This window comes from Streptomyces sp. 7R007, from assembly GCF_054850255.1.
Genome location: NZ_JBTWMV010000005.1, coordinates 170,114 through 226,853, shown reverse-complemented (window position 1 = coordinate 226,853; position 56,740 = coordinate 170,114). Strand labels below are relative to the sequence as shown.

Here is a 56,740-nt window from a genome sequence, read left to right as displayed (position 1 = left end):
CGCTCGGCGTGGCGGTGTCCGGGACGGTGCTGACCTCGCGGATGGGCGACACGCTCCCCCGGGACGCGGCGCACGCGCTGGCCGGCGGCGGCGCGGCGGGCCTGCGCGGCGCCTTCTCCGAGCACGCCCTGCGTTCGGCGTTCGCCTCGGGGCTGGACACGGCCTTCCTGGTGGCGGGGCTGGCGGGCATGGTGGCCGCCGCGCTGGTCATCGTGCTGGTCAGGGCTCCGCACGGGCACCGGGCCCCAGTGACGGAATCGGGCTCCGCGACGCTGACCAAGGAGACGGCCGCACCTCGCCGCTGAGGAGACCCGGGCCGTGCTCGGGTCGTACAGATTCAGTGGAGATTACGGGCCCGAAACTTACTCAAGCGTCAGTTTTCTGTCCGACCCTTCCCGATGTGAGCGCATTTTCCAGCCCATGACCTGGCTGTAAGTGAGCTTTGCTCGGCTTCGGCCCCTCTCCCGTCCGCTCTCCCGGTGGGGTAGCTTTCACGGCGCTGACGGGAGTCTCGAACACGGCGCTGAGGGAGCGGGGAGTGGGGTTGCGCGAATTCACCAGCCCTCCGCCGGCGTTGGCCCCGCCGGTGGGCGGCCTGGCCGACGTCGTCTTCCAGCGTGCGCAGGAGGACCCGCTGCACATCGCCCTCGGCCGCAAGGACGAGCACGGCCAGTGGCGGGACGTCACCTCGGCCGAGTTCCGGGACGAGGTGCTGGCCCTGGCCAAGGGGCTGCTCGCCCGGGGCATCCGGTTCGGCGACCGGGTCGCGATCATGTCCCGTACCCGCTACGAGTGGACGCTGTTCGACTTCGCGCTGTGGACGATCGGCGTCCAGGTGGTGCCGGTCTACCCGACCTCCTCGGCCGAGCAGTGCTTCTGGATGCTCTACGACGCCGAGTGTTCGGCGGCGATCGTGGAGCACGAGGACCACGCGATGACGATCGCCACCGTCATCGACCGGCTGCCGCAGCTGCGCCAGCTGTGGCAGCTGGACGCCGGAGCCGTGCAGGAGCTGTACGACGCCGGCGCCCACATCGACGACGACGTGGTGCACCGGCACCGGCAGGCGGTCACCCCCGACTCGACCGCGACGATCATCTACACCTCGGGCACCACGGGCCGCCCGAAGGGCTGTGTCATCAGCCACGGCAACTTCATGTACGAGGCCGACACGGTCGCCGAGCGCTGGGAGCCGGTCTTCCACTCCAAGAAGGGCGACGAGGCGGCGACCCTGCTGTTCCTGCCGCTCGCGCACGTCTTCGGGCGGATGGTGGAGGTCGCCGCGATCCGCAGCGGGGTCCGCTTCGGCCACCAGCCGCAGCTCAACGCGGCGGCCCTGCTGCCGGACCTGGCCGCGTTCAAGCCGACGTTCATCCTCGGAGTGCCGTACATCTTCGAGAAGGTGTTCAACGCAGCTCGCCGCAAGGCCGAGAAGGAGGGCAAGGCCGGGCCCTTCGAGAAGGCCGTCGAGATCGCGGTGAAGTACGCCGACGCGGTGGAGGCGAAGGCCTGGGGCACCGGGCCGGGCCCCTCGGCGGGGCTGCGCGTGCAGCACCAGCTGTTCGACAAGCTGGTCTACTCGAAGGTGCGGGCCGCGATGGGCGGCCGCATCCGCAACGCCATGACGGGCGGTTCGGCGATGGACCGCAGGCTGGGCCTGTTCTTCGCGGGCGCGGGCGTGCAGATCTACGAGGGCTACGGCCTGACGGAGTCGACGGCGGCGGCGACCGCCAACCCGCCCGAGCGCACCCGCTACGGCACGGTCGGGCAGCCGATCCCCGGGGTCACCGTGCACATCGCGGACGACGGCGAGATCTGGCTGCACGGCCCCAACGTCTTCCAGGGCTACCTCAACAACCAGAAGGCCACCGACGGGACCCTGCACGACGGCTGGCTCGCCACCGGCGACCTCGGCTCCCTGGACGACGACGGCTACCTCACCATCACCGGGCGCAAGAAGGAGATCCTGGTGACCTCCGGCGGCAAGAGCGTCTCGCCGGGCGTGCTGGAGGAGCGGGTGCGCGACCATCCGCTGGTCAACCAGTGCATCGTGGTCGGCAACGACCGTCCCTACGTCGCCGCGCTCGTCACCCTCGACCAGGAGGCCGTCGAGCACTGGCTGACGATGCGCGGCAAACCGCAGATGTCGCCGGCCCAGCTGGTGCGCGACCCGGACCTGGAGACCGAGGTGCGGCGGGCGGTGGTCGCCGCCAACACCCTGGTCTCGCAGGCCGAGTCGATCCGTACGTTCCGTATCCTGGCGCAGCCGTTCACCGAGGAACACGGCCTTCTCACCCCGTCGTTGAAGCTGAAGCGCAAGGCGATCGAGAACGCCTACGCCAACGAGGTCGAGGCCCTGTACCGGGCGTGACTAGCTGATGTTCACCCGGAAGATCTTGTCCGATCCGTCGGGCTGGTCGCCGTTGTTGTCGCAGTTGGTGGTCGACAGCCACAGCTGGTCGGCGCCCGGCACCTTGGTGACGGTGCGCAGCCGGCCGTAGGTTCCCACGTAGTACGCGGTCGGTGTGCCGACGCTCTCGTTGTCGCCGTTGATGGGGATGCGCCACAGCCGTTCGCCGCGCAGGGACGCCATGTAGACGACGTTGCGGACGATGGCGATCCCGCTCGGGGAGGCCTCGGAGACGTTCCAGGTGGCCTTGGGGTTGGTCATCCCGGAGACGCTGCAGGTGCCCTCGCAGGTCGGCCAGCCGTAGTCGGCGCCCGGCTTGATCAGGTTCAGCTCGTCCTTGGAGCTGTTGCCGAACTCCGCCTCCCACAGCCGGCCGTTGCGGTCGAAGGCGAGGCCCTGCGGGTTGCGGTGGCCGTAACTGTAGACGTAGTTGCCGAACGGGTTGCCGGGTGCGGGCTTGCCGTCCGTGGTCATGCGCAGGATCTTGCCGTTGAGGGAGTTCCTGTCCTGCGCCAGGTCGGGCGTCTGGGCCTCCCCGGTGGAGACGTACAGGTAGCCGTCGGGCCCGAAGGCGAGGCGGCCGCCGTTGTGGTAGCGGTTCTTCTTGATGCCCTGGAGCAGGACTTCGTAGTCGCTGAGCCTGGTGCCGTCGTACGTCATGCGCACCACGCGGTTGCCCTCGGAGGCGGTGTGCATGAAGTAGACGTATTGGTCGCTGTCCCACTTGGGGTCGACGGCGACGCCGAGCAGCCCGCCCTCGCCGTTGGTGGTGACGGCGTTGGGGACGGTGCCGACCTGCGTCCGCGTGCCGTCCTTGGTGACCTTCCAGACGCGGAAGTCGTCCCGCTCGGTGACCAGGGCGGTCTTGCCGTCGGGCATCCAGTAGGTGCCCCAGGGGATGGTCCAGCCGGTGGAGAGCGTCGCGATCGAGGAGGGGACGCCGCCGTCGGTCGCGCACGCCTTGGTGGTGAAGGTGACGGTGTTGCTCGGCTCCGAGACGTTGCCGGCCGCGTCCCGGGCGACGACGTTCAGGCTGTACGGGCTGTTGCAGGCGAGCCCGGTGAGCGTGGTCGACGTGCCACCGGTGACCGTCTTGTACACGGTCGTGTCGCTGCGCACGTCGTAGGCGACGACCCCCTTGTCGTCGGTCGAGGCGCCCCAGCTCAGATCGGCGCTGTTGGCGGTCACGCCCGAGGCGGACAGGGTGCCCGGCCTGCTCGGCGCGGTGGTGTCGGAGCTGGGCTTGGTGGTGCAGTCGACGACCGGGCTGGCCGCGGAGGTGTTGCCGGCCGCGTCCCGGGCGATCACGGTGAGGTTGTAGGTGGTGTTCGGCGTCAGCCCGGTCAGCGCCTTCGAGGTCGAACTCCCCGGCGCCTCGCCGATCTTGTTGCCGTGTTCGTAGATGTCGTACGCCGTCACGCCCACGTTGTCGGTGGACGCGCCCCAGGCCAGGGTGAGCCCGCTCTCGCCGATGTCGGAGCAGGCGGGCTGTCCGGGGCGGGTCGGGGCCTGGGTGTCGGCCGCCGCGTCGACGCTGACGCGGTCGAGGTTGGGGCCGCCGTTGGCGGTGGTCGCGGTCGCGCGGACCTTGTTGGAGCCCGCGCTCAGCGGGACGGTGACGGTCTTCGTCGCCCAGGTGTTCCAGTCGGCGGTGGCCGGGAAGGACACTCCGGAGGCGACGACCGTGCCGCCGACGGAGATGTCCATCGGCCGGTCGGTGGAGGTGCCGTTGGCGTACCGGAGGGTGACGGCGGAGGTGCCGGCGGCGGCCGCGCTCACCGTGAACTCCACGTAGGAGCCCTTGACGTTGGTGTAGTCGACGAATCCGATGCCGGTGTACCCGGTGTGGTTGCTGGCCACGGTGCCCTGCGAGATGGTCGCGTCCTCGGCCTGGTAGTCGGTGGCGGCGAGCGCGCTGCCCTGGCCCAGACCGGCGAGCGGCAGCGCCAGGGCCGCGGCGACGCCGTACGGCAGAACTCTTCTGATGGTCACGGTTGTTCCCCTCGGCCCGGGTACTGGGTGAAGACCTTGAGGTGGTCGTACGACTGCTGCGACACGCCGTTGCAGGCATCGCCGTCGGTGCCCGAGCCGGAGGCCCGGTCACGGTTGACGGCCCAGTGGGTGAGCCGTCCGATGTGGTGCTGCCGGGCGTAGGCGGGCATGGAGTCGCACGGCATGACGCACCGGGCGTCGTTCGCCGGAGCGGAGTTCGCGGCCCGCTTGATCCCGTCGACGCCGGTGGAGCCGTCCCTCTTGGGGTTGCGGCTGACGGGCTTGACGCGGATGAGCCTGGTCTCGCCCGGACGCAGGGTCGCGCTGTAGGAGTCGGCGATCACGCCCTTGTGGGAGCCGGACCAGAGGTCGGTCACGTCACCCGAGCCGCTGAAGCCGACCTGCGACCAGTTCACGCTCACCGTCGCGTTGCCCGAGGTCCCGGTGTTGAACAGGGCCACGACGTACTGCCCGTCGCTCTCCTTCTTGCTCCAGACCTGTGTGACGCCGCTGCTCACGATCCGCTTCGCGGCGACCCCGTCCTGGTCGACGCCGATCAGCCGGTCGTTGGTCAGCATCGCCTTGTCGACGGAGTCCAGGTGCGTGAGGTCGGTGCCGAGCAGCAGCGGCGAGGCGGCCATCGCCCACAGGGTGAAGTGGGAGCGCCGCTGGTCGGCGGTGAGGCCCACCTGGTCGCCGTTGCCGACCTCCAGCGAGTCCAGGTCGTTCCAGCCGCCGGGTCCGGCGTACGGCTGCCAGGAGGCGGCCGAGTCGAAGCGCTTGGAGACGTGGGACCAGTCGGTGAGGGGATAGCCGCTGCCGTTGCTCCCCGGCCCGCAGTAGCACTCGACGTCGCCCTGGGTGCGCCAACTGTTGGCCAGTTTCCGCCAGGTGGCGGCGTCGGCGATCGGCAGGTTGTTGGAGAGCGCGAAGTTGACGGGCCGTCGGCTCGCCCGCAGCGCCTTGTCCCAGGCCTGGACGTCGGGGACGTCCGCGCTGCCCACGCCGTCGATCTTCAGGTAGTCGACTCCCCACGAAGCGAACTGCCTGGCCCAGGAGTTCACGAACTCCTGGGCGCCCGGCCTGGAGTAGTCGATGTAGTACATGTTCTTGCAGTTGTAGTTCTTCTCGGTCCTGGACGTGTCCGCGATGTCCTTCGCGTGGTAGGAGGTCCCCTCGATCGGCGTGTTCTTGGTGACGGCGTTCTTCGCGATGCCGGGGGTGACGTAGAAGCCGAACTTCAGCCCCTTGGAGTGGACGTAGTCCGCCAGCCCCTTGATGCCGTCCGGGAACTTGGAGGTGTCGACGGCCCAGCGGCCGTAGCCGTCGACGACGAAGCCGTTGCTGTCGCACTTCTGCCAGAAGTCGTCGAGGTTGACGTAGACGAAGCCGTGGTCCTTCAGACCGCTGGAGACCAGCGCGTCGGCCTGCGCCTCGATCTTCGCCTCGGTGGGCCAGCGGCGCACGAAGCTCCAGCTGGACCAGCCCATCGCGGGCCGGACCGACTGGCCGTTGTCGGAGGCGGTGGCCGGGTGGGCGGTGACACCCGCCAGCGGCACGGCGGCCGCCACGAGCAGCCCGGCCGCCGCGGCCGTGAGCGATCCGACCCGGATCATGACCGTCCCCCGTTCGCGGGCGCCGCGTACGCCGTGCCGATCCACGCCTCGTCGACGCGCAGTCGCTTGTAGCGGGTGGTGTCGCTGGAGGCGGCCCAGGTGGTGTCGACCTCGAGCCGGACGTAGCGGGCGGTGGTGGCGGTGAGGTCGATGCCCTGGATGCCCCGACGGCTGGGCAGCCGACCGGACTTGACGGCGCTGCCCCAGGTCGAGCCGTCGTTGCCGAGGAACACCTTGTAGTCCTTGATCCGCGCCGACTGCTCGGTGCCCGAACGGGCGTAGGCCACGGAGTCCTCGCGCTGGTTGAGCCCGATGTACTGCACCTTCTTCGCCGAGCCGAGGTCGAAGGTGAGGTTCACGGGCAGGGTCTTGTCGTCGTCCCAGTAGGTGAGGTAGTCGCCGTCACCGGCCGCCGACGCGGCGTGGCCGCTCGCGGAGGCGCTCGCGCTCACCTTGACGCCGGTGAGGATGCCCTGGCGGCCGGCGGTGGTCACCTTGAAGACGGTGTCGTACGGGTCCCAGTCGCCGAGTCCCGTCAGGGACAGCACACCGCCCGACTGGGACCAGGAAACCGCCCTGCCGGTACGGAGGTTGGTGACGGAAGCGATGCGGTAGCCGTTGTCCCGCACGCGCAGCGTGCTGGTGCTGGGCGGGGTCAGGACGTGGATGTACTGCCGGTTCGCGTCGTCCTTGGCGATGGTCGTCACCCCGTACGCGCCGTCGTTCCAGGCGCCGGGCTTGAGGCCGCCGTACATGTAGCCGCCGCCCTCGGTGCCGTGCAGGGACTCCCAGATGGGGTCGAGATAGGAGTCCGCGAAGGTGTTGAAGGAGGCCTGGTTGGCCGGGAACTTGCCGTTGACCTGGGCCGTCTCGGCCATGAGTGCCTTGACCGACGAGCCGGCGTTGGTGATGAGGCGGCCGAGGGTGAGCGCGCGGTCGACGGAGGGGTTCGAGCCGTCGTACCACCACGCGCCGGTCGAGGGCAGTTTGAAGTCGGCCTCGGTCAGGCGGGGTTGGGCGGTGTAGACGGCCTGCGGGTAGTCGTAGGCGGGGGTCATGCCCGTCTTCTGCTCATTGCTGATCATGTCCATGATCGGCGTGTCTTCGTTGTTGTTGCTGAGCGTGTAGTTCGGGCGCTTGTCGTAGATCTGCTGGTAGAGGTTGTGGCTCTCCCAGTAGGAGTTGTCGTTGTCGATCCAGAAGCCGCCGAGGTCGGGATAGCGGTCCATGACCTCGAAGAAGTTGTCGTAACTGAACTGCCCGAAGCCGTCGTTGGTGGTCAGGTCGACGTTCCTGCCCTTGTAGGCGGAGTAGGCGGCCGAGTCCAGCCACTCGTGGCCGCCCTCGTCGTGCCACTGCGGGTCGTTGGTCATGTAGAGGATGACCTTCATGCCCCTGGCCTTGGCGGCGGTGATCAGCTCGCCGAGGAAGTTCCGCTTGGTGGCGCAGGATCCGGGGATCTTCGACGGCCAGGGGCGGGCGTAGCCGAGGCGGCTGTGGAAGGTGGCGAGAACCAGGTACTGGGTGTGCAGCTTCTGTGCCTCGTTCACCCAGTAGTCCGGGCTCCAGCCGCCGCTCGTGACGTCGTTCTCCCAGGCGGTGCAGCTGGTGTGGGCCGGTGCGGTGCGCAGGCCCCAGTGCAGGAACAGGCCGCCGACGGAGGCGCGGAGGAAGTCCTGGCGGGGGTTTTGCAGGTCGAGCGGCTTGACCGCCGTGCCGCTGCCGCAGTTCTGGCTTCCCGAGACGCGCAGGGCACCGCCGGAGGTGTTGTGGCTGTCCGTCAGGCAGCCGCCGGTGACGTCCTGGAAGCCCACGTCGAAGGGCGAGTTGCCGCCCTTCTGCGCGGTGAACCGGGTGAGCCGGATGCCGCTGGCCGCGTTGGCGATGAAGGCGGGCCGGCCGTCGTTCGAGGCGAACTTCACCGAGCTGTCGGTGAACTGCACGTTGTCGGCGTTGTGCAGGTACCAGCCGTAGGCGGGCCGGGTGCCGATGCTCTTGGGGTTGTAGTCGGTGGAGTCGTTGCTGGGCACGCCCGTGGACATGGTGCCGTTGCCGCCGGGGACCGTGATGTCGACGTTGGTGAAGGTCACGCCGTTGATGCGGTGCCCGGACTCGCCCCACAGGGTCGGGCTGAAGGAGGGGCTGTTGCCGGTCGCGGTGATGTCGTCGTACGTGACGTTGCCGATCGAGCCGATGCCGGGACTGTTGCCACACCGCTTCCGGGTGCCGATCTTCTCCATGATCGGCGAGTGGACGTTCGTCATGGTGATGTTCCGGTAGTGGACGTCGGAGATCTTCGCGCCGTCCATCGAGACCATGCCGAGGCCGGACTTGTCGGCGCCGTCGATGCGGATGTTCTCGAACTGGTAGTCCGAGAAGTCGCCGCAGGTCTCGGAGCCGAACATCAGGGCGTTGCAGCACTTGGCGCCGAGGGTCGAACCGCTCACCCGCACATGCCCGTTGGGCAGCTTCGCACCGAGCGCGTAGTCGCTCTTGAACACCAGAGCGTCGTCGTTGGCGTGGATGGTGGCGTTGGTGATCGTCGCGTTGGTGGTGGAGATGACGTTCCAGCCGTCGCGGTCGCTCGCGGTGTCGATGGTCAGGTGGTCGGAGGTGACGTTGGTGCAGCCGTTGACGAGGGCCGCGAAGTGGCCGCCCCGGCGCAGCGTGAGACCGTCGCCGATCCTGAGCCCGTCGCAGCGGGTCAGCGAGATGATCTTGTCGGCCTCGCCGGTCTTCGGGTTGCCCGTGATCAGGTTGCCCGCGCCGTCGATGACGCCCTGGCCGACGAAGCCGATGTCGGTCAGCTTGTCGCCGTAGATCATCGCGTCGTGGAAGTGGCTGTGGCCGTAGTCCTGGTAGGAGTCGTACGGATTGGACTCGGCCTTGTCGTAGGTGTCCGCGCTGGAGCCCTGGAGGGTGGCGCCCTTGTCGAGCCGGAGCGTCACGTGGCTCTTCATGTGGATGGTGTTCTTGGACTTGTAGGTGCCGGAGGGGAACCGGACGGTGCCGCCCCCGGCCGCGTTCGCGGCCGTGATGGCCTTGTCGATGGCCGGGCTGTCGTTGCTGGAGCCGTCGCCCTTGGCGCCGTAGTCGCGCACGTTGTACTCGGCTGCGGCGCGGGGGGCGCCGACCGGGGACGCGAGGGCCGCGGGGTGGGTGAGGCCGAGGACCACGGCCACCACGAACAGGATGACGGCCGCCGCTCGGCGGCCCGGACCGGTGGGGGGTTTCATGTGACGGCTCCTCACACGAGTTGGTAGCCGCGGAGGTTGGTGAGCAGGAGGTAGGTGTCCTGCAGGGACCCGGAGGTGTCGCCGAGGGAGCGGTAGATGCCCCACTTCGGCCGCACCCGGTCGGCGAGGAACGTGTCGACGCCCGTCTTCGACGCGTCGACGACCGTCGAGCCGCCGGACTTCAGGATCCAGCGCACGGAACCCGCAGAGCCGTTGCCGACCTTGATCTGGAAGTCGACGTCGGTCCATTGGTCGTGCAGCGGGTCGAGGTCCGTGCGGCCGATGAGGGTGCCGGAGATGGGCAGGGTCAGCTCGATGGTCTGCTTGCCGCTCACCCGCCGCAGCGACTGCGTGACGATCGGGGAGGAACCGGCACCGGGCTGCTTCATCTGCATGATGTGGGTGAAGGTGGTGGTCGCCCTCAGCGAGCTCGGGATGTACATCGAGTAGGTGACCCGCCAGGTCTGGCCCGAGGTCCACTTCAGGTAACTGCTGCCGCTCGTGCGCAGACCGGTGACCTCCTGGCGCTGGCGGTCGGTCGAGGTGTCCCGGTCGACCATGTGCATGTTGAAGCGCCAGTTGTTGCCGGTGGCGAAGATGTGCGGATGCCCGGCGGGATGCGAGTCGGCGCGGTCGTCCTCGACCGTCTCGAAGGCACCGAGTCCGTCACCGCTCGCCGAGGGGGACCACTTCAGCTGCCAGGACGCGGCGTGCGCGGCGGTCGCGGGCAGACCGACGGCGGCACCGGCCGCACCGGCGAGCGCGGCTCCGAGAACCGCCCTTCTGGATGTTGTGCTCATGACACTGAATCACCTCGCAGTTGCTCGTTCATGATCAGGAAGGCCCCGAGCCCGTGGAGGTCGTTCGTGGCCCGGGTGCGGGCGACGTAGTACGCGTAGTCGCCGACGTTGGTGCCGACGGAGATGTCGGCGAGGTTCGTGCGGCCGTCCGCGCCGACCGTGAGCTCGGCGAGCACGCCCTGGTAGGCCCGGCGGGCGACGTCGGCGTAGTGCGGGTCGAGGTAGTGCTGCCGGGCGCCGCGCGCGAGGGCGTAGGCGAACATGCTGGAGCAGGACGTCTCGGTCCAGTTGTCGCTGCGTCCGCCCTTGTCGATCACCTGGAACCAGCGGCCCGTCGCGGGGTCCTGGTACTTCTCCAGGCCGGCCGCCAGCTTCTGGAAGATCGTCAGCAGCCGGCCGCGGCGCGGGTGGTCCGCGGGGATGGCGTCGAGCACGTTGACGAGCGCCATCGCGTACCAGCCGACGGCCCGGCACCAGTGCTCGGGCGCCAGCCCGGTCTGCGGGTCCGCCCAGCTCGCGCTCCTGGACTCGTCGTAGGCGTGCCTGAGCAGCCCGTTCGCGACCTGCAGATGACTGCCGTAGACGTACAGCTGCCTGGCCGCCTCGTCGTTCGTGTACGCGCTGTCGCCGAACTCCTTGCCGTACTCGACGAGGAACGGGTTCACCATGTAGACGCCGTCCGCCCACAGCTGGTGGGCGCGGCTGGAGTTGTCGGCGTGCCAGAAGCCGCCGTCGCCGGTGCGCGGGTAGGTGTCCAGGCGGTCGCGGATCTTCCGGGCGGCCTTGCGGTAGCGGTCCTGGCCCGTCTCGTGGTGCAGGATCACCAGGAGGCGGCCGGCCTGCATGCTGTCCAGGTTGTTGAAGGACTGGTCGATCGAGCCGTCGCTCTTCACGAACCGGTCGACGTAGTCCTTGATGTACGTCAGATAGCGGGCGTTGTGCGTGCGCCGGTAGGTGAGGTACTGGCCGTAGAGGTAGAGGCCGACCGGGTAGGACCAGCCGCCGATGGTGCTCGGCGTGTAGCGGGCCGTGGTGGAGTCGACGACCGCGACGGACCAGTCGGCCGCCGCGGCCGGGCGGCGGGCGGCGGGGGTGGTCGAGGCAGTCGGCGCGGGTGCGGCGGCGGACAGGGTGAGCAGGGAGGCGGTGGCCAGGGCCACGGTCGCCAGGACCGTGCGCAGGCGTCGTCGTCTCATGTGGCTGCCTCTCGGTAGGCGTACGCGAACGCGCCGCGCGGTCCCTGCACGAGGTCGCGTACGAGGTGGTGGGTGCGGCGGGGGCCACGCATCCAGGACGCGCCCCCGGCAGGCGACCGCGCGACCGGGACTCTGTCAGACCTTTTCATCGGATGTCTCTTGCGTCTCCGGGTGGGACGCTTCCATCTGGAGGGCGTGAGCGAGCCTCGCGTTCATGCGGCTGTACCTGCTTCCCTGCGGGGTGGGGGGTCTCAGATGCCCGAACAGGCGCTGGGTGTTCACATTCATGCACCGAGTTCACCGACTCGTTCGATGGCGCGATCCAGAGTTGCGGCACGACGGCCGACGGTCAATGGTCCGGACCGAAGACATCGGATGCGTTTTTGGCCAAACTTCGACCCCGCGGGCCGACCAGCCGATCGGTTCCGGCAGATTCCGCGGTCAGGAATGCAGTACGGCCCGTGATCGTTGACGATAGGAGTACGACCTGACCGGCAACCGTAAGGATCAAGAGCTCGTGAGCAGCAAGGTCCCCCCGATCATCCTGAACAACGGCGTCGAGATGCCCCAGCTGGGCTTCGGCGTGTGGCAGGTGCCGGACGACGAGGCGGAGCGAGCCGTCGCCACCGCGCTGGAGGCCGGGTACCGCAGCATCGACACAGCGGCGATCTACGGCAACGAAGAGGGCACCGGCAGGGCGATCGCCGCCTCCGGCGTCCCGCGCGAGGACGTCTTCGTCACCACCAAGCTCTGGAACGGCGACCACGGGTACGACAGCACGCTGCGCGCCTTCGACGCGTCCCTGGCCAAGCTCGGTCTGGACTACGTCGACCTGTACCTGATCCACTGGCCGACGCCGTCCCGCGACAAGTACGTGGACACGTACAAGGCGTTCGAGAAGCTGCACGCCGACGGCCGGGTCCGCGCCATCGGCGTCTCCAACTTCGAGCCGGAGCACCTGCGCCGGCTCATCGACGAGACCTCGGTCATCCCGGCCGTCGACCAGATCGAGCTGCACCCGCACCTGCAGCAGCACGCGGCCCGGGAGTTCCACGCCGAGCAGGGCATCGCCACCGAGGCCTGGTCGCCGCTCGGCTCCGGCAAGGGCCTGCTGGAGGTCCCGGCGATCGTCGCCATCGCCCAGAAGCACGGCCGCACCCCGGCCCAGGTCGTGCTGCGCTGGCACCTCCAGCTCGGCAACATCGTGATCCCGAAGTCCGTGACGCCGTCCCGGATCAAGGAGAACATCGAGGTGTTCGACTTCAGCCTGGACACCGAGGACCTGGCGGCGATCAGCGCGCTGAACGAGGACCGGCGCCTGGGTCCGGACCCGTCGACGTTCAACGTGGCCTGACAGTCGCCCCGTCACCGCATGCGTCGGCCCCCGCCACCCGGCGGGGGCCGACGCGTGAGGCGCCCCCGGCCGGCTCAGTCGGCGCGCACCTCGGTGTGGACGATCTCGAACTCCTCCAGACCGGTCACCGTGACGTGCGCCTTGGCCGCGCCCTCGTGCCGGGCCGCCGCCTGGGCGCCGCGGGAGGCGGCGAGGGAGTGCCGGCCGGTGAACAGCGCGCCGACCAGCCCGCGTCCGCGCTCCCGGTCGACGAGCAGCGAGGTCCGCGCGAAGCCGGGCAGGGTCTCCAGCCGGGGGACGACCGAGGCGCGGAAGGTCTCGGCGAGCAGTTCCGCGTCCGCCGGGTCGAACTCCAGCCTGGTGACCCGTAGTCCGCCGCCCGCCTGCGGGTTCCCGACCTGGTGGAAGACCAGGGCCTCGTAGTTGTCGACCGCGGTCGTCGCCGCGAAGGGCTCCAGCAGCGGCCCGCGCCGCTCCCGCATGACCTCGTCGCTGTTGCGGCGGGTCTCCTCGGACTCCCACCAGCTCACCGCCAGCAGCGTGCCGATCTCCCGGTTCACGAAGATGCCCGCCCCGCGGTAGCCGGGACGCTCGGAGAGCAGCTCCCGCCCCTGGGCGTTGAGCGCCCTGACGGCGGTGTCGATTTTCGCGGGATCGCCCGTCGCGTACACCGTGCGCACGAACATGACGCCTCGCCTCCCAAAGTCGGGCGATTTTCCGGAATGTCCGCTATCCCCAGTCTTCTCCCGGGGGTAAACAGCCGCAATAAGGGCGGCACACAGGCGTCCGGCTCGCAGGCCATGCCGAAGTTCGCGCCAAAGTCCAGACCAAGACTCTTGACGCGGCCACGCAAAGAGCGCCACCTTGTACGGCACCCGGTAAGGAAACTTTCCTAACAGAAGGGTCCCCCACAGTGCGCATACGAACACTGACCCTCGCCGCGGCCTCCGGCGCCGCCCTGCTCGCCGCCGGAGTGCTCCCCGCACACGCCACCGCCACCGCGGGCCCGGCCTCCGCCCAGGAGGGCTCGGTCAGCGCGGCCGACCTGCTCGCCAAGGTGACGTCCTGCAGCCAGATCTCCAACGGCAAGTACAAGACCGACGACGAGACGTCGGCCACGATCCCCGTGTGCGGCAAGAACGGCGCGGTGTTCTGGAAGGCCGACATGGACATCGACTGCGACGGACAGCGCACCTCCAAGTGCAACGAGGACACCGACCCCTGGTACCAGGACGACACCGCGTTCCACCAGTCCAACGGCAAGCCGCTGAAGGCGGACTCACTGCCGTACGTGGTCGTGCCCAGCTCCAGCAGCATCTGGAACTACTCCAGCGCCGGCATCAAGGGCGGCGGCGTGGTCGCCGTGATCTACAACAACAAGGTCGAGTACGCGGTCGTCGGCGACACCGGCCCGACGAAGATCATCGGTGAGGCGTCGTACGCCACCGCCCAGGCGCTCGGCATCGACCCGGATCCGGAGAACGGCGGCACGGACTCCGGGGTCACCTACATCCTGTTCAAGAACTCCCAGGTGTCCCCCATCGAGAGCCACAGCGCGGCGGTCACCCTGGGCGACAAGCTGGCGAAGCAGTTCCTGGCGAACAACTAGCCGGGGGGAGGGGTCGGTTGGGCTGCCCGATCGGCCGTACGACGACGGTGTCGGCGCCGACGCCGTCGGACCGACGGACAGCCCACACGACCGAGTCGGCGACCTGGTCGGCCCCACTCGGTGCCGATGCCGCTGCCTGTCGCCAGTGATGAGCGCGACCGGAGAGTCGGTCGTGGTGGTTCCCCTGTGACCACGTCGGGCGCGCTCGAAGTCGAGGCCGGCAGGGCGGCGGGCGTCTGTCCGCTCAGCCGGTGCGCACGGCCGTGTGGACGGTGTGGGCCGCCAGTACGAAGACGTCCGGCCGGTGGTGCACGCTCCCCTTGTCGTCCGGGTCGAGCAGGCGGTCGAGGGCGGCGCGGTCGTCGGCGTCCAGGGCCTCGCCGAACGTCTCGCGCATCCTGCCCAGGGTCTCGGCGACGTAGGCGCGGGCCCGGTCGGAGGCGGGGGCGGGCAGGTCGAGCAGGAAGCTGCGGGTGCGGCCGTGGGTCAGGCCCGCGCCGCCGAGCAGGGCCGGCCAGTCCTCGACCTCGCCGACGGAGCCGGGCAGGTCGGCCCGCATCCGGGCGAACCACTCCGCCTCCAGGGCGTCCAGGCGTGCCGCGAGGCCGGGGCGGCCGAAGCCGAGGTCGCGGGGGAGGAAGCGGGGCGGCAGCCCGCCCTCCATGATCGCCAGGGTGCCGCCGGGCGCGAGCCGTTCGGCGAAGGCCGTGAGGGCGGCGCGCTGGTCGCCGAGGTGGTGCAGACTGCGGCCCGCCCACAGCAGGTCGGCCGGGTAGTCCAACTCGTCGAGGATTCCGGGCAGTTCACCGGCGAGAGTGTCGAACCGGTCGCCGTGTCCAAGCCGCCCGGCCCGCTCCCGGGCCCGGTCGAGCAGCGGTCGGGAGCCGTCGACGGCCAGCACGCGGGCGCCGGTGAACACCTCGGCGAACAGACACGAGACGACCCCGGGTCCGCTGCCCAGGTCGACGATCAGCCCGGGCTCGGTCACCTCCTTGCCGAGCCAGGACAGGGCCCGCTCGTACAGGGGCATGAAGAGTTCGGCCTGGGCTTCGAGATGGGGGGCCATCTCGGCCCAGTCGATGTCCGTGCCGTGGCCGTGGCGATGATGGTGGTGGCCGTGCCCGCCGTGCTGCTCGTGCTGGTCGTGGTCCTGGTGCGCCATGGTCGTCAGCCTCTCCTCCGGGATGCCGTCAGCGTGCTCCGACGCACCGGGCGGGGGCCACTTCTGTTGCCGGTGCGGCAAAAAACAGGATGTGGACGGCAAGGCGGTGAGGGCACGATGACCGGGTGGACGAAGAACTCGTGGAGCGCTTCCTGACCGACGGCTTCGTGAAGATCGAGGGCGCGTTCCCGCGCCGGGTCGCCGAGGACGGCGCACGGCTGCTGTGGCGGGAGACCGGGTACGACCCGGAAGATCCCGGAACGTGGAAGGACCCGGTGGTCTGGGTGGGCGACATGGCCCAGGGGCCGTTCGCCGCCGCCGCCAACTCCCCCGTGTTGCACCGGGCGTTCGACCTGCTGGTCGGCGAGGGCCGCTGGGTGCCGCGCTACTCGCTGGGCAGCTTCCCGCTGCGGTTCCCGCACGAGGAGGAACCGGACGACGCGGGCTGGCACATCGAAGGCAGCTACCTTCCCGAGGGTGTCGAGTCCCGTTGGTACCACACCAACCTGCGCTCGCGCGATCGCGCCCTGCTGACGCTGTTCCTGTTCTCCGAGGTGACCGGGCAGGACGCGCCCACCCGCATCCGGGTCGGCTCCCACCTCGACGTCCCGCCCGTGCTGGAACCGTACGGCGAGGAGGGCGTCTCCATGCTGACGATCGCCGCGGAGATCGTCGCGGCCTCGGCGCACCGCCCGCTCGCCCTCGCCACGGGCCGCCCCGGCGACGTCTACCTCTGCCATCCGTTCCTGGTGCACGCGGCCCAGCCGCACCACGGCACCCGTCCCCGCTTCATGGCCCAGCCGCCCCTGACGCCGGCCGCCCCCTGCGAACTTGAGCGGCCGGACGGCGCCTACTCGCCGGTGGAGCGCGCGATCCGCCGGGGCCTGTCCCTGGCGGACTGACCCCGGCGGATCACCGTAACCGCACTACGGCAGCGGCGGGTACGCGTTCTGCATCAGCTGCTGGAACTGCGCCGAGAACCAGTGCCCCGACAGCGGAGCGTCCGGCAGGGCGCCCGACATGTTGTTGCCGTTACGGGCGTTGCCCGTGTACGTCGGGTCGCACATCCGGTCGAATCCCTTGCCCTCGTCGTTCGGGATGGCGGTGCTGGAGCCGTCGGACTCCCCCGGCGGCTTCATCCACACGTAGGCGTCGATCCCGGTCGCCGGGTTGGCCTGCGGACGCTCGCCGAGGCCGGCGCCGGCCTGGTTGCACCAGTTGCCGATGTGGATGCGGCGGTCGTAGCGGCCGCCGTCGACGTAGGCGTCCACGCTGGTCGTCGGGCCGGGACCGGCGGGCCGGGCGGTGCCGCCCCAGCCGTTCCTGGAGGTGTCGATCAGCATGCCGATGCCGGAGTTGAAGCCGACGGAGACCAGCTCGTTGCGGAAGGCCTGCGCGAAGGACAGCTCGTCGACGTAGCGGTTCCAGTCGACCCACTTCGACTGGCGTACGGAGGTGCCGTTGACCGTGTCGTTGATGGTGAAGTTGTTCTCCTTCAGGGCGCTGTAGTTGGCCGTGTTGGTGATGAAGCCCTGCACGTCGTCGACGGTCGCGCCCTCACTGGTGGCCGCCTGCTTGAACACGTTGGCGGCCGGTGCGAAGTTGTCGTCCCAGCCGAGCCAGCCGTGGTGGCCGGCGTCGAGGTAGTTGTAGACGTTGGGGATCGCGCCGAGCTTGGCGAGCGCGTAGCCGACGCCCTTCACGTAGTTGCCGTTGGCGAGCATGGTGTCGCAGTTGGCGGTGGCGGTGGCCCGGCTGCCGGTGTTGGTGACCAGGTTGGGCAGCGAGTCGATCTCGATCGTCGTCACGATCCGCAGCGAGGCGTACTTGGAGTCGGCGAGGATCGCCGCGATCGGGTCGATGAACTGCGTCTTGTACTTGTCGATCTCCGTCGGGCCGAGTTCGCCGTTGGAGGCGAGGGCCGCGCAGTCGCGTCCGGGCAGGTCGTAGATGACCAGCTGGACGACTTCCTCGCCGCTGCCCTTCTGGGCGAGGGCCGCGTCCAGGTGGTCGCGCAGTCCCATGCCGCCGTTGACGCCGTTGATCGCGGCGATCCGGTCGAGCCACACACCGGTGGGCTGGTTGGAGACCCGGCTGCCACCCGGCTCCGCGGCGGCCTTCGCCGACCACTCGGGGTTCACGTACACCTTGGCGCCGGTGTACGGGTTGTCGACCCGGCCGCTCGGGTCGGTGGTGCCGCCGCCCCCGCCGGTACCGCCCCCGCTGTCGACGTTGCAGGTCACGCCGTCGAGGGTGAACGTGGCCGGCACCGCGTTGGTGCCGCTGTAGGAGGCGTTGAAGCCGAAGCTGACCGAGGAGCCGGTGGCCAGCGTGCCGTTGTAGGTCTCGTTGCTCGCGGTGACGTCGGCCCCGCTCTGACTGATCTTGGAGTTCCAGAAGCTGGTGACCTTCTGGTTGCCGGCGTACGACCACTTCACCGCCCAACTGCTCTTTGCGGAGCTGTTGTTGGTGACCGTGACGGCGGCGGTGAAGCCGGTGTCCCACTGGTTCTGCACCTTGTAGTCGACGGTGCAGGGGACGGCGGCCGCGGCCGCCTCCGCCGGGACGACGGTCGCCGCCGTCCCGGTGGCCCCGGCGACGAGCGCCAGGGCGGCGAGTATCGCTGTTCTGGTACGGCTCATGAGTGCGGGTTTCCTTCTTCCGAAGCGGACGTTACGGGTTGAGGGCGCGCAGGTGGTCGCGCAGCCCGGTGCCGTACGACGTGGGGGTCCCGTCGTAGTCGGAGATCAGGGACGGACCGGAGGAGCAGTCCCAGGTGTTCCAGGTCCAGCCGAGGTAGGACAGGCCCCGGTCGTCGAACCACTTCATGACCTGGTCGACGAACGAGTGCGCGCAGGTGTTCTCGCCGATCTCCCCGGCGACCAGCGGCACCTGGGCCGCGACCGGGGCGAGCGTGGAGTTCCAGCAGCTCTCGGTGGAACAGGAGTTGAAGTTGTACACGTGGTACGCGGCGACGAGATTGCCCGTCGGATCGACGGGCTTGTACGTCAGCCACTGGCTCAGGTCGTTCGCGTACGCGAGTCCGCCGGCCATGACGACGTTCTTCGCGCCCGTGCCGCGCACGGCGTCGACCAGGTCCTGCATGCCCGCGACCTCGTAGCCGATGCCGGGGCAGGTGCCGCCGTCGCGCCAGCACTGCCACGCCTGGGCGGTCGTGGAGGTCGCGCGGTCCGGATACGGCTCGTTGAACAGGTCGAAGACCACGGCCTGATCGCCTTTGAAGGTGTCCGCCACCGACGTCCAGAACGACGGCGTGTACTGCATGTCCGGCATCGGCTTCTGGCAGGTGGCGTACACGTCGGAGCAGCCCGCCGAGTTGCCGGTGTACTGGCCGTGGGTCCAGTGCAGTTCGACGATCGGCGTCATGCCGTGCGCCTCGACGCGGGCCACCAGGTCCTTGACGGCGTTGACGTAGTTGGCGCCGCCGTACTCGGACTTGATGTGGGAAAGTCCCAGCCAGCACTCCTCGTTGAGGGGGATGCGGACCGTGTTGGCCTTCCAGTCGGCGATCGCCTGGATCGCCGCGTCGTCGACCGGACCGTCCCAGATGCCGTACCCCTGGACGCACATGAACTCGCCGCCGGACCGGTTCACGCCGAGCAGCCGCCGGGTGGCGCCCGCGGCGTCCACGAGCTTGTTGCCGGAGACGTGCAGGGCGGGCGCCGTGCCACCGGCCGGCGGCTCGGTCGGCGTCGGTGACGGCTCCGTGTCGACGTTGCACGTCGTCCCGTTGAGCCGGAACGACGTCGGTACGGCGTTGCTCCCCGACCACGACGCGATGAACCCGGCGCTGACACTCGCGCCGGTCGCGAGCTGCCCGTTGTAGCTCTCGTTGACCGCGGTCACCGTCGTACCGGACTGGGACCACTTGGCGTTCCAGCCCTGGGTGACCTCCTGGCCGCCGGCGAAGTCGAAGCTCAGGCTCCAACTGCTCACGGTCGCCGTGTTGTTGGTGATCTTCACGGCACCCTGAAAGCCGCCGTCCCACTGGCTGGTGACGGAGTACTCCACTGAGCAGGCGGGCGTGGCTCCCTGTGCCGTGACCTCCGGGATGGTCATGCCCCCGACAAGGGCAGCCGCTGCTGCAGCGGCTAAAAGTACTGAACGCGGGGGGTGTCGCATGAGCGACTCCTTGCAGATCGGGCGCGTCGTGACGGACGCGTCGACTGATGGAATCGCTCCCACTGGTGTCCATGAAGCTAGCGCCAAGTCAGAGCGAAGGACAGGGGGGTCGCCGACTTTCTGAGTTTCCCTCAGTTCACGGCGGTCGAACTTTTTTCGACTCTTCAAGCGTCTTGACCGCCCCCACCCCCATCCCCACTATGGGAGCGCTCCCACTGGTTCAAGGCTTGTTGCTCCTCCCCTCCCCACAGTTTCGAGCCGCAAGGAGGAACCAGCACATGCACCCCAGAAGGAGACGCCTGCGACGGCAGCTGTGGACCGCCGTCGTGGCGGCCCTCGCGCTCCCGCTCACCATGCTCGGCACCGGAACAACGCCCGCCCACGCGGCGGCACTTCAGTGCAGCGTCGACTACAAGACCAACGACTGGGGCTCCGGCTTCACCGCGGATCTGACGATCACCAACCGCGGCACGGACGCCATCAACGGCTGGACGCTGACCTACGCCTACTCCGGCAACCAGAAGCTGACCAACGGCTGGAACGGCACCTGGTCCCAGTCCGGCACGGCGATCACGGTCAAGAACGCCGGCTACAACGGCACGATCGCCGCCGGCGCCGCCGTCTCCACCGGCGCCCAGTTCACCTACAGCGGCACCAACACCGCTCCGACCAGTTTCGCGATCAACGGCACCACCTGCGCCGGCGCCCACCAGCCGCCGGTCACCGTGCTGACCAGCCCCACGGCCGGCGCGGTCTACACGCAGGGCGACGCGGTCCCGCTCGCGGCGACCGCGGCGGCGGCCGACAACGCCACCATCAGCAAGGTCGAGTTCTACGACGACACGACCCTGCTGGGCACCGACACCAGCTCGCCGTACACCTTCTCGGCCTCCGGCTTGACCGTGGGCAGTCATTCCCTGGTGGCGAAGGCCTACGACAGCCTCGGCGCCTCCGCGGAGTCCACGCCGGTCGGCATCACGGTCGCCTCGGGTCCCGCCGTGGTGGCCTCGCCGACCCAACTGGGCGTCCAGCAGGGGAAGACGGGCACGTACGCGGTGAAGCTGTCCACGCAGCCGAGCGCCAACGTGACCGTGACCACGACCCGCGCGAGCGGCAACTCCGGCCTGTCGGTGACCGGCGGCGGGACGCTCACGTTCACGCCCTCCAACTGGAACACCGCGCAGAACGTGACCATCACCGCGGACTCCTCCGGCACCGGCTCGGCGTCCTTCGAGTCGACGGCGACGGGGTACACCAAGGCCGCGGTCACGGTGACCGAGCTCGCCGCGTCGAAGGCGTACGACGCCCGGTTCCTCGACCTCTACGGGAAGATCACCAACCCGGCGAACGGCTACTTCTCGCCCGATGGCATCCCCTACCACTCGGTGGAGACGCTGATCGTGGAGGCCCCGGACCAGGGCCACGAGACCACGTCGGAGGCCTACAGCTACCTGCTGTGGCTGCAGGCGATGTACGGCAAGGTCACCGGTGACTGGTCGAAGTTCAACGGCGCGTGGTCGCTCATGGAGAAGTACATGATCCCCACCCACGCCGACCAGCCCACCAACTCCTTCTACAACGCCTCGAAGCCCGCGACCTACGCGCCCGAGCTGGACACGCCGAACGAGTACCCGGCGAAGCTCGACACGTCGGTCCCGGTCGGCTCCGACCCGATCGCGGGCGAGCTGAAGAGCGCCTACGGCACGGACGACGTCTACGGCATGCACTGGCTGCAGGACGTCGACAACGTCTACGGCTACGGCGACACCCCGGGCGGCACCTGCGAGGGCGGGCCGAGCGCGAAGGGGCCGTCGTACATCAACACCTTCCAGCGCGGCGCGCAGGAGTCGGTGTGGGAGACGGTGCCGCAGCCGACCTGTGACGCCTTCAAGTACGGCGGCACGAACGGCTATCTGGACCTGTTCACCGGCGACTCGTCGTATGCCAAGCAGTGGAAGTACACGGACGCCCCGGACGCCGACGCGCGTGCGGTGCAGGCCGCGTACTGGGCGGACGTGTGGGCCAAGCAGCAGGGCAAGGGCGCGGACGTCTCCGCGACCGTGGGCAAGGCCGCGAAGATGGGCGACTACCTGCGGTACGCCATGTACGACAAGTACTTCAAGAAGATCGGCAACTGCGTCGGACCGTCGACCTGCGCGGCCGGCACCGGCAAGGACGCCTCGCACTACCTGCTGTCCTGGTACTACGCGTGGGGCGGCGCCACCGACACCTCGGCGGGCTGGGCCTGGCGCATCGGCTCCAGCCATGTGCACGGCGGCTACCAGAACCCGCTGGCCGCCTACGCGCTGAGCTCGTACGCCGACCTCAAGCCCAAGTCGGCCACGGGCGCCTCCGACTGGAGCACCTCGCTCACCCGGCAGCTGGAGTTCTACCGCTGGCTGCAGTCCAACGAGGGCGCCATCGCCGGCGGCGCGACGAACAGCTGGGCGGGCCGGTACGCCACTCCGCCGTCCGGGACGTCGACGTTCTACGGCATGTACTACGACCAGCAGCCCGTCTACCACGACCCGCCGTCCAACCAGTGGTTCGGCTTTCAGGCGTGGTCGATGGAGCGGGTCGCCGAGTACTACCAGCAGACGGGGAACGCCACCGCGAAGGCGATCCTCGACAAGTGGGTCGACTGGGCGCTGTCCAAGACCACGATCAACCCGGACGGCACCTATCTGATCCCCTCGACGCTGCAGTGGTCGGGCCAGCCCGACACCTGGAACGCGTCGAACCCCGGTTCCAACAGCAACCTGCACGTCACCGTCGCCGACTACACCAACGACGTGGGTGTGGCGGCCGCGTTCGCCAAGACGCTGACGTACTACGGCGCCAAGTCCGGTGACACGGAGGCGAAGACGACGGCGAAGGCGCTGCTGGACGGCATGTGGAACAACTACCAGGACAGCCTGGGCATCGCCGTCCCGGAGACCCGCACCGACTACAACCGCTTCGACGACAGCGTGTACGTGCCGAGCGGGTTCAGCGGCAAGATGCCGAACGGCGACGCGATCAACTCCTCTTCGACGTTCACCTCGCTGCGGTCCTTCTACAAGAACGACCCGGCCTGGTCGAAGATCGAGAGCTATCTGGCGGGTGGAGCGGCGCCCGTCTTCACCTATCACCGGTTCTGGGCCCAGGCGGACATCGCCCTGGCCATGGGCTCGTACGCGGAGCTGCTCGAATAGCCCCCGCTGACGCTCCGCGTACAGGCTCCGGCACCTGACGCCGGGGCCGACCAGCCGGGCGACCCCCACCCGCACTGGGGGTCGCCCGGCACCTCTCGCCCCCGCTAGAAAGCGCTTACCAACCCTCCGTTCGTCTACCCGTCCCCCTCCCGGAAAGGACCCCCCGTGCGAAGAACCCGCATCCTCACGGCCGTCCTCGCCCTCGCCGCCGGCCTCCTGGCCGGCACCCCGCCCGCACTGGCCGCCGGCCGCACCGCCCCCGCGGCGGTCGCGGCGGACACGTACACCTGGAAGAACGCCCGGATCGACGGCGGCGGCTTCGTCCCCGGCATCGTCTTCAACCGCAGCGAGAAGAACCTCGCCTACGCCCGCACCGACATCGGCGGCGCCTACCGCTGGCAGGAGTCGACGAAGACCTGGACACCGCTGCTGGACTCGGTCGGCTGGGACGAGTGGGGGCACACCGGCGTGGTCAGCCTGGCCTCGGACGCGGTGGACCCCAACAAGGTGTACGCGGCCGTGGGCACGTACACCAACAGCTGGGACCCGACCAACGGGGCCGTGCTCAGGTCCTCCGACCGGGGCGCCAGCTGGCAGAAGACCGACCTCCCGTTCAAGCTCGGTGGCAACATGCCGGGCCGGGGCATGGGCGAGCGGCTGGCGATCGACCCGAACAAGGACAGCGTGCTGTACCTGGGCGCGCCCAGCGGCAAGGGGCTGTGGCGGTCGACGGACTCGGGCGTGACCTGGTCGCAGGTGACGAACTTCCCCAACGTGGGTGACTACGTGCAGGATCCGACCGACACCAGCGGCTATGCCAGCGACAACCAGGGCATCGTCTGGGTCACCTTCGACGAGTCGACGGGCACGGCCGGCAGCGCCACGAAGACGATCTACGTCGGGGTCGCCGACACCGACAACGCGGTGTACCGCTCCACGGACGCGGGCGCCACCTGGACGCGTCTCGCCGGGCAACCGACCGGATATCTCGCCCACAAGGGCGTGCTGGACGCCAGGAACGGCTACCTCTACCTCGCCTACAGCGACAAGGGCGGGCCGTACGACGGCGGGAAGGGCCGGCTGTGGCGGTACGCGACGGCGACCGGCACCTGGACCGACATCAGCCCGGTCGCGGAGGCCGACACGTACTACGGCTTCAGCGGGCTGACCGTCGACCGTCAGCACCCGGGCACGGTGATGGCGACGGCGTACAGCTCCTGGTGGCCGGACACGCAGATCTTCCGCTCCACGGACAGCGGGGCGACCTGGACGAAGGCATGGGACTACACGTCGTACCCCAACCGCTCCAACCGCTACACGATCGACGTGTCGTCGTCGCCGTGGCTGACCTTCGGCGCGAACCCCTCGCCGCCCGAACAGACGCCGAAACTGGGGTGGATGACCGAGTCGCTGGAGATCGACCCGTTCAACTCCGACCGGATGATGTACGGGACGGGGGCGACGCTCTACGGCACGGAGAACCTCACGCAGTGGGACAGCGGGGGCCAGTTCACCGTGAAGCCGATGGTGCAGGGGCTGGAGGAGACGGCGGTCAACGACCTCGCCGCGCCTGGGTCGGGCAGCGCCGTGCTGTTCAGCGCGCTGGGTGACATCGGCGGCTTCCGGCACACGGACCTGACCAAGGTGCCGTCGATGATGTACACCTCCCCCACCTTCACCTCGACCACGAGCCTGGACTTCGCCGAGACCAACCCCAACACGGTCGTGCGCGTCGGCAACCTCGACTCCGGTCCGCACATCGCGTTCTCGACCGACAACGGCGCCAACTGGTTCGCCGGGACGGACCCTTCGGGCGTGAGCGGCGGCGGCACGGTCGCGGCGGCCGCGGACGGCAGCCGGTTCGTGTGGAGCCCGGCGGGCACGGGGGTGCAGTACACGACCGGCTTCGGCTCGTCGTGGCAGGCGTCGGCGGGCATTCCCTCGGGCGCGATCGTCGAGGCCGACCGCGTGGACCCCAAGACCTTCTACGGCTTCAAGTCGGGGAAGTTCTACGTCAGTTCGGACGGCGGGGCGACGTTCACGGCGTCCTCGGCGACGGGGCTGCCGGCCGGTGACAGCGTCCGCTTCCAGGCGCTGCCCGGCACGAAGGGGGACGTCTGGCTGGCGGGTGGCGCCGGCGACGGCGCGTACGGCCTGTGGCACTCGACCGACGCGGGCGCGACCTTCACCAAGCTCTCCGGCGTCGAGCAGGCCGACACGATCGGCTTCGGCAAGGCGGCGCCGGGCGCCTCGTACCAGACCCTCTACACCAGCGCGAAGATCGGCGGCGTACGCGGCATCTTCCGCTCGACGGACAAGGGCGCCACCTGGACGCGCATCAACGACGACGCCCACCAGTGGGGCTGGACCGGCGCCGCGATCACCGGCGACCCGCGCGTGTACGGCCGGGTGTACATCTCCACCAACGGCCGGGGCGTCGTCTACGGCGACACCTCCGACACCGGCGGCGGTGACGGCGGCGGTACCGACCCGACGCCACCGGCCACGGGTGCCTGCACGGTGACGTACAAGATCACCAACCAGTGGACGGGCGGCTTCCAGGCCGACGTACGGCTGACCAACACCGGTTCCACGTCCTGGAACGGCTGGTCACTGGCCTGGACCTTCGCCGACGGCCAGAAGATCACCCAACTCTGGAACGCCGACTACACCCAGTCGGGCGCGACGGTCACGGCACAGAACGTGACCTGGAACGGCACGGTCGCACCCGGCTCATCCGCGTCCTTCGGCTTCACGGGCAGCTGGTCGGGGTCGAACACGAAACCGGCGTCGTTCGCGCTCGGCGACCACAGCTGCACGGTCGCCTGAACAAGCGGTGGGTGCACGCCTGTTGAGGCGCGCACCCACCGTCGTGTCACGGCGTGTACACCGTCGGGCGTGGGGCCGTCGGCATTGCGTCGCCGATGTAGAAGCTGGGGTGTGGGGGCTGGTTGTAGGCGGTGTTCTGCCAGGCGAGGGCCGTGCGGTACTGGGTGTCGTGGAGGAGGGTGGTGATCTTCGTCGTCGTCTCGTAGGGGGTCGAGTAGATGCGCAGGGCCGTGTTGTCGCTGGTCGGCCAGACGGCCTCCTCGCGCCAGTCGCCGAGGATGTCACCGGACAGGGACGGGGTCGCCTTGGTGCCGTTGTCGGAGTGGACGCCGGAGGCGGTCAGCAGGCGGGTGTCGGCGGTGGTGCCGTACTTGTCGATGTGGGTGTCGTCGAGGAGTTCGCGCACCGGGTCGCCGTCCCACCAGGACAGGAAGTTGGTGCTGGAGGGCTTGCGGCCGGCGACGACCGTGCCCTTGGGGTTGCGTACGCCGTCGGCGTGCGAGGACCAGGACTCGGCGCCCGCGCTGCCCGCCCAGATGTCCCCGGACACGCCACGCCCGTTGTCGCCGTTGGGGTCGGTGGACCAGATGATCTGCCCCGTCCGGGCGTCCGCCATCCACGACGAGGGCTTGGTGCCGTCCTCGTCCACCTTGAACTCCTCCAGACCGGGACGGGAGGGGTCGAGGTCGCCGACGTGCATCGCGTCGCCGTGGCCGTTCTTCGTCGTCCACAGGCCGCTGCCGTTGTCGTCCACGGCCATCGAGCCGTACACGATCTCGTCCTTGCCGTCCCCGTCGACGTCGGCCACGGACAGCTGGTGGTTGCCCTGACCGTCGTACCCCTTGCCGGAGTTGGTGGAGGAGTTGGTGTCGAAGGTCCAGCGGCGGGTGAACGAGCCGCCTCGCCAGTCCCAGGCGGCGATCACCGTACGCGTGTAGTAGCCGCGGGCCGTGATCAGCGAGGGGCGGGAGCCGTCCAGGTAGGCGGTGCCCGCGAGGAAACGGTCGACGCGGTTTCCGTACGAGTCGCCCCACGACGACACCGTGCCGCGCGCCGGGACGTAGTCGACGCTCTGCATCGCCTTCCCGGTCCGGCCGTTGAACATGGTCAGGTACTCGGGGCCGGACAGCACGTAGCCGGAGGAGTTGCGGTAGTCGGCCGAGGAGCTGCCGATGACCGCCCCGGTGCCGTCGACCGTGCCGTCCGCCGTCTTCATGGCGACCTCGGCCTTGCCGTCGCCGTCGTAGTCGTACACCTGGAACTGCGTGTAGTGCGCGCCGGAGCGGATGTTGCGGCCCAGGTCGATGCGCCACAACCGGGTGCCGTCGAGCTTGACGCCGTCGATGACGGTGTCGCCGGTGTAGCCGGACTGGGAGTTGTCCTTGGCGTTGGTCGGCTGCCACTTGAGCACGAAGTCGAGTCGGCCGTCGCCGTCGAGGTCGCCGACCGAGGCGTCGTTCGCCTCGTACGTGTAGGACACGCCGTCGGGGGTCGTGCCGCCGGCCGGCGGGCTGATCGGCACGTCCTTGTAGCCGCCGCGGAACTGGATCGCGTGCTCGGAGTCGCCCTGCTCGACGCCGTTCACGATCGCGCGGACCGTGTAGTCGGCCGAGTCGGGCGCGCCCGCGTGGAAGTAGTTCGTGGAGCCGGTGACGGGGGTGGAGTTGACCTTGGTGCCGGCCCGGTAGACGTTGAAGGAGACGTCGTTCGGATCGGTGCCCAGCCAGCGCCAGCTGATCAGGTTGCCGCTGCTGGTGTGCACGCTGACCAGGCCCCGGTCGAGTTTTTCGACCTGCCGGGCCGTGGCGGCCTCGGCCGCGGTGGGGGTGAGTGCGGTGAGGCCGGCGGCCACGAGGGCGGCTGCCGCGGTCACCGCGGCGAGGAAGGTCCGGCGTCTGCGGTGCCGGCCGGGACGAGGGTGCGGGTGGGAGTGCGGGTGCGGGTGCGGGTGCTTCACGGTCGAACCTCCTGAGGAGACGGGCGGGTTCGCCCCTCAGTCGCCGCCGTCGCGCCTGACGTTGCCGTATCTTCCGGCCAGTTCGGCGATCGTTCGCGCCAACCGGGCGCGCAGTTCCGGCGGTTCGAGCACCTCGACGTCCGCGCCGAGGCGCAGGAACTCGCCGTGCGCGTGCTCGACGGACTCGATGGGGACGCGGGCGAGGGTCCAACCGCTCGCGTCCGTACGGACGTCGGCCGCCGCCCTGGGCAGCCGCGCCCCCGGTGCCAGCCGGACCAGCGCCTCGCCGCGGTGCAGCCGGTCGTGGAAGTCACGCTGGTACGCCGTCCAGTACGCGGCCAGGTCGAAGCCGTCGGGGCGGGTGAACTCCTCCTCGGACACGTCGAGCCGGAGGATCTGGTCGACGCGGAAGGTGCGCGGGCCGGGTCCGGCGACCACGTACCAGCGGCCCGCCTTCAGCACCAGCCCGTACGGCTCCAGCCGGCGCTCCACGTCCGTCGGCTCGGCCCAGCGCCGGTACAGCACGTGCAGCACCCGGCTGTGCCAGACCGCGTCGGCCACCGCCGGCAGGTACGGCGTCTCCTCCTGGTCCGCGTACCAGCCGGGCGCGTCCAGGTGGAAGCGGCCGCTGATCCGGTCGGCGTGGGCGCGCAGTCCGGTCGGCAGCGCGGCGCGGACCTTGAGCTGGGCGGCGGCCAGCACGGAGCCGAGGCCGAGCTCGGCGGCGGGGCCGGGGACGCCCGCCAGGAAGAGGGCCTCGGCCTCCGCCGCGGTGAGGCCGGTCAGGCGGGTGCGGTAGCCGTCGAGCAGCCGGTAGCCGCCGGCGTGACCCGCGTCGCCGTACAGCGGGACGCCCGCCGCGCTCAGCGCCTCGACGTCCCGGTAGACCGTGCGCACCGAGACCTCCAGCTCGGCGGCGAGCTGGGCGGCGGTCATCCGGCCCCGGGTCTGGAGCAGCAGCAGGAGGGAGACGAGTCGGCCGGCCTTCACTGACACAGGATGTCAGGGAAGCGGCCCTAGCGTCACCGCATGGCCTCTACCGCACGACCACGCTTCGAGGAGAAGCTGCTCACCGTCCCGCCGCCGATCGAGGTGGCCGGCCGGCACGTCAAGCGCTACCACGTCACCGCCGACCCGGCGGGCCTCGCGCCCGACGTCGAGAAGGCGGCGTACGCGATCCTGCCGGAGCTGCTGCCGGAGCCGGACGGCAGCACACCGCCGGCGGCCTTCGTCGTCGTTCACCGGGGAAACGACGACGGCGCGTACGTCAACGCCTACAGCTGGGTGTGGGACAACGTCCTGCACTACGGCAACGCGGCGGCCGGCCAGCCCGTGCTCGGCTGCCCGGACCGCGACCCCACCCACTTCATCCGGCCCGAACTGCCGTGGATCGGCTGCGTGTTCGAGCTGCCGCCGGTCGGGCACGAGCGGGACGCCTGGGTACGGCACATGCTCGTGCCCGACGTCCCGGACCTGGCCGGCTACCTGGCCGACTCCCTGCCCGAAGGAACCACTGGAGAGCGCTCATGAGCAGCCCGCACGACTTCGACTTCCTGCACGGCGACTGGGAGGTCGCCAACCGCCGCCGCACCGACTTCCTCGACCCGGCCGGCGACTGGGTGGACTTCCCCGCGACCAGCCGCTGCCGGCCGCTGTTCGACGGCGCGGCGAACGTCGACGAGATCGACATGCCGTATCTCGGCTCGAAGGGCCTGACCCTGCGGCTGTTCGACCCGGAGCGCGGGGAGTGGTCGCTCAACTGGGCCTCCAGCCGCACCGGGACGCTCTTCCCACCGGTCGTCGGCCGTTTCGACGGCGACCGCGGCGAGTTCCACGGCGACGACACGTACGACGGCAAGGACGTCCGGGTGCGGTTCGTGTGGGCGGACGTGTCCGCCGCCTCCGCGCACTGGGAGCAGGCGTTCTCCGTGGACGGCGGGGAGAGCTGGGTGACCAACTGGACGATGGACTTCAGCCGCCCTTCCGGAACGAGCGCAGGCTGAAGACGGGGTCCGGGCGGGGCCGGTCCTGGTCGGGCAGGCTCTCCAGGCGCGCGGCGAACCGCTCGGTGAGCGGGTCGCCGGGCGGCAGCGTCACGAACCAGCCGCGGCGCAGGTCGGCGATGGTGCGGCGGGGGCTGCGGCCCTGCCCGCGGCCCTGGAAACGGGCCTGCCCGGCCGGGAGCAGGCCCTGCGCCGCGGCGCACCGCGTGACCTGGTCGGCGGCGTCGTGGGCCTGGCTGCGCGGCCGGGAGGCGAGCACCGCGTCGATGTCGCTGCCGACGTTGTGGGCGGCGGCCTTGTCGACGGTGGTGACGTAGACGCCGCCGGGTCTGAGGACGCGGGCGCACTCGGCGACGACGGCGCGGACGTCCTGCGGTTGCAGCAGGTGCAGCAGCCACACGCTGGTGACCGCGTCGAAGGCGGCGTCCGGGAACGGCAGGGCGCGGCTGTCGGCCAGCACGACCGCGCCGGGCAGGCGGGCGGCGGCCATGCGGGCCATGCCGGGCGTCAGGTCGGCGCCGGTCACCCGGGTGGCGGGCAGCGCGGCGGCCAGCCGGCGGGTGACGATGCCGGTGCCGCAGGCGACGTCCAGCAGGCGGCCGGGGGCGGGGGGCAGCAGGCCGAGGACGGCGTCGGCGGCGGCCTGGGCTCTGGGCTCGCCGCCGCGCGAGGCGTCGTAGACGTCGGCTTCCTTGTCGTAGTCGAGCACCTGGCGTCACTGCGCTCCGTGCGCGGGGGCGAGCGCGTGCACCGTCCGCGCCAGCTCGAAGTCCTTCTCGGTGACGGCGCCACCGGCGCTGTGCGTGTTCACCGACAGGGAGACGGTGTTGTAGCCGAGGGTGAGGTCGGAGTGGTGGTCGAGCTCCTCCTGGACCTGGGCGATGTGGAGGACCATCGCGGTGGCCGCGAAGTGGGAGGCGAGCCGGTAGGAGCGGGTGAGCCGGTCACCGTCGACCGACCAGCCCGGCAGTTCGGCCAGCCGGTCCTCGATCTCCTTCTGCGACAACGGTTCGACGGGCATGACCGCGCTCCTTCCAGGGGGATCGGGTTCCACTTCAGCCTGCCACAGCGACGCCACCGGATGCCTGGTCGGAGCGTTCCCGGGAGGGGACCGGGGACACCTGCGGCCGGGGCGAACCGGGGGGTGCGCGGGGACTTGACCAGATCCGGCCGACCGGGCATCGGACGGTGATGACACGCAATCCCGGCAGACCGAGCACGACACGGGACCTACACCGATCCGGCCGCCCCAGCACGACACGAGGACCTACACCGATCCCGCCACCCCGGCACGACACGGGAACCTACGCCGACCCGGCCGCCCCAGCACGACACGAGGACCTACACCGATCCCGCCACCCCGGCACGACACGGGAACCGACACCGATCCCGCCACCCCGGCACGACACGGGAACCGACACCGATCCCGCCACCCCGGCACGACACGGGAACCTACGCCGGCCCGGCCGCCCCAGCACGACACGGGACCTACACCGATCCGGCCGCCCCGGCACGCTCAGGGACCTACACCGATCCCGGCACCCCGGCACCGAATGAGAACCCGCGCCCATGCGGCCGACCTGGCACCGCACGGGGACCCATGCCGGTCCCGCCGGCCCGGCACCGCGCGGGGACCCGCGTCGGGGCGGCCGGCGCGTACCACGCGGGGCGCCCCCCGATGCCCCCGCCCGTCCGACAGCCGTCAGTCCCTCGTGCGCCAGGCCGACGTCGTCGTGCAGGTGCCGAGGAGGTTGCCGCACAGGGTGATGGCGAGGGCCTGCTCGGCGACCCGGCCCTCGCCCAGCCACTCGTCCCTCTCCACGGTGAACAGCGTCATCTGGGTGTCGTAAGGACTCGACCGGAAAGCCGAGGGCGTCTTCGAGCGCCCCGTCCAGCAGGCGACCCCCGTACCCCGGAAGCGGTCCGCGCCCCGGTCAAGGCGGCCCCTCCTCTATTACGGTCGTACGCATGACCAGTGTCGCGACCGGAAAGACCGCCCCCTCGGCCACCCCCTCAGCCGCCGCCGACAAGGGCGTCGGCCCCCTGCTGCGGGCCTGGCGGGAGCGGCGGCGGGTCAGCCAGCTGGAGCTGGCGCTGCGTGCCGACTCCTCGGCGCGGCACATCAGCTTCATCGAGACGGGCCGCTCCCGGCCGAGCGAGGAGATGGTGCTGAAGCTCGCCGAGCACCTGGAGGTGCCGGTACGTGAGCGCAACTCCCTTCTCCTGGCGGCCGGTTACGCCCCGCACTACCCGGAGACCCCGCTGGACTCCCCCGCCCTGGACGCCCTCAGGGCGGGCATGGAGCGCCTCATCCAGGGCTACGAGCCCTATCCGGCGCTGGTGGTCGACGCGACGTACGACGTCGTCGCCGCCAACCGGGGCATCACCATGCTCCTCGACGGCGTGCCGGAGTCGCTCCTGCAACCCCCGCTCAACGCCATGCGGTTGACGCTGCACCCGCAGGGCCTCGCGCCCCGCATCCGCAACCTGCGCGAGTGGCGCGGGCATCTGCTCGCCCAGATGGAACGCCAGATCGCCCTGGACCGCTCGGCACGGCTGCGGGCGCTGTACGAGGAGGTGGCCGCCTACCCCGTCCCGGAGCCGGTACCGGAACCGGAGCGGGAGCAGGAGCAGGAGCACGAACCGGACGAGGACGTCCCCTACTTCGCCCTGCCCCTGCGGATCGAGCACGGGGGCCACCTGCTGTCCTTCGTCTCCTCCATCTCCACCTTCAACACCCCCATGGACGTCACGGTCGCCGAACTGGCCATCGAGACGTTCCTCCCCGCCGATCCCGCGACCGTCAAGTACCTGCGGTCGCTGCTGCCTTGACGTGCATCCGGTGATTGTCACGGCGGAACGTGGCACACTGCTCGCGCGTACTTCGACACGTAGGGGAGGCGTGGCGTGAGTGAGCGGCGGCCCGCACCCACCGTGGGTCAGGTGGTGCTGGGCAAGCGCCTGCAGGAGCTGAGGGAGGCGGCCGGCCTCAAACGCGAGGAGGCCGCACGCGTCCTGCGGGTGGCCCCGGCGACCGTGCGGCGGATGGAGATGGCCGAGGTCGCCCTGAAGATCCCCTACGTGCAGGTGCTGCTGGAGACGTACGGCGTGCCCGAGGACGAGGCGTCGGCGTTCGTCGCCCTGGCCGAGGAGGCGAACCAGCCGGGCTGGTGGCAGCGGTTCCACGACGTGCTGCCCGACTGGTTCAGCCTGTACGTCAGCCTGGAGGGCGCCGCCCGCATGATCCGCTCCTACGAGCCGCACTTCGTGCCCGGGCTGCTGCAGACCGAGGAGTACGCCCGTGCCGTCATGGAGGCGGGCACGATCGGGCAGGCCGGGCCGGACGCCATCGAGCGGCACGTGTCCCTGCGGATGGCCCGGCAGAAGCTCCTGGAGCAGGCGGATCCGCCCCATCTGTGGGTGATCATGGACGAGACGGTCCTCCGGCGCCCGGTCAGCATCCGCGGCGAGGTGATGCGCGAACAGCTGGACAAGCTGCTGGAGTTCGCCGAGCACGAACGGGTCACCATCCAGGTCGCCGAGTTCGCGGACGGCCCGCACCCGGGGACGTACGCGCCCTTCACGCTGTTCCGCTTCGGCGAGCCCGAGCTGCCCGACATGGTCTTCACCGAGTACCTGACCGGGGCCCTCTACCTGGACTCCCGCAGCGAGGTCTCCGCGCATCTGGAGGTCCTCGACCACATGACGGCGCGTGCCGCCTCGGCGCAGCGCACCAAGAAGATCCTGCGCGAGTACCGCGAGGACTTCTGAGCACCTGTCGACGCATCCGTTCGAGCATCGAGGGAGACGACACGGCATGACCGGATCCGACGCGGCACCGGCCGAACCCGTCCACATAGACACCAGCCGGCCGCATCCGGCCCGGGTCTACGACTGGTGGCTGGGCGGCAAGGACAACTACCCGGTGGACGAGGAACTGGCCCGCAGGATCCTGGCGGCGGACGGCACGGCGGTGCGCGGGGCGCGCGCCAACCGCCGGTTCATGCACCGGGCGGTGCGGGCCGCGGCCCAGGCGGGCGTGCGCCAGTTCCTGGACATCGGCACCGGCATCCCGACCGAGCCCAACCTGCACCAGGTGGCGCAGCAGGCCGCCGCGGACGCCAGGGTGGTGTACGCGGACAACGACCCGATCGTGCTCCGGCACGCGGAGGCGCTGCTGCAGAGCTCCGCCGAGGGCAGCACCGACTACATCCACGGCGACGTGCGCGAGCCGGAGACGCTCCTGCGCCTGGCCGGCGAGTCCCTGGACTTCGACCGCCCGGTAGCGCTGTCCCTGGTGGCGCTCACCCACTACCTGGGTGAGCAGGAGGACGACGTGTACGGCCTGGTCAGGCGGTACGTCGACCGGCTCGTGCCGGGCAGCTGGCTGATCCTGTCCCAGGTCACCCAGGACCTCAGCCCCGAGGGGGTGGCCACCGCCGCCAAGCTGTTCCAGCAGAGCGGCACCCCGTTCCACCCGCGCACGCTGCCCGAGTTCTACCGGTTCTTCGACGGTCTGGAGCTGCTGGGCCCGGGCGTGATCCCGGTGTACGGCTGGCGGCCGGAGCCGGAGGACGTCGAGGCCCAGGCGGAGGGTGTCGTCCCGGTCTACGGCGGGGTCGCCCGCAAGCCCTGACCGCGCCGCCCGCACCCGTTCGGGCGCCGTGAACGGGTGCGCCGCCGTGCTCGCCCCTAGCGTCGGGACACGGGGTGAGCACGCGGCCGGGGGAGACCGAGGCGGTGTACCGGCTGCCGGCGGTCGCCGTGTCCCCCGTGCCGCGCCGGCGGCCGGCCTCGGCCGATCCGCCGGCGCCGATGCGAAGGAGGCCCGATGCCCTCGGACGCCGTGCTGTACCAGGCGGCCGCGCTCTGCCTGACCTACCCCGACGACGACTTCCGGGCGCGGCTGCCGCTGCTGCGGGAAGCGGCCCCGCAGCTGCGGGAGTTCGCGGACCACGCGGCCCTCACGCCGCCCCGGGAGCTGGCGGCGCACTACGTCCGGGTCTTCGACGCCGGCGACCGCCGCAGCCTGTACCTGAGCCGGTGGCCACACGGCGGCACCCGGCGGCACGGCATGCCGCCGGCGCGCTTCGGGGAGGCCTACCGCGCGGCCGGTCTGGAGTTCACCGGCGAGGAGGTGCCGGACTTCCTGCCGGCGGTCCTGGAGTTCGCGGCCCGCACCGGCAGCACGGACCTGCTGACGGAGCACCGCGAGGGCCTGGAGCACCTCCGCGCCGGCCTCACCGACTTCGGCACACCGTACGCCTCCGTCCTGGACGCGGTGTGCGCGGCGCTGCCGACCCCGGGGGCGGGCCGGCGCCGGTGAGCTCCCGGAGCCCGCCGGGTCCGGTCAGGCGGCGCCGCCCTTGTGGTCCTTGTCCTCGTCCACGATCTCCGCGTCCACCACGCCCTCGTCGTCCTGCGGCGCGGTGTGCTCCCCGGCGGACTCCGTGGGGGGCTGCTGCTGGGCCTGGGCGTACATGGCCTGGCCCATCTTCTGGCTGACGGTGGCGAGTTTCTCCACGCCGGTGCGCAGGGCCGGGGTGTCGGCGTTCTCCTCCAGCAGGCGCTTGAGGTCGGCCACCGCGGCCTCCACCTCCGTCCTGGTCTCCGGCGGCACGCGGTCGCCGTTGTCGCGGATGAAGTTCTCGGTCTGGTAGACGAGTTGCTCGGCCTGGTTGCGCGTCTCGGCGGCCTCGCGGCGCTTGCGGTCCTCCTCCGCGTACTGCTCCGCCTCCCGCATCATGCGGTCGATGTCGTCCTTGGGCAGCGCGGACCCCCCGGTCACCGTCATCTTCTGCTCACGGCCGGTCGCGAGGTCCTTCGCCGAGACGTGCATGATGCCGTTGGCGTCGATGTCGAAGGCCACCTCGATCTGCGGCACCCCGCGCGGGGCCGGCGGCAGTCCGGTGAGGTCGAAGACGCCGAGCTTCTTGTTGTACGCGGCGATCTCCCGCTCGCCCTGGTAGACCTGGATGCCCACCGAGGGCTGGTTGTCGGTGGCCGTCGTGAAGATCTCCGAACGCCGGGTCGGGATCGTGGTGTTGCGCTCGATGAGCTTCGTCATGATGCCGCCCTTGGTCTCGATGCCGAGGGACAGCGGGGTGACGTCGAGCAGCAGCACGTCCTTGACGTCGCCGCGGATGACGCCCGCCTGCAGCGCGGCGCCGACGGCCACGACCTCGTCCGGGTTGACGCCCTTGTGCGGGTCCTTGCCGGTGAGTTCCTTCACCAGGTCGGTGACGGCCGGCATCCGGGTCGAACCGCCGACCAGGATGACGTGGTCGACCGCGGAGAGCTTGATCCCGGCGTCCTTGACCGCCTGGTGGAAGGGGGTCTTGCAGCGGTCGAGCAGATCGGCGGTCAGCTCCTGGAACTGCGCCCGGGTCATCCTCTCGTCGAGGTGCAGCGGGCCCTCGGCGGAGGCGGTGATGTAGGGCAGGTTGATGGTCGTCTCGGTCGAGCTGGACAGCTCGATCTTGGCCTTCTCGGCGCCCTCCCGCAGCCGTTGCAGCGCCATCTTGTCCTTGCCCAGGTCGATGCCGTACTGCCCCTGGAACTTCTTGACCAGGTGCTCCACGATCCGCTGGTCCCAGTCGTCGCCGCCGAGACGCGTGTCGCCGTTGGTGGCCTTGACCTCGATGACGCCGTCGCCGATCTCCAGCAGCGACACGTCGAAGGTGCCGCCGCCGAGGTCGAAGACCAGCACGGTCTGCTCCTCGCCCCGGTCCAGCCCGTAGGCCAGGGCGGCGGCGGTCGGCTCGTTGATGATCCGCAGCACCTTCAGGCCCGCGATCTCGCCGGCCTCCTTGGTCGCCTGCCGCTGGGAGTCGTCGAAGTACGCCGGTACGGTGATCACCGCGTCCGTGACGTCCTCGCCGAGGTAGGACTCGGCGTCCCGCTTCAGCTTCTGCAGCACCCGCGCGGACAGTTCCTGCGCCCGGTAGCGGGTGCCGTCGACCGACCCCTGTTCAGGGAAGCGCCAGTCGGCGTCGCCCATGTGCCGCTTCACGGAACGGGCGGTGCGCTCGACGTTCGTCACGGCCTGCCGCTTGGCGACCTCGCCGACCAGTACCTCCCCGTTCTTGGCGAAGGCCACGACCGACGGTGTGGTCCTGGCCCCCTCCGCGTTGGCGACGACCGTGGGTTCGCCGCCCTCCAGGACGGCCACCACCGAGTTCGTGGTCCCGAGATCGATCCCGACCGCACGTGCCATCTCCGTCCCCTTCCGCCAGGGCACCGCTCGAAGTCCAGCACAAAACTTGAGTGGGCTGTTGTCAATGCCGCGTAGGTCCCGGGTACCCCCGAAAAAGGCGGTGCCGCGCCTCTGCGCGAGGCGCGGCACCGGTGACGCGGGGGTTCAGGACAGCTTGGCGGACAGGGTGATCGTCGTACCGGCCAGGGCCTGGCTGACCGGGCAGTTCTTCTTCGCGTCCTCGGCGGCGGCCACGAAGGCGTCGTCGTCGATGCCGGGGACCGTGCCCTCGACGGTGAGGTGGATGCCGGTGATGCCCTCACCCGGCTGGAAGCTCACGTCGGCCGAGGTGACGAGCTTGGTGGGCGGGGTGCCGGCGCCGGCGAGGGCGTGCGAGAGCGCCATGGAGAAGCAGCTGGAGTGCGCGGCGGCGATCAGCTCCTCGGGGCTGGTCTTGCCGTTCGCGTCCTGGGACCGCGAGGCCCAGGTGACCGGCTGCGCCTCGATGGCACCGGAGGAGTCGAAATTGACGACACCGTTGCCCTCAAGCAGGTTGCCTTCCCAGACGGTGTGTGCGGAACGCGTGGTTGCCACGGTGCATCCTCTCGAAGCGTGCTGTTGCTTGGGATCCCATCCGATCACATTCCGGCTCACCGCACCCGGAAGACCGGCCCCCGCGCGGTGAACGGCAGGCGTGCGCCCTCGGGGATCAGGTAGGCGTGCTCGCGGCGGACGCGCAGGGTGTCGCACCAGCCGTCCGTGATGACCAGCACCGGCGCGGTCGGCGGGAAGTCGTCGGCGCGGTGGAGCAGGTCGATCCCGGGTTGCAGGACCGTGCCGCCGCGGCCGTGGACGCGGACGCGGCCGGCGATCTCGGTGACCGGGAGGTAGCCCGCGTCGTGCGGGGCGGCGTCGCAGAAGACGACCCGGGCGGCCGGTACGTCGCGGGCCTCGGCGTAGGAGGCGATCGCGCCCAGCGCCTTGCCGAGCAGGGTGCGGTCCATGGAGCCGGAGGTGTCCAGGACGACGCCGAAGGTGCAGCGGGCGATCTCCTCGGGCGGGAAGTACCGGCCCGCGCGCGGGATGTCGGGGGTGGCCGCCTGGCGGCGGGAGGGGCGGGCGTACGAGCGTACGGGCTGCGGGCTCGGCACGAACTCGTCGAACCAGCGGGCCAGTCGGGCGTCCCAGGGCAGCGGCGGGTGGCTGAGGGCGCGGATCTCCTCGACCAGGCCACCGGGCAGGAACCCGCGCTCCTGCCGCTGGTGCAGGTCCAGTCCCTGGCACAGGCCCCGGCGGTAGAACGCGTCCAGGTCGACGTGGTCGCCGGGCGGGCCGAGCGGGGCGCCCAGGACGTCGCCGAGGCCCTTGCCGCGCAGGGTGGCCAGCCGGCGCATCCGGCGCAGGTCGCCGGCGAGGCGGTCGTAGACCTCCTCCGCGGACAGGCCGGCCAGGGCGGGGTCGTACAGCAGGCCCTCGGGCATGGTGCCGACGCGCATCTCGCACAGCCAGCCGTTGACGACGTAGTCGCAGGCGACGTTGAACAGGTAGGGGTCGCGGGCGCCGCAGCGGTCACCGTGGCGCAGGGCGGCGTGCAGCATCTCGTGGGCGAGGATGAACCGCCACTCCTCGTCGTCGAAGGTGCGCAGCGGGTTGACGTAGATCTCGCCCGCCTCGGCGTTCACCGCGGCCACGGAGATGCCGTGCGCGCGGGCGAGTTCGGCGTCGGCGACCAGCGTGATGCCGGCCGCGATGCCGCCGAGCAGGGGGTAGGAGGAGACGAACCAGCCGAGCGCCCGCTGCCAGGGGCGCTGTACGGCCACCTCGCCGGTGAGGGAGTCGCGGCGGCCGCCGGCCATGTCCATCGCCGCGGACACCGTCCGGGTCAGCGCGGCGGCGAACGCGATCTGGTGGTCCGGGGGGTTCGTCCAGCGCGTCCAGCGCACGAGCAGCTGGTCGGGTTCGTCGCCCGCGGTGCCGCAGCGCTCGTACGCGGCCGGCAGACCGTCCCGCCGCCAGCGCGCGGCGAGTTGCTCCTCGTCGCCGTCGGGGTAGGCGGTGGGCAGGTCCTCGGGGGTGGCGCCGATGGTGAAGTTCAGCAGGAAGCGGTTGACGACGACGCAGCGCGCGGCGAGGTCGAAGCGGTCGGGCTGGACGCGTTCGCCCTTGGCCGCCGGGACGTGCCCGAAGCCGAGGTGCAGGACGGCGTGGGCGAGCGCCCAGGCCCAGGCGGCGGGCTCGGCGAGCCGGTGCGGGTGGACGTGCAGGTCGCCGTCGGAGTCGACGGCCACGAGCCCGTCGCGGGGCGCGTACCGGCACTCCTCGTGGCGGCAGACGTCGAACTCGACCGCGTTCAGCGCCGGGTTGGCCTTCATCAGTGCGAGGCCCGCGGCGAACGCCTCGGCCGCGGGGTCCCGTTTCCTCTGCCGGTCCCTGGCCCGGGGGCTCACCGGCGCGCCTCCACCAGCCGCGGCATGTCCCGGGCGGCCTCGACGAGGAACCAGGAGGGCAGGACGGGGTTGCCGTCGGCGTCGGAGGCGATGACGGTCTGCGCCACCTCGACGGAGATCTCCGCGAGTTGCACGAGCAGCGACTTGGCGCGGTACGCGGTCTGCCGGCCGCTCGCCGACATGTGCTCCTTGCCGGCCGGGAGTTCCTTGATCAGCCGGCCGCGGAAGGACTCGGCGAGGTAGTAGAGCAGGTCGCGGTCCTGGAGGCGGTTCGGCCAGCGGGCCTCGCCCTTGAGGATCGCCTCGATGCCGAACCGGCTGCGCACGATCTTCACGTAGCCGCAGAAGGCGGTGGCGTGCGCGGGCGTCAGCGTGCCGTGGGCGAGGACCTGGAGGGTCTCCTCGTCCAGGCCCTGGCCGAAGGAGTGCAGCGCGTCGGAGAGCATGTGCCAGGAGCGGGGCGTGGAGAAGGGCTCCTCGGTCTTGGGCGGCTTGGACCACAGGTGGTCGGGGCGGTCGGTGAGGTGGTCCAGGACCCAGGGGTGGATGCCGTTGTTCGCGGCCCAGGTCAGCCAGTCCCTGGCGGACGCCTCCAGGTGGACGTGGGTGAGGCGGTTGACGAGGGCGGAGGCGAGGGGGCGGGCGAGCGCGTTGTCGGTGGCGCGGTTGCCGGCGCCGATGACGATCGAGCCCTCGGGAAGCTCGTAACTGCCGATGCGGCGGTCGAGGATGAGGGAGTAGAACGCCTTCTGGACGTCGGGCGTGGCCGCGTTCAGCTCGTCCAGGAACAGGCAGTACGGCTCGTCGCGGGCGATGGTCTCGGGCGGGCAGAACACCGACCGGCCGTCACGGATCTGCGGCACGCCGATCAGGTCCTCGGGCGCGAGCTGGGTGCCGAGCAGGCTCACGCACTCCAGGCCCAGCGACTCGGCGAACTCCCGCACCAGGGAGGACTTTCCGATGCCGGGGGCGCCCCAGACGAAGACCGGCCGCACGGTGGCGAGGCCGAGCAGGAGTTCCGGGATGCGGGCGGGAGTGACGGTGACGGCTGCCTGCAACGCGGCAACTCCTCGCAGCAGTGGGAATGTCGGAGCGGGGCGCGCAGGTGCGCGGGCCCGGATACGAACAGTGTGAGCGCGCGACCCGGCCGGCGCAGCCGGTTTTTTCCGTGGTGCCCCGTCGCCGCCGTACCACCGGCGCCGCCCCCGCGTGGGGCGGAACGGGATGTCCGGCACGCCCTTCGGGCGGACGACGGGACGTTCGCAACCGGCCCTATGCCGCGCGCTCTTCCGGCGCGGGCAGGGGTAGCCGGGGGCCGTCCGCCTCGCGTAGCCAGCGGCGTAGTACGTGGTGCAGCTGCTCGGCGCCGGCGGGGTCGCGGCCGTCCTCGTCCGGTGCGGACAGCGACAGCGGCGACAGCAGGAACGGCCTGCCCTGGGCGCCGCCGAGGCCGCCGTGCGAGCCGATCTGCTCCTCGAAGGAGAGCACCTCGCCGTCGGCCGGGTCGTGGAAGGAGTTGACCATGATGTCGGCGGTGTGCGGGAAGGAGTGCGTGCGCCGCACGGCGTCCGCGGCGCCGGGCCCGAACACCTCCAGCGGCCCCGGTGTCTCGTCGAGCCGGTCCAGCGGGATCTCGGCGCCGTACGCGCCCAGCACCACCCCGCCGTGCTCCTCGCTGCGCACCAGCAGGAAGCCGATGCCCGGATGGTTGGCCAGCGTCGTCAGCAGGGCCGGGTGGCGGGCGTCGATCTCCTCCTTGCTCATCCGGTGCGGCACGTCCGGGAAGGAGACCAGGCCGAGGTTGCCGGAGGCCAGCACGACCGGCTCGGAGGCGCGCGAGGGCCGGTGCTGTTCGTGGCCCTCCTCGACGGGCCGGCGCAGCGCCGCCCGCACGGCCGCGCGCGCCTCGGCGCCACTGCGGGTGCGCCGGGCCCGGCGCGGCACGGGCAGCCCGCAGCCGGCCCGCACCAGGTCGGCGAGGCCGAGTCCGTAGCGGGAGCGGAAGGTCTCCCCCGGGCTCTGGCCGTGGTCGGACAGCACGACGATCCGGTACGGCCGCGGCGCGTGCTCGGCGACGTTCGCGATCAGCGCCAGGGCGCGGTCGAGGCGTTCGAGGACCTTCTCGGCGTCCCGGCTCGCCGGCCCGGAGTGGTGCGCGACCTCGTCGTACGCCACCAGGTCGGCGTAGATCGCGGTGCGCCCGGCGAGCATGTCGCCCATGACCGCGGCGACGACGACGTCCCGTTCGACGACGGTGGCGAAGGCGCGCACCAGGGGGTAGAGGCCGCCGCGGGAGACCCGCGGGCGCTGTTTGCGCAGCCGCGCCCGGGTGGACTGGCCGATCTCGCGGCCCACCTCGGCGACGAAGGACATGGCGGTGCGCACGGCGTTGGCCGGGTCGGAGAAGTACGCGAAGTACCCGGCCCGGGAGCGGTTCTCGCGGCCGCGCCTGCGGGTGGCGATGGACAGCACGAGGGCCTGCTCGTCGGCACCGCCGCTGAAGAGGTTGCCGCGGCTGGCGCCGTCGGCGGTGAGCAGGCCGCCGTCGCCGGTGCGCTCGACGGCCCGGCGCTGGAGCTCGGCGGCGCTGGTGGGGCGGTTGCAGACCATCACCTCGCGGCTGTCCTTCTCGTACCAGCGGAAGGCGGGGACGTCGAAGTTGCTGCCGTGCAGGATGCCGAGCTGGCTGGCGCCGGTCTGGCTGGACCAGTCCGTGCGCCAGGCGGTGAGCCGGTGGGTGGTGCCCAGCCAGCCGGCGACCGTGGGCATGACGCCCTTGCCGACGGCGGCCAGCAGGACGTCGTGGCCGACGCCGTCGAGTTGCAGGAAGACGGTGCCGGGCGTGGTCGGGCACGAGGGCCGACGGCGTCTGCGGCGGTCGGCGAGGCGGTACAGGCGGCGCCGGTAGGCGTCGTCGTCGCGGACGGCCAGGGCGGCGCCGGTGGCGGAGGCGACGGCGGACATGACGGCGGCGACGACCACCGCCGTCTCGGGGGCGGCCTCGGCGCTGCTGGCCGGGTTCAGGCGCAGGGCGACCAGCAGCAGGGAGCCGTTGAGGACGAAGACGAGCAGACCCAGCACCAGCGCGGGCACGAGCAGCAGCAGCCGGACCAGCAGCGGCCACACCAGGGCCGACAGCACACCGAAGGCGCCGGCGCCGAACGCGGCGGTCACGGCGATGTGGGTGGCGCTCTCGCCGTCGGGTGACTGGAGGCGGAAGTCGGGCAGGATCCCGGCGAGCACCAGCATGGTGACCGTGGACACCGCCCACACCGCGACGCTCCGCCCCACCTGACTGGCGACCCGCCGCCAACGCCCGCCACGCACGCCCGCACACCTCACGTCCCGCCCGTCGTCGATGCGGGCCTGGGCCAAGCCTGTCATACGAGCTGCCGCGCGGGCCCCGGGGATTCCCGTTCCGGGGCTGGACGGCCCCGGCGAACGCCGCGCTAGCGGCCGTCGTAGCCGGCCGTCGGCATGGACAGGCGGCGGTGGACGCGGGCCTTCATCTGGGCGTCGTAGCAGGGCTCCGCGACGCCCACCGTCTCCACCCGCACCCCGCGCCGGGCGCACTCGGCGGTGAACTCCTCCACCGACGACAGGGCGCTCTCCAGGACCCGGCGGCTGGGCGCCACGAACAGGTCCACGCCGGGGCGGACGCCGTCCCACAGCACGCAGTGGTCGGCCCGCAGCCCCCGCACGAGCAGTTCCCGGCTGACGCGGTAGCCGTGCTCGGCCGCCCAGCGCGCGCACATCGCGTGCTGGCTGCGGGAGTCCACCAGGAAGGGATCGGCGTCCAGTTCCTCGAGCGGCGTCAGACTCGCGATCGCCGTCACGCGCACCCGCACCGGTCCCATGGCGTCCCCCTCACCTCCGGGTTTCGCCGCCGACCCTACTCCTGCCCGTAGGCTTCGGGGAGTCGCGCGAAGGAGGCAAAGAAGGTGCCGGTGGAGATCACCTGGTGGGGTCACGCCACCTGCACGGTCGAGGACTCGCACGTGCGCGTCCTGACCGACCCCCTGTTCGCCCGCCGGCTCGCCCATCTGCGCCGGCGCAGGGGCGCGCCGCCCCCGCCCGACGCCCGCCGCGCGGACCTGGTGCTCGTCTCCCACCTGCACGCCGACCACCTGCACGTGCCCTCGCTGCAGAGCCTCGCGCCGGGCACGCGCCTGCTCGTGCCCCGGGGCGCGCGACGGGCCGTGCCGGGCCTGCGCCGGCTCACGCATCTCACGCTCACCGAGGTCGCGCCCGGCGACGTCGTCACCGTCGGCGACCTCGCCGTACGGGCCGTGCCCGCGCTGCACGACGGGCGGCGGCTGCCGGTCGGCCCGCATCGCGCGCCCGCTCTGGGGTACGTCGTCGAGGGCGAGGCGCGCACGTACTTCGCCGGGGACACCGGGCTGTTCGACGCGATGGCGAAGGAGGTCGGACCGGTCGACGTGGCACTGCTGCCGGTGGGCGGCTGGGGACCGTATCTCGGCGAGGGGCACCTGGACGCGGGGCGCGCGGCGCGGGCGCTGGCCCGGCTGGCGCCGCGCAGCGCGGTGCCGGTGCACTACGGCACGTACTGGCCGATCGGGATGGACGCCGTGCGCCCCCACGAGTTCCACGCGCCCGGTGAGGAGTTCGTGCGGCTGGCGGCCGAGTACGCGCCCGGGGTGGCGGTGCACCGGCTCGGGCACGGGGAGAGCGTGCGGCTGGAGGTTGCCCGGTGATATGGCTTGCCGCCGCGCCGGCGGCGACCGTGCCGACGGAGTCGACGCAGCAGGCGCTCGGGTATCCGTCGCTGTTCCTGCTGGTGCTGTTCGGGGCGCTGGTCCCGGTGATTCCGACGGGGGCGCTGGTCAGTTCGGCGGCCGTGGTCGCCTTTCACCAGACGGCGCCGTTCGCGTTGGCGCTGGTGTTCGTGACGGCCTCGCTGGCCGCGTTCCTCGGGGACGCGGCGCTGTACTGGCTGGGCCGGCGGGGGATGAAGTCGAAGAACGGGTCGCGGTGGCTGGAGGCGATCCGGGCGCGGGCGCCGGAGGACCGGCTGGAGCAGGCGCAGTCCAAACTCGCCGAGCACGGGGTCGCCGTGCTGGTGCTGTCCCGGCTGGTGCCGGCCGGGCGGCTGCCGGTGATGCTGGCCTGTCTGCTGGCGAAGTGGCCGATGCGCAGGTTCTCCCGGGGGAACCTGCCGGCCTGTCTGGCGTGGGCCGCGACGTACCAGGTGATCGGGATCCTGGGCGGGTCGCTGTTCAAGGAGCCCTGGGAGGGTGTGGTGGCGGCAGTCGCACTGACCGTGCTGCTCAGCGCGACCCCCGGCATCTGGCGCCGCATCCGCCGTACGACGACCGCCTAGCAGCAGGCCCTAGTCCAGCACCCTCGATCCGCCCACCGGCAGGTCCCACAGGTCCTCGCGGTCCAGGCCCGCCTTCTCCCACGCCGCGCGCACCCGGGTCAGGGGTTCCAGGACCGGCTCCGCGGACAGCACGAACGTGCCCCAGTGCATCGGCGCCATCCGGCGGGCGCCGAGGTCCTGGGTCGCCCGGACCGCCTCCTCCGGGTCGCAGTGGACGTCGCTGAGCCACCAGCGCGGGTCGTAGGCGCCGATGGGCAGCAGGGCGAGGTCGATGCCGGGATGGCGGCGGCCGATGCGGGCGAACCAGTGGCCGTAGCCCGTGTCGCCCGCGAAGTACACGCGCCCGCCGTCCGGGGCGGTCAGCACCCAACCGCCCCACAGGCTGCGGCAGGTGTCGGTGAGGGTGCGCTTGGACCAGTGGTGGGCGGGGACGAAGTCGAAGCGGACGCCGCCGAGTTCGGCCGCCTCCCACCAGTCCAGCTCGGTGACGACGGTGAAGCGCCGGCGGCGGAACCAGGCGCCCAGCCCGGCCGGCACGAACACCGGTGTGTCGCGCGGGAGCCGGCGCAGTGTGGGGGCGTCCAGGTGGTCGTAGTGGTTGTGGCTGATGACGACCGCGTCGACGGGCGGGAGGGATTCCCAGGGGATGCCGACGGGGGTGATGCGGGCCGGGGTGCCGAGGATGCGGCGGGACCAGACCGGGTCGGTCAGCACGGTCAGGCCGCCGATCCGAACGACCCAACTGGCGTGTCCCGCCCAGGAGACGGCGATGGTGCGGGCGTCGACACCGGGCAGCGGCGCGGGGGCGACGGGGATGCGCGGGATGTCGGTCAGGCCCTCGCGGCCGGGGCGTACGGAGCCCTCGCGGGCGAACCGGGCCATGGCCTTCAGGCCGGGCAGCGGGGCGGTCAGCCGGTCGTGGAAGGTGCGCGGCCACACCCGGTGTTCGCCCAGCGGGCGGGGCTCGGCCGGCGGCGGAAAAGGGGGCGCGAAGGGGGGCGTGGACACAGGGGCGACCGGGGTGTCGGCCGGCCCGGCGGGCGGGGTCGTGGTGGTGGTCGACTCGGACTGCTGCGTCATCGAGGAGGCTCCCATCGCTGAGCGTCGTCGCGGAGATCGTCGAAGACCGACTTCACATGGATCAACGCGCGTTGCACGTGTGGCAGTTCCAACGGCGTGGGTGACGTGAGGCATTCCGCGCGTTCCCCGTCCGTGGCACCGGGCAGGGCCGCGGTGGACAGGCGCACGCGCAGCGCGCCGAGTTCGTCGCCGAAGCGGTGACCGCCCGGCGCGGGCATGCCGAGCCGGGCGGTGAGGAAGTCCTCCAGTTCCTGGGCGTCGCCGACTCCGTGGGCGGCGAGCGCCGAGCGCAGCGGGCCGAGGTCGGCGTAGAGGTGCCGGCCGGCCTGCGGCGGGCGGGCCAGGGCGCCGGCCCCGACGACGGCCGTGTGCAGCGCGTCGGCCAGCCGCGCGTGCAGGTGCGCGGCGGCCGACACGCGCGCGGTGACGGGCGCCGGTTCCCCCAGCGCGTACCCGGCGCAGGCGGCGACGGGGCCGGCGACGCGCGCGCCGAGGGCGGTGAGCACGTCGAGCACGCGCGCGTGGAGGGCGCTCGCGTCGTCGCCGGCCGGGAAACGGGCGACGGCGGCGGGCCAGCCGGGCGGCAGGAGGGCGCCGGCCAGGTCGGTGACGACGGTGACCCGGTCGGGCAGCATCTCGGCGGGGCTGAGCAGCACCGTGCCCTGCGCGGTGTGCAGGGTGTCGCGCCAGGTCTCGTCGCTGACCAGGTGCAGTCCCTCGCCGGCGGCGGCCTCCACGCACGCGTGCAGCACCTCGGGCGGCGCGACGGTGCCGGTGGGGTCGTCCGCGACGGACAGCACCAGCAGCCGCGGGTCACCGCCCTCGGCACGCACCCGGCGCACGGTCTCCAGCAGGGCGTACGGGTCCGGGACTCCCCCGCACTCGGCGGGCGTCGCCACGTGGAAGACGGGTCTTCCCAACAGGCGTGCGTACGGCGCCCACCAGGCCGCGCACGGCCTCGGCACCAGGACGTCGCCGCCGAGCGCGGCGGTCAGGGCGAGCAGCAGGGCGGGGGCACCGGGGCCGGCGGCCACCCGGTCCGGGTCGGCCGGCAGTCCGCGCCGCTCCCAGTAGCCGCTGGCGCTGCGGCGCAGTTCGGGCGAGCCGCCGATCGGCTCCGCGTCGGAGCGGGTGGCGGCGGCGAGCGCGGCGGTCAGCTCGGGCAGGACGGGCAGGCCGTCCTCGGGCAGCGGCGGCCCGTAGCGGACGGGGCCGTGGCCTTCCGGGTCCGTCCGCCGCATGCGTGCCTCCGCCGTGCCTGGTGCCGGGTCCGTGCCGGACGGACCGGTCTGTCGGACCGTGACCTTTCTCGTTCCGTACGTCGCGGTGTCCCGGTGTTCCGGCGTTCCGTACGGTGCGGGGCGTGCCCACGGGCTCTGAGTACCCAGGGTGGCGCCCTCCCATGGGCCGTGCGCGGGTTGTGCCGGTCACACGGGCGGCTCAGCGGCCGGTCGTGGAGTGGCGGTGCCGCAGCCGGTGGGCGGCGGCGCCCAGGGCGCCCGCGATGAGCACGCCCCCGGCGACCAGGGCGGGCACGCAGTCGCCGAAGGAGCCACCGGAACCGGCCCGCACCCCGCGCTGCACGGCCGCCCCGCCCTCCCGCTGAACGGCCGCCCCGCCCTCGCGCTGCGCAGCCCCTTCGCCCTCCCGCTGGACGGTCTCCTCGCCGCCGCCCTTCAGCATCTCGTCGCCGCCGCCCTCCACCGCCTCTTCGCCCCCGTCCTTCACGGCCGTTCCGCCGTTGCAGTTCTCGCTAGCGGGCTCGCCGCAGGGACGGCCTGCGTCGCCCGCGACCGCCTCGGCGCCGCAATCGTCGCCGTCGGGCTCGCCGCAGGTCCGGCCGCCGTCGCCCGCGACCTGGAACGTGGCGCTGAACGCCTTGCCCCGTCCGCCGGGCTCGGCCGGGCAGGTGCCGTCGGCGGTCCAGGCGGAGTCCGCCGTCACGGCGTCCGGGCCGCCGTCGGCGAGGTCGGCGGCGGACGCGATGCGGGCGGTGCCGCGGTAGGCGGGGCCGGCGGTCCCGTCGTCGTTGCCGGGGACCTTCTGCAGTCGCACGGTGCCCTCGTCGAAGGCCTGCGAGGTGACGTCCAGGGTCTCGGGCGCGGCGCCGCCGACGGCGTCGCAGGTGACCGAGACGGTGACGCTGCCGCCCGGAGAGACGCTGCTCGGGCCGACCTGCGCGGCCGGATCCGCGAGGGCGGCCGGTCCGGCGGCGCCCAGCGCGGCGGTGGCCAGCACGGCGACGGACAGGACACGGGCGGTGCGGCGCATGGTGACGGGTTCCTTCGAGCGACGGCAGCGTTGTGCGGGCACGCGAGCGCCCACAGCCATCACAGCCCGCCTCCGGCCGTCCCGCGCGCGGCCGAGCCCCATTAGCGGTACACGGGGGGGCCGAGCGGGTGACGACCGGCCCGGCTACGCGGCGTCGTCCATGACCTGGTTGCGCACCCGTGTGCAGCACCGGCTGATCAGCCGGGACACGTGCATCTGCGAGATGCCCAGCTGCTCGGCGATCCGGCTCTGCGTCATGTCCCGGAAGAACCGCATGTAGAGGATCGCCCGCTCGCGCTCCGGCAGCGCGGCCAGCCGGTCCCTGACCGCCTCCCGGTCCACGACGGTGTCCAGCGCGGGGTCGGGCGAGCCGAGCGCGTCGCTCAGCGAGTAGCCGTCCTCGCTGCCGGGCAGCTCCGCGTCCAGCGAGAGCGCGGTGAAGCTCTCCAGCGCCTCCAGACCGGCCAGCACGTCCTCCTCGCTCATCTGGGCGTGCTCGGCGATCTCGGCGACGGTGGGCCGGCGCCCGGAGACGGTCTGGGACAGGTCCTGGCAGGCGAACCGGACCCGGTTGCGCAGGTCCTGGACCCGGCGCGGCACGTGCAGGGTCCACATGTGGTCGCGGAAGTGCCGCTTGATCTCGCCGGTGATGGTGGGCACGGCGTAGCTCTCGAAGGCGTTGCCGCGCTCGGGGTCGTACCGGTCGACGGCCTTGACCAGGCCGAGGGCGGCGACCTGGCGCAGGTCCTCGTAGCTCTCGCCGCGGCTGCGGAAGCGTCCGGCGAGGCGTTCGGCCATGGGCAGCCAGGCCTCGACGATCTTCTCGCGCAGGGAGTCCCGCTGCGGGCCCGCGGGGAGTTTCACGAGCGTGCGGAAGTCTTCGGTGGTGTCGGGGGCGTCGTCGTGCGGGTGGTGCTTCGCGCTCACTGGGGTGGGCATGATGCGTCGCAACTCCCTAGCTGGTGCTCTGGGTTGGACGGGGTCACCGTGGGAGCGCGGCCGGGACCTGGACAGGTGCGACCGGGGGGGTGGGGGCGTCGTTCCCACGGACGTGCCTCCGGTCCGAAGCACTGGACTGCGCCTGCCCCCGGCCCCGCCCGGCAAACACCGGCGCATGTTTTCCCCAGGCGCCCAGGGTGACTCGGCTGGCAGACGACTGCTGACCGCGTCCCCGAGTCCGGGAGGTCCCGCACATGAGCACCAAGGTTGCCGACCACGTCCTGCAGCGCCTGCGCGAGTGGGGGGTGGAGCACGTCTTCGGTTATCCCGGCGACGGCATCAACGGACTGCTCGCCGCCTGGGGCCGCGCGGAGAACCAGCCCCGGTTCGTGCAGTCCCGGCACGAGGAGATGTCGGCGTTCGAGGCGGTCGGCTACGCGAAGTTCAGCGGCCGTCTCGGCGTGTGCACGGCCACCTCGGGGCCGGGCGCCATCCACCTGCTCAACGGGCTGTACGACGCCAAGCTCGACCACGTCCCGGTGCTCGCGATCGTCGGCCAGACCCACCGCACGGCGATGGGCGGCTCGTACCAGCAGGAAGTGGACCTGCACACGCTGTTCAAGGACGTCGCCTCGGACTTCGTCGAGACGGTGACGGTGCCCGAGCAGCTGCCGAACGTCCTGGACCGGGCGATCCGCACCGCGTACGCGCGCCGCTCCCCCACCGCGATCATCATCCCCGGCGACGTGCAGGAGCTGGACTACTCCGCTCCCACGCACGAGTTCAAGATGGTGCCCTCCAGCCTGGACCGCAGCTCCTGGACGGCGATTCCGTCCGAGGAGTCGGTGCTGCGGGCCGCGGAGATCCTCAACTCCGGTGAAAAGGTGGCCATTCTGGTCGGCCAGGGCGCCGCGGGCGCGCGCGCCGAAGTCGAGCGGATCGCCGAACTGCTGGGCGCGGGCGTGGCCAAGGCGCTGCTCGGCAAGGACGTCCTCAGCGACGAACTGCCGTACGTCACGGGCTCGATCGGGCTGCTGGGCACCCGGCCGTCGTACGAGCTGATGCGGGACTGCGACACCCTGCTGACCATCGGGTCGTCCTTCCCCTACACGCAGTTCCTGCCGGAGTTCGGCAAGGCGCGCGGCGTGCAGATCGACATCGACCCGCACATGGTGGGGATGCGCTACCCCTACGAGGTGAACCTCGTCGGCGACGCGAAGGCGACCCTGGAGCGGCTGATCCCGCTGATCAACGAGGGCCGGGGGCGCGAGTGGTACGACACGGTGTGCGCCAACGTCACGCGCTGGCGGGAGGTGATGGAGCGGCGGGCGCGGCTGTCGGCGGATCCGATCAACCCGGAGTACGTGGCCCACGCGCTGGACCCGCTGCTGCCCGACGACGCCATCGTCACCTCCGACTCGGGCTCCACGGCGAACTGGTACGCCCGGCACCTGACCATGCGCGGCTCGATGCGCGGCTCGCTCTCCGGCACCCTCGCCACCATGGGTCCCGGGGTGCCGTACGCGATCGGCGCGAAGTTCGCGCACCCGAACCGGCCGGCGATCGCGCTGGTCGGCGACGGGGCGATGCAGATGAACGGCATGGCGGAGCTGATCACGGCCGCCAAGTACCGGGAGCTGTGGGAGGATCCGCGGCTGATCGTGGCCATCTGGAACAACCACGACCTCAACCAGGTCACGTGGGAGATGCGGGCCATGGAGGGCGCCCCGTCCTTCCTGCCCTCGCAGCAGATCCCGGACGTGCAGTACGCGGCGTTCGCCCGCTCCCTCGGCCTGACCGGCATCCGGGTGGAGAAGCCGGAGGACGTGGAGGCGGCCTGGCGTGCCGCCCTGGAGGCGGACGGTCCCGCGGTGATCGAGTTCCTCACCGACCCGGCCGTGCCGCCGATCCCGCCGCACGCCACCTGGGAGCAGATGGAGGCGACGGCCGCGTCGATCCTCAAGGGCGACGCCGACCGCTCCTCCATGGTCAAGCAGGGGTTCAAGGCGAAGGTGCAGGAGTTCCTGCCGGGCCGTGAGAAGAAGTGATCTCATAGCCCTTCGCCAGGCCGACCGGGGCGTTCTCGTCCGGGTCGGCCTTCTCGGCCGGCAGCAGCAGTTCCTCGTAGCGGCCCAGTGCCAGCACCACGCCGAGCATGAGAACCGGGATGATCACAGCCAGCACCGCCATGGCCGTTCCTTCCTCGGGACGGGCGCGGGGGGCCCGGGCCGGGTGTCCCGGCCTTGGCCGGTCAAACCCCGTGTCGCCCTCCCGTCTTCGGGTACGCGGAGCCCACCCCCGAAGATCTGGAGGGAGTCATGCAGCGAGGAAGCGACCGGCTGAGCGTCCACCGCGACGACGAGATGAAGCACGAACTGCAGGGTCTGCTGAAGTCCGGGCACCCCACGCGGACCGAGGAGTGGCACGATCCCGAACCCGCCGCCGACGACGATCCGCAGGTCGCGGGCGGCCCGGTCGCCCCCGGCTCGCCGGGTTCGCTGGCGGCCGTCCGCCAGGAGCTGGCCCGGCATCTGGGCCGGCACGCGTTCCCCGCGGGTCCGCGCGAGCTCGCCGCCGCGCTGCGCCGGGCGTACGCGCCGGACACCCTGGTCGAGGCCCTGGAGCGGCTGCCGCGCTCGGCGCGCTACGCCACCGTCCAGCAGCTGGCCGAGGCCGTCGCCGGCACGGGCGGTGAGGGCGACGCATAGGCATCCGGCCCGCGGGTACTGCGGGCGGCGTCACGCCGGATCAGACGGCCGCGGCATCCGACCGGTCGGCCGGGGAACGGAGGAAGCCCACAGTGATGGCTGATTTCGTGAGGGAGGTCATGACGCCCGGGGTGGTCGCCGTCCGCCCGGACGCGTCACTGGTCGAGGCCGCGCAGCTGATGCGGGCCCAGGACATCGGCGATGTGGTGGTGGCCGACGGCCAGCGGGTCGTGGGCGTGCTCACCGACCGTGACATCACGGTACGGGCGGTGGCCGACGGCGCCGACCCGCTGACGGTGAGCGCGCAGTCGGTGTGCACGCCGGACCCGCTCGTGGTGAGCCCCGACGACCCCGTCTCGGCCGCCGTCGCGCTGATGCGTGCGAACGCCGTACGCCGGCTGCCGGTCGTCGAGGACGGGATGCCGGTCGGCATGGTGAGCCTCGGGGACCTGGCCGAGGCACAGGACCCGGGCTCGGCGCTGGCGGACATCAGCCGCGCGGAGCCGGGTGGCCGGGAGGCCGTATGAGCCGGAACGGCGCAGCCGGGATCAGCCGTACCTCCGCCACCGTCGACGTCGGTGACGTGACCACCCGCTACCTGCTCTACGGGCTGCTGCCCAGCTGGTTCGTGCCGGGCCTGGCCGACTGGGTGATGCACCGGCGCACCCGGATCGAGGACACGGCGGGCACCAAGGAGTCACTGATCCACTCGCTGATGATGGCCGAGGTCGGCATCCCCATCGCGCTGACGCTGCGCTACGAGATCAACCCCCTGCTGCTGACCGTGCAGTTGGGGGGCGCGGCGGTGCACGAGGCGACCGCGCTGTGGGACGTGCGCACGGCCGTCGAGAGCGACCGCGAGGTCAAGCCGATCGAACAGCACATCCACAGTTTCCTGGAGTCGCTGCCGTTCGGCGCGCTGGCCTCGCTGATGTGCCTGCACGCCGACCAGGTGAGGTCGCTGCTGCGCGGCGGGGCGGGCGACCCGGACGCCTGGCGGCTGGTGCGGCGCCGGCGGCCGCTGTCACGCGGCTATCTGGCGGGCATCACGGCCGCGATCGGCACGTGTGTGCTGCTTCCGTACGGCGAGGAGCTGCTGCGCTGCCTGCGCGCGAGCCGCCGGAACAAGAAACGCGCCACGAGCGACGAGGCGAACTGGCGTGCCACGAAAGGAAGTTGAGGACATCATGCGCATCGCATTCCTGACCGCACCCGAAGGCGTCGAGCAGGTCGAACTCACCGATCCGTGGCAGGCGGCGAAGGACGCCGGCCACGAGCCGGTGCTGGTGTCGACCAAGGCCGGTGAGATCCAGGCGTTCAACCACCTCGACAAGGCGGACACCTTCCCGGTCGACGAGGTGGTCGGCGAGACCTCGGCGAACTCCTTCGGCGCGCTCGTCCTGCCGGGCGGGGTGGCCAACCCCGACTTCCTGCGCATGGACGACAAGGCCGTGGCGTTCGTCCGGGACTTCTTCGAGCAGGGCCGGCCGGTGGCCGCGATCTGCCACGCGCCCTGGACGCTGGTGGAGGCGGACGTGGTCCGCGGCCGGGTGCTGACCTCGTGGCCGAGCCTGCAGACCGACATCCGCAACGCGGGCGGCACCTGGGTCGACGAGCAGGTCAAGATCTGCGATCACGGCACCAACAAGCTGGTCACCAGCCGCAAGCCGGACGACCTCAAGGCGTTCTGCGACGCGTTCCTGCACGTCTTCTCCGAGGGAGCCGGCTGACGCGCTGCGGCCGGCTCCCTCGAATGGGGAGTTCCGTCGATCTCCAGGTGCGTCGATCTTCAGGTGCGGGGAGTCGCCGACTCCCCGCTTCCGCGTTCCCGCGCGCCTTCGCGGGTACGGCCGGCGGCGACCCAGCGCCGCGGGTTGCGGCGCAGGTACTCGCCCTCCAGCTGGGCCATGCGCTCGTTGTGGGCCCGCAGCGCGTCGTTCGAGCCGTACAGCAGGGTGTCGTGACGCGTGCGGTGGATGGTCTCCAGCTCTTTCATGAGCTGCTGGTCGTCCAGCCGGTCCGGGTCGACTCCGGTCATGGTGGTTACCCGCTCGTCGTGTTCGTCCATGCGGTCCGGGTACCCGCCCGGTGAGCACTACCCCCGAGCCTCACGCGGGAGGAGCCATGGATCTCGCCTTTCTGCATCCACTCTACGAACATCCCGGGCCCTGGGCCTCCGTGTACGTCGGTACCGACCGCCACACGGAGGACACCCCGCACGAACGGCACCTGACGGCCGCGGCGATGGCGCGGGAGCTGGGAGAGCAGGGAGCCGACGAAGCGACGTGCCGGGCCGTGCAGGAGGCCCTGGACGCCCTGCAGCACTCCTCCGAGCCGAACGGCCGCGCCCTGTTCGCCCGGGCCGGCGAGGTCGTCCTGGACCCGCCGCTGGCCCGGCCGCCGATGCGGGACAGCGCCCACTGGGCGCCGCTGCCGCACACCGCGCCGCTGCTGGAGCTGCTCGGCGAGGACCCGGTCTGCGTGGTGGCCTACGTCGACCGCAAGGGCGCCGACTTCGAGCTGCGCTCGGCGCTGGGCAGCAAGGACGCCGGCTCCGTCACCGGCCGCCAGTGGCCGGTGCACCGTACGAGCTCGGTCGACTGGTCGGAGCGGCACTTCCAGCTGAAGGTGGAGAACACCTGGGAGCACAACGCGGCCGAGATCGCCGACGCGCTCACCGTCTGCCAGGAGGAGACGCGCGCCGACCTGCTGGTCCTGGTCGGCGAGGAGCGGGAGAAGCGGGCCGTGCACGAGCGGCTGCCCGACCGGCTGCGGAACCTGGTCGTCGAGGCCCCGCACGGCACCGGCAGCAGGCTCCTGGACGGCGACGTCGAGGCGGCCCGGGCCGAGCACGTGCGGCAGCGGGCGCGGCGGGAGCTGGAGCGGTTCCTGGCGGGCCGCGAACCGGACGCCGAGGGCCGCACGATGGCCGTGGAGGGCGTGCCGGCGCTGGTGGAGGCCGCCCGTGAGCACCGCATCGACGAGCTGCTGATCCGCCCCGAGGGTCCCGACGCCCACCGCGAGGTGTGGATCGGCGAGGACCCGGACCAGCTGGCGGTGCGCCGCACCGATCTGAAGGTCCTGGGCGAACAGCACTCCTGGGCGGCCCGCGCGGACGACGCCCTGATCCGTTCGGCGGTGGCCACGGGCGCCCCGGCGCTGTCGGTGACCGCGGCGGTCGAGGCGACCGAGGCGACGGAGCGGGAGGCGCCGGTGGGCGGCCTGGGCGCGCTGTTGCGCTGGTCGTGACCGCCGGTCAGCGGGCCCGTACGACCCTGCGTTCGTCCCAGACCGGCTCCGGTGTCTCCCGGACCCGGCCGTCGCTGCCGAAGACCAGGTAACGGTCGAAGGAGCGGGCGAACCAGCGGTCGTGCGTGACCGCCAGCACCGTCCCCTCGAACGCCTCCAGCCCTTCCTGGAGCGCCTCCGCGGACTCCAGGTCGAGGTTGTCGGTCGGCTCGTCGAGCAGCAGGGCCGTGACGCCCTGGAGCTCCAGCAGCAGGATCTGGAAGCGGGCCTGCTGCCCGCCGGAGAGCCGGTCGAAGCTCTGTTCGGCCTGTCCGGTGAGTTCGTAGCGCCGCAGCCGGGACATGGCCGCGCCCCGGTCCTGGGCGTGCTCCTGCCACAGGATGTCGAGCAGGGTGCGGCCGGTCAGCTCGGGGTGGGCGTGCGTCTGGGCGAAGTGCCCGGGCACCACGCGCGCCCCGAGCTTCCACTCCCCCGTGTGCGCCACGTCCTCGCCGGCCAGCAACCGCAGGAAGTGCGACTTGCCCGAGCCGTTGGAGCCGAGCACGGCCACCCGCTCGCCGTAGAAGACCTCCAGGTCGAAGGGTTTCATCAGGCCCGTCAGCTCAAGTCCCTTGCAGGTGACGGCCCGTACGCCGGTACGCCCGCCCTTGAGCCGCATCCTGATGTCCTGCTCGCGCGGCGGCTCCGGCGGCGGTCCGGCCTCCTCGAACTTGCGCAGCCGGGTCTGGGCGGCCTGATAGCGGGACGCCAACTCGTGGCTGACCGTGGCCGCCTGACGCAGACTCAGCACCAGTTTCTTGAGCTGGGCGTGCTTCTCGTCCCAGCGCCTGCGCAACTCCTCGAAACGGGCGAAGCGTTCACGCCGGGCTTCGTGGTACGTGGCGAACCCGCCGCCGTGCACCCAGGCGTCGGCACCGGCGGGGCCCGGCTCCACGGACACGATCTTCTCGGCGGCGCGCGCGAGGAGTTCGCGGTCGTGGGAGACGAACAGCACCGTCTTGCGGGTCTCCTTCAGCCGCTCCTCCAGCCACCGCTTGCCGGGCACGTCGAGGTAGTTGTCCGGCTCGTCGAGCAGCAGCACCTCGTCGGTGCCGCGCAGCAGCGCCTCCAGCACGAGCCGCTTCTGCTCACCGCCGGACAGGGTGCGCACCAGCCGCCACTGCGCCTTGTCGTAGGGCACTCCGAGCGCGGCGGTGGTGCACATGTCCCACAGCGTCTCGGCCTCGTACCCGCGCGCCTCGGCCCAGTCGGCGAGCGCCTGGGCGTAGGCGAGCTGGGCGGCCTCGTCGTCGACGGTCATGATGGCGTGCTCGGCCCGGTCCACGGCCCGCGCGGCCTCGCGGATGCGGGGCGGCGCAACGGACACCAGCAGGTCGCGTACGGTCGTCTCGTCCCGTACGGACCCCACGAACTGCCGCATCACGCCGAGCCCGCCGCTGACGGTGACGGTGCCGCCGTGCGGTTTCAGCTCGCCGGAGATCAGCCGCAGCAGCGTCGTCTTGCCGGCCCCGTTGGGCCCGACGAGCGCGACGGCGGCGCCTTCGCCGACCCGGAAGGACACGTCGCCGAGCAGTGCCCTCCCGTCGGGAAGGTAGTACTCGAGATGCGCGGCTTCGAGGTGTCCCATGAGCAGGCATTCTGCGACCGCCGACGAGGACAGGGCAAACCGATAAACGCCGGATGCCGGCCTGCCGCCCGGGGTGCCCCTACCGTGCGTCCCCGTCCATCGCCTCGCCCGCCGGCCCGCCCTCCCCCGCGGGAACGACCACGGCCCCCTCCCACGAGACCGCCTTCCACCCGTCCTCCGGCGACCCCTCCAGCACCACCACACCGGTGTTCGCCAAGGGGTGCCCGGCGGCGAAGGGCACATCCACGTTGTCCGCCCGGGCCGCCGTCCACATGCGGATCGCCGCGCCGTGACTGACCATCACCACCGTCCCGGCCCCGCTGCGGGCCGCCTCCTCCACCACCGCGTCGTAGCGCGCGAGCGCCTCCGCGCCGCTCTCCCC

General features: G+C 71.5%; 49 protein-coding genes and 1 pseudogene (2 of these 50 cut by a window edge). 21 read left to right on the top strand and 29 right to left on the bottom strand.

What is annotated here, in order from left to right; all coding sequences use genetic code 11:
* Together ACYF6T_RS09350 and ACYF6T_RS09345 are read left to right on the top strand one after the other, a co-directional pair.
* Positions 1–305 carry the end of an MFS transporter gene (locus ACYF6T_RS09350; RefSeq protein ID WP_461695047.1) on the top strand. The gene continues 1,195 nt to the left of window position 1, outside the view, so only the last 305 of its 1,500 coding nucleotides appear in the window; its start codon lies beyond the left edge, outside the window; the stop codon is at positions 303–305.
* 239 nt (positions 306–544) lie between these two features.
* Entirely contained in the window at positions 545–2,371 is a 1,827-nt protein-coding gene (locus ACYF6T_RS09345; protein ID WP_461695184.1) for an AMP-dependent synthetase/ligase, read from the top strand.
* Here the strand turns inward: ACYF6T_RS09345 and ACYF6T_RS09340 are convergent, their stop codons facing one another.
* The 5 genes from ACYF6T_RS09340 to ACYF6T_RS09320 are packed head-to-tail and all read right to left on the bottom strand — an operon-like array spanning position 2,372 to position 11,250.
* A complete protein-coding gene (locus ACYF6T_RS09340; protein WP_461695046.1) occupies positions 2,372–4,402 on the bottom strand; it encodes a PQQ-dependent sugar dehydrogenase in 2,031 nt (676 codons plus the stop codon).
* Positions 4,399–6,018, bottom strand: a complete 1,620-nt coding sequence (locus ACYF6T_RS09335) for a glycoside hydrolase family 27 protein (protein WP_461695044.1) — start codon at positions 6,016–6,018, stop codon at positions 4,399–4,401. Before ACYF6T_RS09335 ends, ACYF6T_RS09340 begins: the two co-directional genes overlap by 4 nt.
* Positions 6,015–9,254, bottom strand: coding sequence for a glycosyl hydrolase family 28 protein (locus ACYF6T_RS09330; protein WP_461695043.1), 3,240 nt, complete (start codon positions 9,252–9,254; stop codon positions 6,015–6,017). Before ACYF6T_RS09330 ends, ACYF6T_RS09335 begins: the two co-directional genes overlap by 4 nt.
* Positions 9,255–9,265: 11 nt before the next feature.
* A complete protein-coding gene (locus tag ACYF6T_RS09325) occupies positions 9,266–10,054 on the bottom strand; it encodes a Tat pathway signal sequence domain protein (RefSeq protein WP_461695042.1) in 789 nt (262 codons plus the stop codon).
* Positions 10,051–11,250: a glycoside hydrolase family 88/105 protein gene (locus ACYF6T_RS09320; RefSeq protein WP_461695040.1), complete on the bottom strand. Its 1,200-nt coding sequence runs from the start codon at positions 11,248–11,250 to the stop codon at positions 10,051–10,053. Before ACYF6T_RS09320 ends, ACYF6T_RS09325 begins: the two co-directional genes overlap by 4 nt.
* A gap of 517 nt (positions 11,251–11,767) precedes the next feature.
* Between ACYF6T_RS09320 and ACYF6T_RS09315 the strand changes: the two genes are divergently transcribed.
* Complete coding sequence (locus ACYF6T_RS09315; RefSeq protein ID WP_461695039.1) at positions 11,768–12,604, top strand: aldo/keto reductase; 837 nt, start codon at positions 11,768–11,770, stop codon at positions 12,602–12,604.
* 74 nt (positions 12,605–12,678) lie between these two features.
* On the opposite strand, the gene ACYF6T_RS09310 is transcribed toward ACYF6T_RS09315, so the two are convergent.
* Positions 12,679–13,290 carry a hypothetical protein gene (locus ACYF6T_RS09310; RefSeq protein WP_461695037.1) on the bottom strand — a complete coding sequence of 204 codons (612 nt, stop codon included), beginning with the start codon at positions 13,288–13,290 and terminating at the stop codon, positions 12,679–12,681.
* A gap of 227 nt (positions 13,291–13,517) precedes the next feature.
* Between ACYF6T_RS09310 and ACYF6T_RS09305 the strand changes: the two genes are divergently transcribed.
* Positions 13,518–14,213 (top strand): glycoside hydrolase family 75 protein, encoded by a 696-nt coding sequence (locus ACYF6T_RS09305; RefSeq protein WP_461695036.1) that lies wholly within the window; start codon positions 13,518–13,520, stop codon positions 14,211–14,213.
* A 16-nt stretch (positions 14,214–14,229) separates the two neighbouring features.
* Here the strand turns inward: ACYF6T_RS09305 and ACYF6T_RS09300 are convergent.
* Together ACYF6T_RS09300 and ACYF6T_RS09295 are read right to left on the bottom strand one after the other, a co-directional pair.
* Positions 14,230–14,325, bottom strand: a pseudogene (locus ACYF6T_RS09300) (short-chain dehydrogenase); the annotation flags it as partial.
* A 132-nt stretch (positions 14,326–14,457) separates the two neighbouring features.
* Entirely contained in the window at positions 14,458–15,375 is a 918-nt protein-coding gene (locus ACYF6T_RS09295) for a class I SAM-dependent methyltransferase (protein ID WP_461695035.1), read from the bottom strand.
* 125 nt (positions 15,376–15,500) lie between these two features.
* Here ACYF6T_RS09295 and ACYF6T_RS09290 point away from each other — a divergent pair, with 125 nt between their 5' ends.
* Complete coding sequence (locus tag ACYF6T_RS09290) at positions 15,501–16,277, top strand: phytanoyl-CoA dioxygenase family protein (RefSeq protein ID WP_461695033.1); 777 nt, start codon at positions 15,501–15,503, stop codon at positions 16,275–16,277.
* Between the two features lie 24 nt (positions 16,278–16,301).
* On the opposite strand, the gene ACYF6T_RS09285 is transcribed toward ACYF6T_RS09290, so the two are convergent.
* Together ACYF6T_RS09285 and ACYF6T_RS09280 are read right to left on the bottom strand one after the other, a co-directional pair.
* Positions 16,302–18,017: a glycoside hydrolase family 6 protein gene (locus tag ACYF6T_RS09285; RefSeq protein ID WP_461695032.1), complete on the bottom strand. Its 1,716-nt coding sequence runs from the start codon at positions 18,015–18,017 to the stop codon at positions 16,302–16,304.
* 31 nt (positions 18,018–18,048) lie between these two features.
* Positions 18,049–19,518, bottom strand: a complete 1,470-nt coding sequence (locus tag ACYF6T_RS09280; protein WP_461695031.1) for a cellulase family glycosylhydrolase — start codon at positions 19,516–19,518, stop codon at positions 18,049–18,051.
* Positions 19,519–19,796: 278 nt separating this feature from the next.
* Between ACYF6T_RS09280 and ACYF6T_RS09275 the strand changes: the two genes are divergently transcribed.
* Positions 19,797–22,712 (top strand): glycoside hydrolase family 48 protein, encoded by a 2,916-nt coding sequence (locus ACYF6T_RS09275; protein WP_461695029.1) that lies wholly within the window; start codon positions 19,797–19,799, stop codon positions 22,710–22,712.
* A 165-nt stretch (positions 22,713–22,877) separates the two neighbouring features.
* The gene (locus ACYF6T_RS09270; protein ID WP_461695027.1) at positions 22,878–25,541 is read left to right on the top strand and encodes a cellulose binding domain-containing protein; all 2,664 of its coding nucleotides are present in this window, start codon (positions 22,878–22,880) and stop codon (positions 25,539–25,541) included.
* Positions 25,542–25,587: 46 nt separating this feature from the next.
* Here ACYF6T_RS09270 and ACYF6T_RS09265 read toward each other — a convergent pair whose 3' ends face one another.
* Positions 25,588–27,498 carry a rhamnogalacturonan lyase gene (locus ACYF6T_RS09265; RefSeq protein WP_461695026.1) on the bottom strand — a complete coding sequence of 637 codons (1,911 nt, stop codon included), beginning with the start codon at positions 27,496–27,498 and terminating at the stop codon, positions 25,588–25,590.
* 36 nt (positions 27,499–27,534) lie between these two features.
* Complete coding sequence (locus ACYF6T_RS09260) at positions 27,535–28,488, bottom strand: helix-turn-helix transcriptional regulator (protein WP_461695025.1); 954 nt, start codon at positions 28,486–28,488, stop codon at positions 27,535–27,537.
* 39 nt (positions 28,489–28,527) lie between these two features.
* On the opposite strand from ACYF6T_RS09260, the gene ACYF6T_RS09255 reads away from it, so the two are divergent.
* Positions 28,528–29,028: a hypothetical protein gene (locus tag ACYF6T_RS09255; protein ID WP_461695023.1), complete on the top strand. Its 501-nt coding sequence runs from the start codon at positions 28,528–28,530 to the stop codon at positions 29,026–29,028.
* The gene (locus ACYF6T_RS09250; RefSeq protein ID WP_461695022.1) at positions 29,025–29,501 is read left to right on the top strand and encodes a hypothetical protein; all 477 of its coding nucleotides are present in this window, start codon (positions 29,025–29,027) and stop codon (positions 29,499–29,501) included. The genes ACYF6T_RS09255 and ACYF6T_RS09250 overlap by 4 nt, the downstream gene beginning before the upstream one ends.
* Here the strand turns inward: ACYF6T_RS09250 and ACYF6T_RS09245 are convergent.
* The 3 genes from ACYF6T_RS09245 to ACYF6T_RS09235 form a co-directional block, all read right to left on the bottom strand.
* The gene (locus ACYF6T_RS09245) at positions 29,470–30,210 is read right to left on the bottom strand and encodes a class I SAM-dependent methyltransferase (protein WP_461695020.1); all 741 of its coding nucleotides are present in this window, start codon (positions 30,208–30,210) and stop codon (positions 29,470–29,472) included. The two genes, ACYF6T_RS09250 and ACYF6T_RS09245, sit on opposite strands and share 32 nt — an antisense overlap.
* A 6-nt stretch (positions 30,211–30,216) precedes the next feature.
* Positions 30,217–30,522, bottom strand: coding sequence for a 4a-hydroxytetrahydrobiopterin dehydratase (locus tag ACYF6T_RS09240; RefSeq protein WP_461695018.1), 306 nt, complete (start codon positions 30,520–30,522; stop codon positions 30,217–30,219).
* Between the two features lie 681 nt (positions 30,523–31,203).
* A complete protein-coding gene (locus ACYF6T_RS09235) occupies positions 31,204–31,338 on the bottom strand; it encodes a hypothetical protein (protein ID WP_461695016.1) in 135 nt (44 codons plus the stop codon).
* Positions 31,339–31,469: 131 nt separating this feature from the next.
* Here ACYF6T_RS09235 and ACYF6T_RS09230 point away from each other — a divergent pair, with 131 nt between their 5' ends.
* The 4 genes from ACYF6T_RS09230 to narJ all read left to right on the top strand — a co-directional run bounded on the left by ACYF6T_RS09230 (position 31,470) and on the right by narJ (position 34,827).
* Positions 31,470–32,333, top strand: a complete 864-nt coding sequence (locus tag ACYF6T_RS09230) for a helix-turn-helix domain-containing protein (protein ID WP_461695015.1) — start codon at positions 31,470–31,472, stop codon at positions 32,331–32,333.
* A gap of 75 nt (positions 32,334–32,408) precedes the next feature.
* Positions 32,409–33,272 (top strand): helix-turn-helix domain-containing protein, encoded by an 864-nt coding sequence (locus ACYF6T_RS09225; RefSeq protein WP_461695013.1) that lies wholly within the window; start codon positions 32,409–32,411, stop codon positions 33,270–33,272.
* A 46-nt stretch (positions 33,273–33,318) separates the two neighbouring features.
* Positions 33,319–34,137, top strand: a complete 819-nt coding sequence (locus tag ACYF6T_RS09220; protein WP_461695011.1) for an SAM-dependent methyltransferase — start codon at positions 33,319–33,321, stop codon at positions 34,135–34,137.
* Between the two features lie 195 nt (positions 34,138–34,332).
* The gene (gene narJ, locus ACYF6T_RS09215) at positions 34,333–34,827 is read left to right on the top strand and encodes a nitrate reductase molybdenum cofactor assembly chaperone (protein WP_461695009.1); all 495 of its coding nucleotides are present in this window, start codon (positions 34,333–34,335) and stop codon (positions 34,825–34,827) included.
* A gap of 24 nt (positions 34,828–34,851) precedes the next feature.
* Here narJ and dnaK read toward each other — a convergent pair whose 3' ends face one another.
* The 6 genes from dnaK to ACYF6T_RS09185 all read right to left on the bottom strand — a co-directional run bounded on the left by dnaK (position 34,852) and on the right by ACYF6T_RS09185 (position 43,000).
* Positions 34,852–36,717: a molecular chaperone DnaK gene (dnaK, locus tag ACYF6T_RS09210; protein WP_461695008.1), complete on the bottom strand. Its 1,866-nt coding sequence runs from the start codon at positions 36,715–36,717 to the stop codon at positions 34,852–34,854.
* 144 nt (positions 36,718–36,861) lie between these two features.
* On the bottom strand, positions 36,862–37,290 hold the full coding sequence (locus tag ACYF6T_RS09205) for an OsmC family protein (protein WP_461695007.1): 429 nt from the start codon (positions 37,288–37,290) through the stop codon (positions 36,862–36,864).
* A 56-nt stretch (positions 37,291–37,346) separates the two neighbouring features.
* Entirely contained in the window at positions 37,347–39,143 is a 1,797-nt protein-coding gene (locus ACYF6T_RS09200; protein WP_461695006.1) for a vWA domain-containing protein, read from the bottom strand.
* Positions 39,140–40,201, bottom strand: coding sequence for an ATP-binding protein (locus ACYF6T_RS09195; protein WP_461695005.1), 1,062 nt, complete (start codon positions 40,199–40,201; stop codon positions 39,140–39,142). The genes ACYF6T_RS09200 and ACYF6T_RS09195 overlap by 4 nt, the downstream gene beginning before the upstream one ends.
* Before the next feature lie 214 nt (positions 40,202–40,415).
* Positions 40,416–42,527, bottom strand: a complete 2,112-nt coding sequence (locus ACYF6T_RS09190) for a phage holin family protein (RefSeq protein WP_461695003.1) — start codon at positions 42,525–42,527, stop codon at positions 40,416–40,418.
* A gap of 65 nt (positions 42,528–42,592) precedes the next feature.
* Positions 42,593–43,000 carry a hypothetical protein gene (locus tag ACYF6T_RS09185; RefSeq protein ID WP_461695002.1) on the bottom strand — a complete coding sequence of 136 codons (408 nt, stop codon included), beginning with the start codon at positions 42,998–43,000 and terminating at the stop codon, positions 42,593–42,595.
* An 84-nt stretch (positions 43,001–43,084) separates the two neighbouring features.
* Here ACYF6T_RS09185 and ACYF6T_RS09180 point away from each other — a divergent pair, with 84 nt between their 5' ends.
* Positions 43,085–43,858: an MBL fold metallo-hydrolase gene (locus ACYF6T_RS09180; RefSeq protein WP_461695000.1), complete on the top strand. Its 774-nt coding sequence runs from the start codon at positions 43,085–43,087 to the stop codon at positions 43,856–43,858.
* The gene (locus tag ACYF6T_RS09175; protein WP_461694999.1) at positions 43,855–44,484 is read left to right on the top strand and encodes a DedA family protein; all 630 of its coding nucleotides are present in this window, start codon (positions 43,855–43,857) and stop codon (positions 44,482–44,484) included. Before ACYF6T_RS09180 ends, ACYF6T_RS09175 begins: the two co-directional genes overlap by 4 nt.
* A 9-nt stretch (positions 44,485–44,493) precedes the next feature.
* On the opposite strand, the gene ACYF6T_RS09170 is transcribed toward ACYF6T_RS09175, so the two are convergent.
* The 4 genes from ACYF6T_RS09170 to ACYF6T_RS09155 all read right to left on the bottom strand — a co-directional run bounded on the left by ACYF6T_RS09170 (position 44,494) and on the right by ACYF6T_RS09155 (position 48,774).
* The gene (locus ACYF6T_RS09170; protein ID WP_461694998.1) at positions 44,494–45,564 is read right to left on the bottom strand and encodes an MBL fold metallo-hydrolase; all 1,071 of its coding nucleotides are present in this window, start codon (positions 45,562–45,564) and stop codon (positions 44,494–44,496) included.
* Positions 45,561–46,805, bottom strand: a complete 1,245-nt coding sequence (locus ACYF6T_RS09165) for an aminotransferase class I/II-fold pyridoxal phosphate-dependent enzyme (RefSeq protein WP_461694996.1) — start codon at positions 46,803–46,805, stop codon at positions 45,561–45,563. Before ACYF6T_RS09165 ends, ACYF6T_RS09170 begins: the two co-directional genes overlap by 4 nt.
* A 199-nt stretch (positions 46,806–47,004) precedes the next feature.
* Complete coding sequence (locus tag ACYF6T_RS09160) at positions 47,005–47,835, bottom strand: hypothetical protein (RefSeq protein ID WP_461694994.1); 831 nt, start codon at positions 47,833–47,835, stop codon at positions 47,005–47,007.
* A 144-nt stretch (positions 47,836–47,979) separates the two neighbouring features.
* Positions 47,980–48,774, bottom strand: a complete 795-nt coding sequence (locus tag ACYF6T_RS09155) for an RNA polymerase sigma factor SigF (protein ID WP_461694992.1) — start codon at positions 48,772–48,774, stop codon at positions 47,980–47,982.
* A 254-nt stretch (positions 48,775–49,028) separates the two neighbouring features.
* Here ACYF6T_RS09155 and ACYF6T_RS09150 point away from each other — a divergent pair, with 254 nt between their 5' ends.
* Positions 49,029–50,822 carry a thiamine pyrophosphate-requiring protein gene (locus ACYF6T_RS09150; RefSeq protein ID WP_461694990.1) on the top strand — a complete coding sequence of 598 codons (1,794 nt, stop codon included), beginning with the start codon at positions 49,029–49,031 and terminating at the stop codon, positions 50,820–50,822.
* Here the strand turns inward: ACYF6T_RS09150 and ACYF6T_RS09145 are convergent.
* A complete protein-coding gene (locus ACYF6T_RS09145; RefSeq protein WP_461694988.1) occupies positions 50,776–50,964 on the bottom strand; it encodes a hypothetical protein in 189 nt (62 codons plus the stop codon). The two genes, ACYF6T_RS09150 and ACYF6T_RS09145, sit on opposite strands and share 47 nt — an antisense overlap.
* A 128-nt stretch (positions 50,965–51,092) precedes the next feature.
* Between ACYF6T_RS09145 and ACYF6T_RS09140 the strand changes: the two genes are divergently transcribed.
* The 4 genes from ACYF6T_RS09140 (at position 51,093) to ACYF6T_RS09125 (ending at position 53,212) form a co-directional block, all read left to right on the top strand.
* On the top strand, positions 51,093–51,482 hold the full coding sequence (locus ACYF6T_RS09140; protein WP_461694986.1) for a DUF2795 domain-containing protein: 390 nt from the start codon (positions 51,093–51,095) through the stop codon (positions 51,480–51,482).
* 95 nt (positions 51,483–51,577) lie between these two features.
* Positions 51,578–52,009, top strand: a complete 432-nt coding sequence (locus tag ACYF6T_RS09135; protein WP_461694985.1) for a CBS domain-containing protein — start codon at positions 51,578–51,580, stop codon at positions 52,007–52,009.
* Entirely contained in the window at positions 52,006–52,662 is a 657-nt protein-coding gene (locus ACYF6T_RS09130; protein ID WP_461694983.1) for a diguanylate cyclase, read from the top strand. The genes ACYF6T_RS09135 and ACYF6T_RS09130 overlap by 4 nt, the downstream gene beginning before the upstream one ends.
* A gap of 7 nt (positions 52,663–52,669) precedes the next feature.
* Positions 52,670–53,212 (top strand): type 1 glutamine amidotransferase domain-containing protein, encoded by a 543-nt coding sequence (locus tag ACYF6T_RS09125; protein ID WP_461694982.1) that lies wholly within the window; start codon positions 52,670–52,672, stop codon positions 53,210–53,212.
* Positions 53,213–53,271: 59 nt separating this feature from the next.
* Here ACYF6T_RS09125 and ACYF6T_RS09120 read toward each other — a convergent pair whose 3' ends face one another.
* Positions 53,272–53,550, bottom strand: a complete 279-nt coding sequence (locus ACYF6T_RS09120) for a DUF6158 family protein (protein WP_461694981.1) — start codon at positions 53,548–53,550, stop codon at positions 53,272–53,274.
* Between the two features lie 56 nt (positions 53,551–53,606).
* Between ACYF6T_RS09120 and ACYF6T_RS09115 the strand changes: the two genes are divergently transcribed.
* Positions 53,607–54,731, top strand: a complete 1,125-nt coding sequence (locus tag ACYF6T_RS09115) for a baeRF2 domain-containing protein (protein WP_461694980.1) — start codon at positions 53,607–53,609, stop codon at positions 54,729–54,731.
* A 7-nt stretch (positions 54,732–54,738) separates the two neighbouring features.
* Here the strand turns inward: ACYF6T_RS09115 and ACYF6T_RS09110 are convergent, their stop codons facing one another.
* Together ACYF6T_RS09110 and ACYF6T_RS09105 are read right to left on the bottom strand one after the other, a co-directional pair.
* Positions 54,739–56,358 (bottom strand): ABC-F family ATP-binding cassette domain-containing protein, encoded by a 1,620-nt coding sequence (locus tag ACYF6T_RS09110; RefSeq protein WP_461694979.1) that lies wholly within the window; start codon positions 56,356–56,358, stop codon positions 54,739–54,741.
* A gap of 79 nt (positions 56,359–56,437) precedes the next feature.
* A protein-coding gene (locus tag ACYF6T_RS09105) for a histidine phosphatase family protein (protein ID WP_461694977.1) crosses the window boundary here: on the bottom strand, positions 56,438–56,740 show its 3' portion. The gene runs 357 nt beyond the window's last position; the window shows 303 of its 660 coding nt (coding positions 358–660); its start codon lies off the right edge, out of view; the stop codon is at positions 56,438–56,440.

Coding starts and splice junctions, on each gene's coding strand:
- ACYF6T_RS09335 (WP_461695044.1), bottom strand. CDS start 6,018: ATGATCCGGGTCGGATCGCTCACGGCCGCGGCGGCCGGGCTGCTCGTG.
- ACYF6T_RS09330 (WP_461695043.1), bottom strand. CDS start 9,254: ATGAAACCCCCCACCGGTCCGGGCCGCCGAGCGGCGGCCGTCATCCTG.
- ACYF6T_RS09325 (WP_461695042.1), bottom strand. CDS start 10,054: ATGAGCACAACATCCAGAAGGGCGGTTCTCGGAGCCGCGCTCGCCGGT.
- ACYF6T_RS09320 (WP_461695040.1), bottom strand. CDS start 11,250: ATGAGACGACGACGCCTGCGCACGGTCCTGGCGACCGTGGCCCTGGCC.
- ACYF6T_RS09310 (WP_461695037.1), bottom strand. CDS start 13,290: ATGTTCGTGCGCACGGTGTACGCGACGGGCGATCCCGCGAAAATCGAC.
- ACYF6T_RS09295 (WP_461695035.1), bottom strand. CDS start 15,375: ATGGCGCACCAGGACCACGACCAGCACGAGCAGCACGGCGGGCACGGC.
- ACYF6T_RS09285 (WP_461695032.1), bottom strand. CDS start 18,017: ATGAGCCGTACCAGAACAGCGATACTCGCCGCCCTGGCGCTCGTCGCC.
- ACYF6T_RS09280 (WP_461695031.1), bottom strand. CDS start 19,518: ATGCGACACCCCCCGCGTTCAGTACTTTTAGCCGCTGCAGCAGCGGCT.
- ACYF6T_RS09275 (WP_461695029.1), top strand. CDS start 19,797: ATGCACCCCAGAAGGAGACGCCTGCGACGGCAGCTGTGGACCGCCGTC.
- ACYF6T_RS09255 (WP_461695023.1), top strand. CDS start 28,528: ATGGCCTCTACCGCACGACCACGCTTCGAGGAGAAGCTGCTCACCGTC.
- ACYF6T_RS09250 (WP_461695022.1), top strand. CDS start 29,025: ATGAGCAGCCCGCACGACTTCGACTTCCTGCACGGCGACTGGGAGGTC.
- ACYF6T_RS09240 (WP_461695018.1), bottom strand. CDS start 30,522: ATGCCCGTCGAACCGTTGTCGCAGAAGGAGATCGAGGACCGGCTGGCC.
- ACYF6T_RS09235 (WP_461695016.1), bottom strand. CDS start 31,338: ATGACGCTGTTCACCGTGGAGAGGGACGAGTGGCTGGGCGAGGGCCGG.
- ACYF6T_RS09230 (WP_461695015.1), top strand. CDS start 31,470: ATGACCAGTGTCGCGACCGGAAAGACCGCCCCCTCGGCCACCCCCTCA.
- ACYF6T_RS09220 (WP_461695011.1), top strand. CDS start 33,319: ATGACCGGATCCGACGCGGCACCGGCCGAACCCGTCCACATAGACACC.
- narJ (WP_461695009.1), top strand. CDS start 34,333: ATGCCCTCGGACGCCGTGCTGTACCAGGCGGCCGCGCTCTGCCTGACC.
- dnaK (WP_461695008.1), bottom strand. CDS start 36,717: ATGGCACGTGCGGTCGGGATCGATCTCGGGACCACGAACTCGGTGGTG.
- ACYF6T_RS09190 (WP_461695003.1), bottom strand. CDS start 42,527: ATGACAGGCTTGGCCCAGGCCCGCATCGACGACGGGCGGGACGTGAGG.
- ACYF6T_RS09185 (WP_461695002.1), bottom strand. CDS start 43,000: ATGGGACCGGTGCGGGTGCGCGTGACGGCGATCGCGAGTCTGACGCCG.
- ACYF6T_RS09170 (WP_461694998.1), bottom strand. CDS start 45,564: ATGACGCAGCAGTCCGAGTCGACCACCACCACGACCCCGCCCGCCGGG.
- ACYF6T_RS09165 (WP_461694996.1), bottom strand. CDS start 46,805: ATGCGGCGGACGGACCCGGAAGGCCACGGCCCCGTCCGCTACGGGCCG.
- ACYF6T_RS09160 (WP_461694994.1), bottom strand. CDS start 47,835: ATGCGCCGCACCGCCCGTGTCCTGTCCGTCGCCGTGCTGGCCACCGCC.
- ACYF6T_RS09155 (WP_461694992.1), bottom strand. CDS start 48,774: ATGCCCACCCCAGTGAGCGCGAAGCACCACCCGCACGACGACGCCCCC.
- ACYF6T_RS09150 (WP_461694990.1), top strand. CDS start 49,029: ATGAGCACCAAGGTTGCCGACCACGTCCTGCAGCGCCTGCGCGAGTGG.
- ACYF6T_RS09145 (WP_461694988.1), bottom strand. CDS start 50,964: ATGGCGGTGCTGGCTGTGATCATCCCGGTTCTCATGCTCGGCGTGGTG.
- ACYF6T_RS09140 (WP_461694986.1), top strand. CDS start 51,093: ATGCAGCGAGGAAGCGACCGGCTGAGCGTCCACCGCGACGACGAGATG.
- ACYF6T_RS09135 (WP_461694985.1), top strand. CDS start 51,578: ATGGCTGATTTCGTGAGGGAGGTCATGACGCCCGGGGTGGTCGCCGTC.
- ACYF6T_RS09130 (WP_461694983.1), top strand. CDS start 52,006: ATGAGCCGGAACGGCGCAGCCGGGATCAGCCGTACCTCCGCCACCGTC.
- ACYF6T_RS09125 (WP_461694982.1), top strand. CDS start 52,670: ATGCGCATCGCATTCCTGACCGCACCCGAAGGCGTCGAGCAGGTCGAA.
- ACYF6T_RS09120 (WP_461694981.1), bottom strand. CDS start 53,550: ATGGACGAACACGACGAGCGGGTAACCACCATGACCGGAGTCGACCCG.
- ACYF6T_RS09115 (WP_461694980.1), top strand. CDS start 53,607: ATGGATCTCGCCTTTCTGCATCCACTCTACGAACATCCCGGGCCCTGG.
- ACYF6T_RS09110 (WP_461694979.1), bottom strand. CDS start 56,358: ATGGGACACCTCGAAGCCGCGCATCTCGAGTACTACCTTCCCGACGGG.